Below are 57,671 nucleotides of genomic sequence, written 5' to 3'. Positions count from 1 at the left end.
ATTTTACATTCATACTACTTATAACAAGTCTTTAAGTGTTAAAGACAACTTAAGTTTAGAGAATGTTAGTGTATATAAAACTAATAACTCTAACTTAAGACTTACAGGTTTACCTTTAGGAAATACAAACTTAACTATTTATAATATCTTAGGGAAACAAGTAAAACAAACCTCTTTTAATTCTACTGGTGTTAAAGATATTTCTTTACCACAATTGTCTAAAGGTATTTACTTAGTAAAACTTGAAACAGAAAACGGGAAATTAAACAAAAAAATAATTTTAGAATAATAACGAGAATTTTAAAGACAAAATATCATGAAAAAACAAAACGAAAATACTCACGATAAATCACAAGAAATTACTCGTAAAGATGCTATTAAGAAAATTGGAAGCTATGGTAAATATGCAGCCCTAACTGCATTAGGAACCTATATGATCTTAAATCCGCAGAAAGCTCAAGCTGCAAGCCCTGAAGCTCCTGGAAGCGGATTCTAATAAAAACAGGAAAGTAACAATGCTTAAATAAGAAAGGCTGTCAAAATTAATTTTGACAGCCTTTCTTTATTTTAAAAATAACCTTCTTAAATCATTAAGAATTAAAGTGTTCCTATTAACTTCTGATTTTAAACAAAAATAAAAATTGATCTATTTTTACCAAAAACTAAAACTCACTCAAAGTTATAGTATATTAACCTAAGTACCTCTTAGACTATGTATTGCACATTGTTAGTTATAGCGACTCCAATTTGAAACGAAGTGCTATAAAGAACATCTGTTTATCATTAAAAACAAGGAATTTATGTCTTTTTCTTTGTAATCTCTAAAAACAATTATGCTTCTACTCTCTTCTCTTCTTTAGGAAAAGCTTGTTTGTTAAAAATAAATAATAACGCAACTCCAACAGAAATAAAAGCATCTGCAGGATTAAATATATATTGAAAGAAAGTAAAGAATTCTCCTCCCATAAAAGGAATCCATTCTGGTAATGTTCCTTGCCAAAGAGGAAAATAAAACATATCTACAACTTTACCATGAAACAAAGTGCCGTATGGCTTGTCTGTAAATAACGTTGCTATTTTATGATTAGAATTATCAAAAATAACTCCGTAAAAAACAGAATCTATAATATTACCAACTGCACCAGAAAAAATTAAAGATATTGCTATAATTACAGCATTGTGTACTTTACTTTTTATAGTACCAATTAACCAATAAATAATTGCAGAAACTGCAACCAATCTAAATAAAGTTAAAAAAAGTTTTCCTGCTTTACCACCAAATTCAAAACCCATTGCCATTCCGTTGTTTTCGGTAAAATGGATTCTAAACCAATCGAAAACTAAGACTTCTTCACCTAAAACAAAGTGAGTTTTTACATAGATTTTTATAATCTGATCTAATAAAATAGCGATAATTATAGTAAGAATTGCCAGCTTCTTCTTTGACATTTTTTTTGATTTTATGGACACAAAAATAACACTATTATTATATTTATTGGTGTGTTAAGAAAATATTCCCTTTTATTGTAGTAATTGATACTTTTGTAGTTACTGAAAGTTCTTTTTCTTGATATTTTTTTTGATAAAAATTGCCGTCAATTTTAATTTTCCCAAGATTAGAAACTGCTTTAAGGTTTGTCTTTTTAAAAGTTCCTAAGATATTGCCAGAGAACACTTTTAATTCTAAATTTTGCTGAATCGTATCTAATTTCACAATCCCATTTTCTATAAAAACTCTTAAGTCTCCGTTGTAACTCTTAGACGTAATATTAATGTTTTCTCCAAAAATAGAAATAGCACTATTTTTTGGAAGTTTAATGGTTGCTGTTGCTCTTTTTAATCTTTTTGTAATATACTTTCTAAAGATTTCATCTTCATTTTTAAAAACAGGAATTTTAAATCTTATTTCCGTTTCCCTATTTTTTTCTTCAACAATAATATGCTGTTTGTTTGGGTTTTCTGCATACAAAAAAACTTCTATAAACTCAGAATCTGAATTTTCTAACACAAAATCATCTAACCCTTCTGTAAAAATACTAATTGTTTTCGCAGCGGTTGTAAATTTTTTTATTGCTTTTTTTTGAGAGAATCCTAAAAAAGAAACTGAAAAAAAACAAATAAGAAAGATATAATTTTTCATTAATAATATAAGTTCTCTCCCGAATTTTCGGAAACAATTTTTCTTCATACTTCAGAAAAACCCTCAAACGACAGTTTTTGTTGTTTACAATAAAAAAAAGCTTCCAAATAATGGAAGCTTTTTTAAATACTATTGTTTGCGTTTTGCTTCAATACTTAAAGTAGCGTGAGGCACTAATTTTAAGCGCTCTTTTTGAATTAATTTACGTGTAACTCTACAAATACCGTATGTTTTATTTTCTATACGCATTAAGGCATTTTTAAGGTCTCTAATAAACTTTTCTTGTCGTATTGCTAACTGCACATTAGACTCTTTGCTCATTACCTCAGAACCTTCATCAAATGATTTAAATGATGGTGATGTATCATCTGTACCATTACCAGCATTATTTTTATACGAACTTTCTAATGACTCTAAATCTGTTTCTGCCCTTGTAATTTTTTGATCTATAATTGCTTTAAACTCTTGTAAATCTGCATCTGAATATCTTAATTTAACGTCTGACATATTCTTACAATTTTTCTATTAATATTCTACTTTTAATGGTATCAAATTCAATTTCTGTACCATTGTTTAACTCATCTACAAAAACCAATTCTTTGGTTAATGTTTCACTCATAATGTATTCCTTATTATCTGTGATAGATTTTTGTAGGTTTTCGAAATTTAAAACCGTTAATTTAATTTTATCTGTTACTTCTAAACCAGTGTCTTTACGCGCATTCTGAATTCTGTTTACCAACTCTCTAGCAACTCCTTCTTTGTGCAATTCCTCACTTATAGTAACGTCTAAAGCAACCGTTAACGAACCTTCATTTGCGACTAACCAACCTTCTATGTCTTTAGATGATATCTCTACATCCGAGAGTTCCAAAGTAATATTTTTTCCATTAACGTTAAGAAGAATGTTTTTATCTTTCTCTATTTTGTTAATATCTTCTTGATTAAACTTTTGAACTTCAGCAGCTATAAAACGCATATCTTTTCCAAACTTTGGCCCTAATGTTTTAAAATTCGGCTTAATTTGTTTGATTAAAATTTCTGAAGCATCGTCTAAAATCTGAATTTCTTTAATATTTACTTCGTTCTTAATTAAATCAGCAACTGCTAAAATTTCTTCCTTCTGTTGTGCATTATCAACAGGAATCATTATTTTTTGCAATGGCTGGCGTACTTTTATCTTCTCTTTCGCTCTTAACGATAAAACCAAAGATGATATTGTTTGCGCATTTTCCATTTTACGTTCTAAACTTTTATCTACAAAGCTTGCATCGTATTTTGGAAAATTTGCTAAATGAATACTTTCTGATGTTTCTTTTTGAGTAACAGAATTTAAATCTTGATACAATCGATCCATAAAGAAAGGTGCAATTGGTGCACCCAATTTTGCAATCGTATTCATACATGTGTACAAAGTTTGATATGCAGAAATCTTATCTGTTTGATAATCTCCTTTCCAAAAACGTCTTCTACTTAAACGCACATACCAGTTACTTAAATAATCTTGAGTAAAGTCTGATATTGCTCTTGCAGCTCTCGTAGGTTCATATTCTTCGTAGAATTTATCTACTTTATTAATTAAAGTGTGTAATTCAGATAAAATCCATCGATCTAATTCTGGTCTTTTTTCTAAAGGAATATCTGCTTCTTTGTAAGAAAAACCATCAATGTTTGTATATAAAGTAAAGAACGAATAGGTGTTGTATAACGTTCCGAAAAACTTACGTTTTACCTCTTCAATCCCTTCTAAATCAAATTTTAAGTTGTCCCAAGGATTTGCATTAGAAATCATATACCAACGTGTTGCATCTGCACCATAGGTAGATAAAGTTGTAAACGGATCTGTTGCATTCCCTAAACGTTTAGACATTTTATGTCCGTTTTTATCTAAAACCAATCCGTTAGAAACCACGTTTTTATATGCTATAGAATCGAAAACCATTGTTGCAATGGCATGCATGGTATAAAACCAACCTCTTGTTTGATCTACTCCTTCTGCAATAAAGTCTGCTGGAAAAGCTTTCCCACCATCAATGTTTTCTTTATTTTCAAACGGATAATGCCATTGTGCATAAGGCATAGAACCAGAATCGAACCAAACATCAATTAAATCGCTTTCACGTTTCATTGGTTGTCCGGTTGCAGAAACCAACACAATTTCATCTACAATATTCTTATGTAAATCTATTTTCGCATAGTTTTCTTCAGTCATATTTCCGACTTCAAAATCTTCAAAAATATCTTTTGCTAAAACGCCAGCTTCAACAGCCTTTGCCATCTGTTCTTTTAATTCTTTTACAGAACCTATACAAATTTCTTCTTTACCATCTTCTGTTCTCCAGATTGGTAATGGAATTCCCCAATATCTAGAACGAGATAAATTCCAATCGTTTGCATTTGCTAACCAGTTTCCAAAACGTCCAGTTCCTGTAGATTCAGGTTTCCAGTTAATCGTTTTGTTCAACTCGTGCATTCTGTCTTTTACATCGGTTACTTTAATAAACCAAGAATCTAACGGGTAATATAAAATTGGTTTATCTGTACGCCAACAATTCGGATAACTGTGTTTGTATTTTTCGACTTTAAAAGCTTTGTTTTCGTTCTTTAACTTCAGTCCTAAACGTTCATCAACAGATAAATATTTGTCTTGATTTTTTAAAACCTCCGTTAATTTTTCTTGTTGAATTTCTAATGCTACTTCTAAATCTTTTTCATTTAAATATTCTGCTTTAACATATTCTCCTGCAAAACCATAAATATCATCCTTAATTTCTTTTCTGAATCTACCTTGTAAATCTACTAAAGGAACTAAATTATCATTTTCATCCTTAATTAATAAGGGTGGAATTGGAGGCACTGCTTGTTTTGCTACTAAAGCATCATCTGCTCCAAAAGTTGGCGCGGTGTGTACAATTCCTGTTCCATCTTCTGTAGTTACAAAATCTCCAGAAATTATTCTAAAAGCGTCTTGTTTGTTTTCAAACTTACAATCGTAATCTAATAATTGCTCGTACTTAATTCCAACTAAATCTTTACCTATAAATTCTTTTACTACATAAAAAGGAATCTTTTTATCACCAGAATTATACGCTTTTAGTTCTTCTAAGGTTTCAACTCGAACACTATTTTTCCCTCCAAATTGTTTTCCAACTAATTTTTTTGCCAACACAACTTTTGTTGGTTCAAACGTATATTGATTGAAAGTATCTACTAAAACATACTCAATTTTTGGCCCAACAGTTAATGCTGTATTACTTGGCAGCGTCCAAGGAGTTGTTGTCCAAGCTATAAAATGAATAGTTCCTTCGTTTTGTAAAAAACCTGGAAGTGTATTTTCTACTGCCTTAAATTGCGCAACAATTGTAGTATCTGTTACATCTTGGTAAGTTCCTGGTTGATTTAGTTCGTGAGAACTTAAACCTGTACCTGCTTTTGGTGAATAAGGCTGAATGGTATAACCTTTGTAAATTAATTCTTTATTATAAATCTCTTTTAGCAACCACCAAACAGATTCCATATATTTTGGTTCATAAGTAATATATGGATCTTCCATATCTACCCAATACCCCATTTTCTGAGTTAAATCATTCCAAATATCCGTGTAACGCATTACTGCTTTTCTACAGGCTGCATTATAATCTTCCACAGAAATTTTCTTACCAATGTCTTCTTTAGTAATTCCTAATTCTTTTTCTACACCTAACTCTATTGGTAGACCATGCGTATCCCAACCAGCTTTACGCTTTACTTGGTATCCTTTCATGGTTTTATAGCGCGGAAAAATATCTTTAATCGCTCTCGCTAAAACATGGTGAACTCCTGGAAGTCCGTTTGCAGAAGGAGGTCCTTCAAAGAAAACATAAGGTTCTGCACCTTCTCTTGTAGTTACACTTTTTTCAAATATGTTATTTTGTTCCCAATAGTTTAGAATTTCTTCTGCTACTTTTGGCAAGTCAAGACCTTTATACTCAGGAAATTTCGCTTTCATTATGTATCTTTTCTTATAAGATTGCGAAATTAATCAATTTCTTGTAATTCTTTGATTTATGGCACAAAAAAAAAGAGCCTTATAAAAGACTCTTCTTAAATTGTAAATAATTATCTATTACATTTTTATAATAACAAACTCTGTTCTTCTATTTGCTTGATGTTCTTCTTTGGTACATTTTACGCTATTTGTATGTCTATCATTGTCTATACAGCCATTTACCAATCTTGTTTCACCAAAGCCTTTTCCTGAAATTCTGTTAGAATTAATTCCTTTGTTAATAATATAAGCTACTGAAGATTTTGCTCTTCTATCTGATAAAGCTTCATTATACTCTTCTTTACCTCTTGCATCTGTATGTGAACTAGATCTTATTACTATTTTCTGATACTTTTTCATAACACGAACAATATTATTTAGTTCTATTGCTGCATCTTCTCTAATATTAGATTTGTCATAATCAAAATAAATAGGCTTAATATCAATAACTAATTCTCCTCTTTCATTATAAGCAAAATCCGATATTATTTGCATGTCAAAATTTAAATTAAGCGCTATTTTTTGTTCTTTAGTTGTTACAAAAGACGCTGTATCTGGTTGATAATATTCTTTTACAGCATCTATTGTATATTGTTTATTACAAGGTAATGTAAAGGTAAATGATGCATTTGCATCTGCATATACTTCTTTAACAACTGTACCATTTGCGTCTTTTAAAATTAACTTTGTACCAGGTAATGGATTCTGATATTTTTTATCTTTTACAGTTCCAGAAACTATTTGTGTACAAGCCGTTTTAACAACTTCTGGTTGCTCTAATTCTACAACCGCATAAATATCATCATCACCAACACCACCTTCTCTATTTGAAGACAAATAACCTTTTTTAGTTACTGAGTTTATAGAAAATGCAAAATCATCTAATTTAGAATTTACAGGTGCTTTTAAATTAACTGGTTTTTTATAAAGTCCTTTTTCTTTTTTAGTTGCAAAAACATCTAGAGCTCCAATACCAAAATGACCGTCTGAAGAAAAATATAATACTTCTTCATCTGAAATAAAAGGAAACATCTCTCTACCTTCTGTATTTACTTCAGAACCTAAATTTTGAACTGCACCAAAAGAACCATCAGTTTTAATATCTACAACATAGATATCTGTTGCACCAATTCCTCCGGGCATGTCTGAAGCAAAATAAAGTTTTTCACCATTTTTACTTACAGAGGGGTGACCCGTAGAATATTCACTACTATTAAAAGGAAGTTCTACTATATTCGTCCATTTATTATAAACCCATTCTGCTTTTAGTATTTTTAAATTATTATAACCTTCTTCATCAACTTTATACTTACCAGCTACATAATTATTTCTTGTAAAATACATTGTTTGTCTATCTGGAGAAAAAGATACAGAAGACTCATGATAAATTGAGTTAACTTCATCTGTAAACATTGGTCTAACCTGTGAATCTTCACCTTCAATAGTCGTTATTTTTTCTTTGATAACTTTATAGATATCCAAAAAGTTTTTATCATTTCTATTGTGGTTTCTTTTTACATATATATTTCTATTTCTAGGTGATGAGAAAAGAATCGTATTCCCATAATCTGTAACTCCAAAGTCTGAATACTTTGTATTTATACTTCTTTGATTTGTTACTTCATACCCAGGTTTTCCTTTTATTAATTCATCTAAAGAAAGCTCTTCATCTGTAAAATGAACACCTCTTGTATCTCCTTTTTTTGCTTGGTGAAATTTTTTCATCCACATTTTAGAATCTTCGAACTTATCAATACTTCTTAAAGTTTGTGCGTATCTAAAAATATGTTCTGGTGTTTGATTTGGAAATTCATTAAATAACTTGCGATAAGCTTCTGATGCATCTACCATCTTTACATTAAAATAATAGCTATCTCCTAATCTTTTTAAAACATGTTCTGTTGCGTTTTCTTCTGCTAATGCTTTATAAGTTTCCGCAGCCGATGCATAAGATAAGTTTTCGAAATAGGTATCTGCTTTTTTAGTTTCTTTTGTTTGTCCAAATATGGCAAAAGAGCTAAATAAAAGTATGACTGTAATTTGTATTGTTTTTTTCATAATTGTTTTGTTAAGTCTAGAAGAATCTTGGTGATCTAATTTTATTTCTTTCAAAATCGAAATTAAATAGGACAAAAACCTCATGTGAACCCGAATTGAAATTACCAAGATTTGTTAACGTATAATCATAAGCATAACCTATTCTTAAACTTCTTGATGCTCTAACATTAATTAATGCAGAAACAGATTCATCTAATCTGTAAGAAAGACCAAACTCTAATTTATCGTATAATAAAACGTTTCCAGAAAAGTCTATAGATAAAGGTGCTCCTTCAGCAGCTTTTACCATCATAGATGGTTTTAATTTTACATCATTTGATAAATCAAAAACATAACCAGAAGTAAGGAAAAAATGTTTTCTCTCTGATGCTCTAGTTACTTGACCTCCTTTTTTCTCAAAATGAAATGTTTGCAACAAATTAGGTATAGATAAACCTGCATAAAATTTGTTTGTGTAATAGAAAGCACCAGCTCCAAAATTTGGCAATACTTTATTTGCATTTTCATTTATAAAAGCCTCATCATTCTTATTTACAGTGCTTAGACAAGGTAAACAAACGTTAAAGAAGGTAAAACCTGCTTTTAACCCCAATGCTAACTTTGCATTTTTACCAACTTTTAAAGTGTAAGAAAAATCTCCATAAACATTTTGTTCTTCTACAGGGCCTAGTTCATCTATTATAACCGATAAGCCTAAACCTACATTTCTACCAACGGGAGAATTTATACCCATAGTTAATGTTCGTGGTGCCCCATCTATACCAACCCATTGAGACCTCCCTAAAAAGTTTATGCTCAAGGCATCATAAGACCCAGCATATGCTGGGTTTATGATGTTCATATTGTACATGTATTGTGTGTACTGTGGATCTTGTTGTGCCTTTGCAGAAATACTAAACAATACAACTGCAATTATTAATATAAGTTTCTTCATTTTTGTTGCCTTTGTTTTTATCTGTTTATATATACCCAACCTGTAATTGGCTTTCTTGTTCCGTCATTAAAGTAAATAATGTAATAGTAAGTTCCTACAGGTACTGGTTTGCTTTTATTCAACGTTAATCTTCCCGTTGAATAACCATCCCACCAATCTGGACTTGTTTTACCTCTATTACTATAATCATAAACTTGATTACCCCATCTGTTAAATATCTCTAACTTAAAGTTTGGATATTTAGATAATGCTGGTATTACAAATGTATCATTTGTGCCATCTCCATTTGGAGAGAAGCCATCTGGTATTAAATCACAATTAGTTACATCTAAATGATCTTGTATGCCATCTGTATCGCAATCTAACATAAACTCCTCTTCAGTTGGTATCCCATCGTTATCATCATCGATATCTTGGAAATCTTTTTTACCATCTCCATCTGTATCTCTTACAACGTAGTTTAAAATACCACTGTCATCAAATGTTTCTAATTCATTAAATAAACCATTACTTCCAGATCCTAATTGAGCACCATCGATAACGCCATCTTCATCTGCATCTACTGCTCCTGAACCGGATTCTTCAAGATCTGTAATACCGTCTCCATCTGCATCTAAATCTAAATGATCTGGTGTTCCGTCCCCGTCTGTATCTAATGAATTGTCTCCTCCATTTTCAATTAAATCTGGAATACCATCATTATCATCATCTAAATCTACACTATCTGGAATACCATCTCCATCTGTATCGTCTGCATCTAAATAATTTGGAATACCATCATTATCATCATCGTCATTATTAAAGTTCCCATCATTATTCGTGTCTTCATCGATAGTATTAACTCCATCTCCATCATCGTCGATATCTAAATAGTTTGGTGTACCGTCATTATCTGTATCATCATCTGAAGGATCTCCATTAATAATAACCACATCTTCGTCTTTTGTCTTTATTCCATCTCCATCATCATCTGAATCTAAATAATTTGGTATGCCATCGTTGTCTGTGTCGTCATCTCTAGGGTCTCCATTTGCATTTACAACATCTTCCTCTTTTGTTGGCATTCCATCTCCATCGTCATCTGTATCTTGGAAATCTGGAGTACCATCTTTATCTGTATCTAAAGGTGTAAAGTCTAAATTCCCGCTTTCTGGCACATCTTCAACTCCATCAAATAAACCATTTGCCCCTGAACCCGTGTCTGAGCCATCAATTATACCATCATTATCTGCATCCAATACTCCACTTCCAGATTCAATGACATCATTTACGCCATCTCCGTCTGAATCTAAATCTAAATGATCTGGAATACCATCTTTATCAGTATCTCTTAAAGGGTTTCCATTTTGTTCTACTGTATCTGGTATACCATCATTATCATCATCTAAATCTACACTATTTGGAATACCATCTCCGTCAGTATCACCTTGTAATATAATTGTTACGGTTGCTGTTTTACATACTGCCGGATTCACTGCTGTATTACAAACGGTGTAATCTACTGTTACCGTTAACCCTACTTCTTCTGCTGCTGGCGTATATGTCATCTCTCCTGTTAATGGATCGAAAACTACAACTCCTTGAGCAGTTCCTGTTCCTGCATCTACAAGCGTAGTGTTTGCACCTGGTAAATAATCATCATTTGCTAACACATTTACAATTGCACCTCCGCCTTCAACGATTGTTAATACATCGTCTGTAACTGTTGGAACCAATGGATTTGTATCTGTTCCATCTGGATTCCCATCATTGTCATCATCAGGGTCTGTTACATCTGGAAGACCATCTTTATCATTGTCTTTCTGGACTGTAATGGTTATGGTCGACGTTGCACACACTGCTGGATTAACCCCCGTATTACAAACCGTGTAATCTACTGTTACAGTTGTTCCTTCTTCTCCTACAGCTGGTGTGTAAGTCATCTCTCCTGTTAATGGATCGAAAATTACAACCCCTTGAGCAGTTCCTGTTCCTACAGCTATAATTGTAGTGTTTGCGCCTGGTAAATAATCATCATTTGCTAATACATTTACAATTGCACTTCCGCCTTCAACTACTGTTAAATCATCTGCACCAACTGTTGGTACTAATGGATTGTCATCTGTTGTATCTGGATTCCCATCATTGTCATCATCTAGATCTGTTACATCTGGAAGACCATCTTTATCAGTATCTTTCTGAACTGTAATGGTTACTGTCGACGTTTTACATACTGCTGGATTAACTTCTGAATTACAAACCGTGTAATCTACTGTTACAATTGTTCCTTCTTCTCCTACAGCTGGTGTGTATGTCATCTCTCCTGTTAATGGATCGAAAATTACAACCCCTTGAGCAGTTCCTGTTCCTGCATCTACAATTGTAGTGTCTGCGCTTGGTAAATAGTCATCATTTGCTAATACATTTACAACTGCACTTCCGCCTTCAACTACTGTTAAAGCATCTACAACAACTGTTGGTACTAATGGATTGGCATCTGTTGTATCTGGATTCCCATCATTATCATCATCTAGATCTTCACTGTCTGGAATACCATCATTATCTGTATCTGTATTATCTAAATAATCTGGGATACCATCATTATTATCATCATCATCATTGAAATCTCCATTATTATTATTGTCTTCATCTGCAGTTGGAACTCCGTCATTATCATCATCCGTATCTAAATAGTTTGGTATACCATCATTGTCTGAATCATCATTTGTTGGATTGCCATCTACAGTAACAACATCTTCATTTTTAGTTGGAATACCATCACCGTCATCATCTATATCTTGAAAATCCGGTACTCCATCCATATCAGTATCCTGAGGACTATAGTTTATGATTCCGCTTCCAGGTATTGTTTCTAAACCGTCGAATAAACCATTAGTTCCCGAACCTGTTTCTGAACCATCGATTACACCATCATTATTCAAATCTGTTGCTCCTGAGCCTGATTCTATTAGATCATTTACGCCATCACCATCTGAATCTAAGTCTAAATGATCTGGTGTACCGTCTTTATCTGTATCTCTTAAAGGGTCTCCTTTTTGTTCTACAGTATCTGGTATACCATCATTGTCATCATCTAAATCGACACTATCTGCTATACCATCTCCATCGGTATCTTTTATCTCTCTAAAGTCTACTTCTGGTGTAGCTGTATTATCAATATTTGGTAAGTCTGAAGCTCCATTATCTTGGTCATCATTTACGTCAAATAGAGTTCCTACAGTTTGCACGTTATCAAACGCGTCTAATAAACCATCTGCATCTGCATCGTTATTTGAAGTTGCTGCTGTAAAGCCAGCTTCTTTCATATCTTTTAAACCATCGTTGTCTGAATCTGAATCTAAATAATCTGGTAAATAGTCTCCATCTGAATCGACAGGTAATAAACCACTTATTACAGCATTATTGTCATAAGCATCTATTAAACCATCATTATCTGCATCTGCCGTTGGTGGATTAGGACCAACATAACCAGCTGTTGTTTGTGCTTCTACATTATCTGGAATACCATCATTATCTGAATCAATGTCTTTATCATCTGATCTACCATCGCCATCACTATCTACCCCGTCATGAACTGTAAATACTGGGAATGTTCCTGGACCTGAATTCTGTATTGCTCCATTAGTTTGTGAAGGCGCATTTGATGTTGTGTTTCCTTCAAACAACCCATTAATTCCACATCCAGAGAATAAAACAGAACCTAAATTTGTTTTCGAAGTTGCAGATAATAATTCTGCAGAAAAACGAATATCAAAAGAAGATGTATTATAATACCCAAAGAAAGTTGCCAACCCAGAAGATAGGTCTATTCCTGAATATGAATCATCTGAACCTTGGAATGTTACTAAACCAGTAGCTGGATTATCTGTAACAGTTAATAGTGTTTCATTATCTACTGCATATAAACCTGGTCTTGCAAGTATAACAGACTCTCTTGCATCTGCACCATCTATATCATAAATAACCCCACTAAATCTACTAATATTGTATAGTGTATTTGTATTGTCATTTACCAAGATAACTTTAAAAGCCATTTCTGCTTTATTACCTGTTGGGGTAGGAACCGTATATTCTGGTTGCCATGCATCTGGATTACCTGTTGTAGAATTATCAATAGAAATTAGTGTTGCACCTCCTTGAATATCTGTTATTTCTACAATTGCATCTAAGATACCTCCTAAACCGAAGCCTGTTACATTAATTACATTCTCGAAACGATATTTTGCTCCTATTGATCCTGAACCCGAAACTCCTGTTCCAGCAACATAAACCGGATTTTTGAAGCTTACATTTGGTAATAAACAAGATGGATCATTTGAATTTCCTGAAGGAATGAATCCTAAAGATTCAACTACATCTATAATTCCATCATTATCATCATCAATATCTAAGTCATCTGTAATACCATCGCCATCTGTATCTATTAATACTCCGAAAGTAACTTTATCTCTAAAATCTACCTCTGCTGTTCCTGGATCTTGATCGTTAGGAAACTTTGTTACATCTTGATTGTTATTAGATGCTGCATTAGTATCTGTTGGTCCGTTCGGGTTTAAGTCGAAATTATCATCTATACCATCGTTATCAGTATCGTTTCCTGAAGCAACTATTTCTGCTACACCGTCTCCATTTGTATCATAAGCTTCAACCGTATCTAAAACACCGTCACCATCTGAATCTATATCTAAATAATCTGGTGGATCTATACCATCTGTATTAAGAGGCAAAGATATTGGTGTTCCTGAACCTGGACTTGTTTCATAGTTATCTGCTAAACCATTACCATCTGTATCTGCTCCAGGAGCTGAATAACCAGAAGTTGTTTGCCATTCTATGTTATCTACAATACCATCGTTATCTGAATCTAAATCTAAATAGTTAGGAATAGCATCTGAATCTGAATTTAATGTATTATTAACAGGTGATCCTGTTACAGTTCCGCAAGGCGTACAATCTGTATCGTAAGCATCATCTATACCATCGTTATCTGAATCTGTTCCTGTTGGAGCAACATAAGTAGCTGGATTTTGAGCTTCAATATTATCTATAATTCCGTCATTATCTGAATCGATATCTAAATAATTTGGTACACCATCACCATCTGTATCTTTTGTTGGTAAAGGAGTTGTTGCTATTGTATCATCTAAACCATCATTATTTGCGTCCGTGAAATTATCTATAATTCCATCATTATTTGCGTCAATTCCACCAGCTTCTAAAACATCTGGAATTCCGTCTCCATCTACATCTAAATCAAATTGATCGATAATACCATCTCCATCTACATCGAAATTATCATCAATTCCATCATTATTTGCATCTACTTTGATGTTATCTTGATCTTTATAATCTGGAATACCATCATTGTCTGAATCTGCTAAAGGATCAGTTCCTCCATTTTCTACTGTATCTGGTACACCATCATTATCATCATCTAAATCTACAGAATCAATAATTCCATCTCCATCATTATCTGGTTGTACTGTTACAGAAATTGTTCCTTCATTAGAAGTAACTCCTGTATCATCTTTTGCAGTGTAATTTACATTTGCAATTCCTGAGAACTCTGGAACTGGAGTAAATATTACATTTCCTGATGTATCTACTGTGTATGTTCCAACATTAGGTATTACTAAAGCTGTTGTTGAATTCCCTGTATTTGCAGGATTATTTGGATCTATCAACGTTATTGTTGCTGGATCTACTATTCCGTCTGCATCTGTATCATTTGTAGTAATAGTTGCTAAAGTTATTGGTGTATTTTGAACCGTTGTTGCTGTATCGTTTACTGCAATTGGGGCATCATTTTGGCCTATTACTGTAATATCTAATGTTGCTGTTGAATTATCTTTTCCATCCGAAACTGTATAAGTAACTTGAGGTACTGCGCCTGTGTAATCTAGCGCTGGAGTATATACATAACTACCATCTGAATTTATTACCAAAGTACCTTCAGTTAACGTTGCTGTTGTTCCTGCTGGATAATCTGTTCCGTTTACAGTAAACTCTAACACTGTTAATGGTGTTCCTTCTACATCTGAATCATTTTTCAAGATTCCATTTGCAGCAGAAACTGTTAACAATGTATCCTCTTGCACAGAATTCACATCTGCTACTGCTATTGGGGCATCATTTATAGGTGTAACTGAAATACCTACTGTAGCCACATTTGAAGCAACACCATCATTGTCTCTTACGGTATAATCTACATTTGCTAGCCCATTAAAATTTTCAGTTGGTATAAATGTTATATTTCCTGCAGTATCTACAGTATATGTTCCAACATTAGGTATTACTAATGGTGTTGTTAAACTACCTGTATTCCCTGGGTTGTTTGGATCTATCAACATAATTGTTGATATGTCTATTGTACCATCATCTGTATCATTAGCGGTAATTGTTGCGACTGTAACAGCTGTTTCTTCTGGTGTTGTATTTCCTGAATCATTTACGGCTATTGGAGCATCATTTATTGCTGTTACTATAATGTCTAATGTACTTACAACATTATTTACACCATCTGTAACAGTATAAGTTATTTGTGGAACTGTTCCTGTATAATTTGGAGCTGGGTTAAAAATATAACTACCATCACCTTTTATAATTAAGTTTCCTTCTGGTAAAGAAGCTGTGGTTCCTGCTGGATAATTAGTCCCATTAATTGTAAACTGAGTTAATGTTAATGGTGTACCATCTGCATCTGTATCATTTATGATTAATCCATTTGCTGAAGAAACATCTAACGCAGTATCTTCTGCAACAGAATTAGTATCTGGATTTGCAACTGGTACATCATTTACTGGAGTAACAGTTATTTTTAAAGTGCTACTTGCATTTGCTGTTGGAGTTCCATCAGAAATAGTATAGATAACAACTGGTACAGTACCATTATAATTAGAAACAGGTACAAAAGTGTAACTACCATCTGCATTTATTGTTAACATTCCTTCTGCAATACTTGCAGTATCACCAACATTGTAAGTAGTTCCAATAATTTCGAAACTAACTACCGTTAATGTTTCTCCTGGATTAGAATCTGTATCATTCGTTAACAGTCCGTTTGCTGCAGGAACTGTCACTGTTACATCTTCTAATGTTGTTTTTACATCAGGATTAGCAACTGGAGATAAAAACGATTTTGGTACAGACACAGAAACTGAAGCTGTATCACACCCACCATTTCCATCACATACTTGATACTCAAAGATGTCTGTTCCTGTATTAAACCCTGCATTTGGAGTGTAGGTAACTGTTCCATCTCCGTTTATTACAACAGTACCATTCGCTGGCTGAGCTGTAATACTAGTAACAGTTAAAGTATCTCCATCTATATTCGAATCATTTGGTAAAACATTAATAATTACTGGAATTCCAGGGTCTGTAGATGATAAATCATCATTTGCTACTGGTACATCATTTACTGGTGTTACTGTTAAATCTAATGTTGAATTTGCAGTGCTCGTACCACCACTTGCTGTATATGTTATTTGTGGTATTGATCCATTATAATTTTCAGTTGGTATAAATGAGTAACTTCCATCTGAGTTTATCTTTAAAACTCCTTCCGGTAAAATTACTGTACTTCCTGAGGGGTATGTTGTTCCAACTACTGTAAATTCTGTTACAGTTAATAGATTACTATCTATATCTGAATCATTGTTTAATAATCCGTCTGCTGCTGTTACTGTTAGCGGAGTATCTTCTAGTAATGTATTTGTATCTGGCTGTAATTCTGGTAAATCATTTACTGGTATTACCGTAATATCTAATGTGCTTGTAACTGTTGCTACACCATCACTTACGGTATACGTAACTGTTGGCACTACACCATTATAATTTTCAGTTGGTGTAAATACATAGCTACCATTTGTTTCTATCTGTAACGTTCCTTCTGGTAATACAATTGGTGCTCCAACTGTAACTGAACTTCCGTTTACCATTAATGCTGTTACCGTTAAAGCATCGTTGTCTTCATCAGAATCATTACTTAAAATACCATTTGCTGATGATACTGTTAAAAGTGTATCCTCATTTGTTGTATTTGTATCTGCAACCGCCACTGGTAAATCATTTACCGCAGTTACACTTAAGTCTAATGTTGCATTTGCTATATTGGTTCCATCACTTACTATATATGTTACTTGTGGTACTGGTCCATTGTAGTCTGCTGTTGGGGTAAATGTATAACCTCCATCTGAATTAATCTGTAATGTCCCTTCCGGTAGTGTTATTGTACTTCCTGATGGATACGTAGTTCCTCCTACTGTAAATTGAGTTACTGTTAATGGATTGTTCTCTGTATCTGTATCATTGTTTAACAATCCGTTTGCTGCTGTTACTGTTAATGGACTGTCTTCTGATAATGTATTGGTATCTGCTAATGCTACTGGAGCATCGTTTACTGGACTTACAGTAATATCTAATGTGCTTGTTGTTGTATCTGTTCCATCACTTACTGTATAAATAACTTGTGGTACAACTCCACTATAATTAGATGCTGGTGTAAATACATAACTACCGTCAGATTCTATTTGTAACGTTCCTTCTGGTAATATTATTGGTGAACCAACTGTTGCTGGGTTTCCGTTTATCATTAAAGCTGTTACTGTTAAAACATCATTTTCTGTATCTGTATCATTGTTTAATAATCCGTTTGCAACTGTTACTGTTAATGGAGTATCCTCACTAGTAGTATTTGTATCTGCTAATGCTACGGGTACATCATTTACTAACGTTACACTTAAGTCTAATGTTGCATTTGCTGTATTAGTTCCATCACTTACTATATATGTAACTTGTGGTACAGGTCCATTGTAATCTGCTGTTGGGGTAAATGTATAACCTCCATCTGAATTAATCTGTAACGTCCCTTCTGATAATGTTACCGCACTTCCTGATGGATACGTAGTTCCTCCTACAGTAAATTGTGTTACTGTTAATGGATTATTCTCTATATCTGTATCATTGTTTAATAATCCGTTTGCTGCTGTTACTGTTAATGGACTGTCTTCTGATAGTGTATTAGTATCTGCTAAAGCTACTGGAGCATCGTTTACTGCTGCTACTGTGATACCAATTGTTCCTTGGTTAGAAGAAACTAAACCGTCATTATCTTTAATTGTATATTTAATACTAGCAGGACCATTGTAATTTAATTCTGGTGTAAAAGTTACATTCCCTGTAGCTCCATCAAGTTCGTATTTTCCAACCCCAACAATTACTAAAGGTGTTGTTGCATTTCCTGTATTTGCTGGATCTATTGGATCTATTAAAACAATTGATGAAGAAACTACATTTCCATCATCTGTATCATTTGTTCCAATTGCATTTACTGTAATTGGTGTATCTTCTGGAGTATTGTTTCCTAAATCATTCACTGCTACTGGAGCATCATTAATTGAATTTATAGTAATATCTAAAGTTCCAGAAGTTGTTGCTGTTCCGTCTGTAACATTATAAGTTACTTGTGGTACAATTCCATCAAAATTGGCAGCTGGAGTAAAAATATAACTACCATCAGAGTTAATCTTTAAAGTTCCTTCTGCTAAACTAACTGTATCTCCTGCATTATAAATTGTTGTTCCTATTTCAAATGTAGAAATTGTTAATGGTTCGTTATCTAAATCTGAATCATTATTTAATAATCCGTTTGTAGCATTTACTGTTAATGGTGTGTCTTCATCTGTATTATTAGTTTCAGAAACTACTACAGGTACATCATTAACAGAAGTAACATTAATTTCTATTGTTCCTTGGTTAGAAGAAATTAAACCGTCATTATCTTCAATTGTATATTTAATGTTTGCTGGTCCATTGAAATTATCTTCTGGGGTAAATGTTACATTACCTGTAGTTCCATCAAGTTCATATTTTCCAACTCCAACAATTACTAAAGGTGTTGTTGAATTACCTGTATTTGATGGATTTGATGGGTCTATTAATACAATTGATGAAGTAACTATATTTCCATCATCTGTATCATTTGTTCCAATTGCATTTACTGTAATTGGTGAATCTTCTAATGTTGTATTTCCTGAATCATTTACAGCTACTGGTGCATCATTTACAGAAGTAACTTTAATATCTAAAGTGCTTGTTACTGTATCTACAGTACCATCATCAATTGTATATGTTACTTGAGGAATGTCTCCATTAAAATCTGTAGCTGGTACAAACGTGTAACTACCATCTGAATTTATAGTTAATGAACCTTCTGCTATATTAGCAGTAGTTCCTACTGGATATATAATAGTTCTTATTTTAAATTCTTTTACAGATAATGCATCACCATCAATATCTGAATCATTATCTAATAAACCGTTTGCAACATTTACAGAAAGTGTTATGTCTTCTTGTGTTGTTTTTACATCTGCATTTGCAACTGGTACATCATTTATTGGATTAACTGTGATGTTTAAAGTACTACTTGCATTTGGTGTTCCTGAACTGTCTGTAATTGTATAATTTACTTGTGGTACAGGTCCGTTAAAATCTGCTGCTGGTTTAAATACATAACCACCACCTGTATTTATTGTTAATTTAGATCCGTTTGCAAAAGTAGCTTCTTGACCTGCATTATAAGCCGTACCTTCTACTACAAATGTAGTAACAGTTACAGTATCTAGATTTGCATCTGTATCATTTTTAATTAGGCTTTTTGGAGCTCCATCTGCAACAGTTAAAGTAACTTCTTCATCTGTTAAATTTGTATCTGGATTTGCAACTGGTGAAAATGCAGATTGTGGAACTGTAATTGTAACAACTGCTGTATCGAACCCTCCTTTTCCATCAGAAATTTGATATGTAAATGTATCCGTTCCATTATTGAAACCTGCTTGAGGTGTATATGTAACTAAATCGTCTGACGTATCTGTAGGTGTACCGTTATCAAAAATTACAGCTGTTCCTTTTGTTGGAGCAACAGTAATTGCACTAATTTCTAAAGTATCGTCATCTAAATCTGTATCATTAGTTAATACAGGGATATTTACTGCTTGATTAGGATCTGTTGCTGAGGTATCATCTGTTGCAACAGGATTATCATTTACAGGTGTTACAGTAATTTTTAATGTACTATTAGCTGTATTTTCTCCATCTGTTGCTGTATAAGTAATTGTAGGAACTATTCCATTAAAATTAGCAACAGGCGTAAAGTCATAACTTCCATCTGCATTCATTTTAATTGTTCCAACATTTGTTATTATTCTTGTTCCTCCATTTGTTGGATCTACTGTTACTGTAGTTCCAACAACTGTAAATTTAGAAATAGTTATTGTATTTCCGTCTAAATCTGAATCGTTACTTAATACACCATTTGCTGTATTTACATTTAATACTGCATCTTCTGCAACTGTATTTGTATCTGCAACTAATGTTGGAGTATCGTTTATTGGTTTTACTTCAATATCTAATGTACTTGTTACTGTATCTGTACCATCTGTTGCTGTATAAGTAACCTGAGGGTATGCACCGTTATAGTTTGCTGCTGGTATAAATACATATCCACCATCAGTATTTATTTGTAATGTTCCTTGAGTTATACTTGCTGTTGTATTTACAGGATAATCGGTAGTTCCAATAGTAAACTTGGTAATTGTTAAAGCTTCATTTTCAATATCTGAATCGTTCTTTAAAACTCCGTTTGCTCCATTAACAGTTAAAGTAATGTCTTCATTTGTTGTATTTGTATCTGCAACTAATGTTGGTGCATCATTTACTGGAATAACATTAATATTTAAATTACTTACGCCTGTATTTGTACCATCTGAAATAGTGTAGTTTACTTGAAAAAAAGGACCGTTAAAGTCTGTTGCTGGTGTAAAATCGTAACTACCATCTGAATTAACAACTAATGTTCCTTGTGTTAAGGTTGCTGTTGTTCCTGCTAGATAAACTGTTCCATTAATAGTAAATTGAATTACTGATATTGCATTGTTTTCTGGATCAGAATCATTACTTAATAAACCATTTACTGCTGTAACATTTAGGGGTGTATCTTCATTAATTGAACCTGAATCTGCAACTGCAACTGGTGAATCATTAATAGGTTGAACGGTAATATCTAATTTTGCTGTTGCTGTTAAAATACCATCTGTAATTGTATATGTTGCTTGTGGTACAGCTCCATTAAAGTTATTTATTGGTGTAAATACATAACCTCCATCAGAATTAATTTTTAATGTTCCTTCTGCAAGTGTTGCTGTTTCTCCCGCTAAATAAGAAGTTCCGTCTACAACAAAACCAGAAACATTAATTACATCTCCATCTACATCAGAATCGTTCTTTAAAACTCCGTCTGCTGGTAAAACAGTAAGTGTTGTATCTTCATTTATTGAGTTTACGTCATCTACAGCTACTGGAGCATCATTTATTGTATTTATAGAAAGTGTTAATGTACTGTCTGCTGTTAATAATCCATCTGTTATTGTATAACTTAACACAGGAACTGCATCATGATAATTTAATGCAGGCGTAAATGTATAACTACCATCAGAATTAATTTTAATAGTACCTTCTGTAATTGTAGCTGTTTCTCCTACATTATACATTGTTCCGCTAACCGTAAACTTGGTAACAGATAATGCATTACTTTCTGTATCTGTATCATTTTTGATTAATCCATTTGCAGCTAACACATTTAATACCGTGTCTTCATTAGTTGAGTTTATATCTGGATTTGCAACTGGCGCATCATTTATTGGACTAACTGTTATATCTAAGGTTGATGTTGAGGTAGCTGCACCGTCAGTAGCTGTATAAGTTACTTGGGGAACTGTACCATTAAAGTTTGCTGCTGGTGTGTAAACATAACTACCATCTCCATTTAACTTTAATGTTCCTTCTGTTATAGTAGCAGTAATTCCTGCAGCATAATTAGTTCCGCTAACTATAAATTTAGTAACTGTTAAAGAACTCTTTTCTATGTCTGAATCGTTATTTAATACTCCATTTATTGCTGATACACTTAATACTGTATCTTCATTTGTACTGCCAGTATCTGCGACTAAAGTTGGCGCATCATTTACTGGTGTTACAGTAATATCTAGAGTTGTATTAGATGTGTTTGTTCCATCTGAAACTGTATATGTAACTTGAGGAAATGAACCGTTAAAGTTGTTCGTTGGTGCAAATATGTAACTACCATCAGATTTTATTAATAAAGTCCCTTCTGTTACAGTTGCTGATTCTCCTGCATTATAACTGGTTCCATTTATAAAGAAAACTGTAACTGTTAATGGGTTACCATCTATATCAGAATCATTCTTTAAAACTCCATTTGTAACAGGTACATTTAATACAGTATCCTCTGCAACCGTATTTGTGTCTGCAACAACTGTAGGAGAGTCATTAGTTGGTAAAACAGTAATATCTAATGTACTTTGAGCTGTTAAATTTCCATCTGAAACCGTATAAGTTACTTGTGGCACATTACCATTAAAGTTTGCTGCTGGTGTAAATATGTAACTACCATTAGAATTCAATTTAAGTGTACCTTCTGTTAATACAATATTAGCTCCTACTGTTTTTGGTACCCCTCCAATAGTAATTGCTGAAACTGTTAAGGCATCATTATCTACATCTGAATCATTTTTAAGAACTCCATTTGCTGCTGATATATTTAATACTGTATCCTCATTTGTTGTTTTTGAGTCTGCAACAGCAATTGGTTTATCATTTATAGGATTTACAGTGATATCTAAAGTACTTGTAAGGTTTACCGTTCCATCAGTCATAACATAAGAGACTTGTGGTACTGGTCCATTAAAATTTAATACTGGTATAAATTCATAACTTCCGTCTGCATCTATTTCTAATGTTCCTTCAGTTAAGTTAGCCACTTGACCTGCATTATATGTTGTTCCAGCAGCAGTAAATGTTTTCACTGTCTTTGCATCACCATCTATGTCTGTGTCATTTGCAAGAACTCCATCTGCTGCTAAAACAGTTAATGGAGTATCTTCATTAGTAGCGTTTGTATCTGCTACTACTACTGGTGCATCATTCATCGGATTTACTGTAATGTTTAATGTACTAGTGTCATCTGTAGTTAATCCTGAGCTATCAGTAACAGTATAGGTAATTTCTGGTACAGATCCATTGTAATTTGCTACAGGAATAAATACATAACCTCCGCCTGAGTTTACTTTAATTGAGCCTACATTAGGAATGTTAAATACTGTACCTGCTGTAATTTTACCAGGGAAACCATTCACTGAAAAATCTACTACTGTTAAGGCATCTAAATTTCCATCTGTATCATTTTTAAGAACACCTTCTGCATTGCTTACATTTAATGTAACGTCTTCATTTACAGAGACTGTATCTGGATTTGCAATTGGTGGAAATGGTGAAATAGGAACTGTTACATTCACTACCGCAGTATCAAACCCTCCTTTACCGTCAGAAATTTCATAGGTAAATGAATCTGAAAAATTATTTGCACCTGCCGTTGGTGTAAATTTAATAGTTCCGTCTGCATTTATTGTTGCTGTTCCGTTTGTTGGAGCTACTGTTATTCTGCTTACAGTAATCGTGTCTCCATCTAAATCTGAATCGTTTGTTAATACAGGAATGTCAATAGCGATTCCTGGATCTGTTCCTGTAGTATCATCTTTTGCTTCTGGTACATCATTAATTGGGTTTACTGTAATATTTAATGTTGAAGAAGCGGTTTTTGCTCCATCACTTACTGTATATGTTACTTGTGGTACTGTACCATTAAAGTTAAGTACTGGTACAAATGTGTAACTTCCATCTGTATTAATCGTTAAGGTTCCTTTTCCTGCGATTAAAGTTGAACCTGCAGTAGTTGGTGTAACAGTAACTGTTGCTCCATCTACTTTAAATTCAGTTATATTTAAGTTTGTACCTGACTCAATATCTGAATCATTTACATCTATTAATCCGTTTGCTTTGGTAACAGACAAAGTAGTGTCTTCATCTACAGATGCTGTATCTGGGTTTGCAATTGGTGCGTCATTTACTGGTGTAATAGTAATTACTTGATTCGCGGTTGCAGTTCCTGCTGTTGGGTTTGCACTATCTGTAATCTCATAAGCGAAAGTTGATGTTCCGTTGTAATTAAGTGTTGGTTTAAAACTAATTGCGCCCGCTGCTGTTGTTGTTACTACTCCATTAGGAACCATAATTGTTTGTGGTGTTCCTAGTGTTAATGCAGTTCCATTGATACTAGTAATACTTAATGCATCATTTATATCTACATCAGTATCTCCTGTTAATGGTAATAATATTACTAGGCTATCTTCATTTGTTGTGTAGTTGTCTGTTACTGCAATTGGTGCATCATTAATTGCATTTACTTCAATATTTAATGTTGAATTTGCAGTGTTTGTTCCATCACTTACCGTATACGTTACTTCTGGTACATTCCCATTGTAATCTTGTAGTGGTACAAACTCATAACTACCATTTGCATTTATAGTTAATGTACCCACATTTGGTATTACACTTACTCCTGGTGTTGTTGAGTTTACCGTAATTGGTGCTGTTATACCTGTTACTTTAAATTTAGTTATTGTTAATACATCTCCTGCATCAATATCTGTATCGTTTGCATCGATTAATCCGTTTGCTTTGGTAACAGTTAAAGTATCGTCTTCATCTAAAGCTGCTGTATCTGGCATTGCAACTGGGACATCGTTTACTGGTGTTACTGTAATATTTAATGTCGCTTGATTAGAAACTAATCCCTCATTATCCTTTACAGTATAGTTAATATTTGCAGCACCATTAAAATTCGCTAAAGGTGTAAAAACGACTGTTCCTGCACTATTAACGGTATAAGTACCAACATTTGGTACAACTAATGGCGTTGTTGAGTTCCCAACATTTCCTATATCATTTGGATCAATTAAGATAATTGTTGCTGCATCTATTGTTCCATCTACATCTGTGTCATTTGCACCAATTTTTGTTAATGTTAAAACAGCTCCTTCTAAGACTGTTCCAGAGTCATTATTTGCAACTGGTGGATTGTTGTTTACCGTTAATTTTGCTGGTGGTATTGAAAGTACCTCACAAGCATAATCTGTTTTAGATACCAATACTTGATACTGGTAATTATTTTCTGTAGTTGATAAATTTGAGATTGTAAGCTTGTTTGTTGTTGCTCCTGCATATTTACCTCCGTTAATTACGTCTGTAAAAGTAGTTCCTCCATCGGTACTTTCTTGCCATTGAAAAACGTTCCCTGTTGAAGTAACTTCAAAAGATGCGCTTCCTAAAATAAAACCTGATTGATCTGTAGGTTCTTGATTTATTATAACAGCACTTCCTGCCGTCACAATATTTGTTTTATTAGGTTCTGAAATTGTTGAATAAGGTGTTGGAGTACCTGTTGCAAAACCTATAACCTTACCATCTGTATCATAAGCTGTACCAGCTAATTCACCTGCTTTAGTTGAACTTTCTTTGTAACCTGCTTCTGTAACATCTAGACAAGAATCATTATCTGAATCTGTGTCTTGATGATTTGGTTTACCATCTAGATCTGTATCAAAATTATCATTAACACCATCTGAGTTTGAATCTACAAAACCAGCATAATCTGGGTCTTTATAATCTGGCGTACCATCATTATCTGAATCTGTATCTGGATCTACATTACCTGGAGTTTCAGCAGTATCTAAAATACCATCATTGTCATCATCTAAATCACAACCATCTGCAACACCATCATTATCATTATCTAAAGCATCATCAAAACCATTACATTTATCAACTGAGTCTAAAACGCCGTCTTTATCTGCATCTCCATCAACTTTTACTATTATCTCTGCAGTTTCACAATTATTTGTATTGGCACTATCACATATCTTATATGTTAAAGTATAGGTACCAGTTGCAGAATTTGCAGGAATTGAAACAACACCATTCGCAGCAATAGTAACACCTGTTAAACCATCAATCTTTATAAGCGTTACAGAAACATTTGCTGAAGTAGCCATTGCCCCATCTATTGTATCATTTGTAAAAACAGTTACGGTTGTACCACCAGAAATACCATTTACAACTGTACTCGAAAAATCTTCATTTGTTGCAACAATATCTGAAATACCAAAAACTGAAGCGAATGAAATATCATCTTCATGCACACTTTCTGTGTGAGTGCTTTCTTGTGCTGTGATAATTTCTGTACTGGTAATACTAAATACGTTATCTACTTTAGTAGCAGTTATATTTGCAGCAGTTATTGTATGAGAACCGGTGTACACCCAGCATTCATCTGCATCTAAAATATTATTAGTATTAGCATCTCCACTACTTAAAGTAAGACCTGTTCCTATAGAACTTGAAATTACTACACTATTAAGCGGTACAGCACCAGAATTATAAACTGCAATACTATAGTTTATAATTTCTCCTGCATTTTTACTACCTGTTGGTGCCGTGGCATTAGGAACAATTGTTACCGCTTGCGCAAAACTTGCACTTACAGCAATAAAGAAGAATGCAAAAAGCAATAGGAATTGCCTGTTTTTCTTCATAATTGTATTCGATAAGTTGAAAAGTGTGTACATTTTTTCCATCTTTTTATATTTCTTTATTAATTATTGCTATTAGGTGTAGAGTCAATATCTATTTCTGTTGCAGTAGAAATTTCTGCATTATTCGTAATAATTGTACCAAGAGTGTTTACTGTTGCTCCAATTTTTAATTCTATTGTTTGATTTTTTGCAATTGTTAAAGTGCTCAAATCCCAGATACCAGTTCCTGGTGTATACGTTGTATTTGTAGGTGCTACTGTTCCCCCTCCATTATAAGTTAAACCTATTGGAAGTTTATCTTTCACACGAACATTTGTTGCAGGTTGTAAACCTTCATTTTTTAAGGTTAAAGTAAATACTACTGTTTGCCCTATTTTTAAAACAGGCTTACTCACTGTTTTTGTAATTGTTAAATCGATACTACAAGCCGTATTTTGATTAGCATCTGTAACTGCTGTCGTTTGATTTTGTATATAACCTGATGCCCCTTGACCACTTACTATTGGGCTACCGTTTGCATCTGAATTGACTCCTAAGTTTTTAGAACTTCCTCCCATACTACCTCCATTAAGTATTGTTAATTTATCTAAAGTTAAGTCTCCTGCTGCTTCTATTGCATCGGGGCAACCATCATTATCGCTGTCGGTGTCTAAAGAGTTTGGGAGACCATCATTATCTGTGTCACATTTACTTCTAGCAAATAAAGAATAAGAAATAAAATCTCCCGCAAGGTTCGTTCCTGTTATTTCAAAAGTTGTTACAAGTACATCTGAAACTCCCTTTAACCATATTCTTTGATTACTATTGGTTGTTCCGTTTAAAGAAATCTTTGCTGAAGCAATGTCATATTTTAAAGTTGTTGCACCTGTTTCTTTAACACGTGTAAAATCGAAACTAGCAGCAGCTCCATTTATAGTAAGCACATACCCCGTTGTATTATCTTGACCTGCAAAATCTGCAGGATCTACATCTCCAATATTAAAGGCCAATTCATTTGCTGGTACTGGAGTAGAAAAGGTATATGTGTACACAATATTTTGTGAGCTAGCTACTTTTCGTTCGGCGCCATTTCTATCAAAATTATAATTTATTTGCCCGTCGTTAGTTGTAAAAGGGTTTCCGTTAGGTGTCGAGTTAGATAGACTAACTGTCAAATTTGAGCTTGTAGTTCCTAGCCATACTCCACTTGAATTTTGAGCCAAAAAACCGTTACATGTTTCACTTAAATCTAAAATACCATCATTATCATCATCCAAATCATCAATATCGGCTATTCCATCATTATCATTGTCAGACAAAACTGTAATATAAACAAAAGAATTACTACAGTTATCTGGTGAAGGATCACAAAGACTATACTCTAGTTGATAAACCCCTAAAGGAGTTCCTGGTGCTACGTTTACCGCCCCCGTATTCACGTCTAAACTTACGCCTGAGTTAGAAGAACTAATCTGAACCAACTCTACCTCTGAAATTGATGGATTAATATTACCAGCACGCAAATCATTTATTAAAACATTTTGCACAGCAACACCACCAATATTTTCTGTAACAGAGCCTAAATCATCATTAGAAACCATGTCGGGAACCCCTGCTATACCCGAAATAAAGACACCAGAATCATATGAGGAGTCTCCTAAATCTGCTATTACTATTTTCATATGATACGTTATGCCTTTTATTAGGTTTAACTGCGTAGGTAATTTTTTTGTTGCTCCATTAAACTCTATATGCAGTGGCTTTGGGCCAGTATTTTGATTTGCTGGAATTCTTGTTAATGAATCTCCATCATCATCTTCATGGCCATTATTAATATAAAAAGCACCTTGAGTAAAATCGCCAAGTGGAGGGTTACTAGAGTTGGCCCCTGGAGAACCAATATTAATATTATTTATTGAAACAAAATTTGTTGTACCAGGAACAGTTGCCAAATTTAGCGCTGGCTCTTCACCTGCATCATAGGTGCCATTGTTATTTAAATCTCCATCGGGCACATTAGGGTCTAAACTATTAGGATCTGACACAAAAAAACCAAATAAATCATTATAAATACTACCCACAAAATCTGGATACTCATCTGAAGCAAATTGATATTCTAATAAAACTCCTGTGTAATTTGGCTCTGCTACAAAATCGAATTCAAAAACAACAACATCAAGCGTTTGATCTGTATTCAATCGATTTAAATCCATGTCAAAATAATTAACTGAAAAAGAATCTGAGTTTGGAGATCTGTCATTCGTTGAAAAAGCGTTTGTAATTGAAGAAGTAGTAAAAGCAACACCATTTTCAACCTCAAGAGAAGCCCCTAATTTACCATTAGAAAAAACACCTAGCTGACCTGGTTCTCCTTTAGTTATAATAGGGTTTGTTATTGTTACCCCATCAGCCTGAAGTGCATTTTTTAGATTTAACGCAGTAGCATTAGCAGTAAAGGTAGCTTGAGCTTGTGTAGACTCAATACCAGAGAAAAAACACAAAAAGGCTAAACAAATGTATAATACCATCTTAGATTCTTTAACAAGTAAAGAACACCACGTAACAATATCAAGAGTTAACAATAAGTATTTTTTCATCATAATATATAATAATTTGGAACTGATATAATATTTTTGACACTTTTTATCAAAAAAGTCACAATAAAATAATTTTGTTTTCTATCAACAACATCTGTTGTTACTTTTTTTTAAATGATTTTAAATCAGACAAACATTCATCTATTTAATAAAAAGATTCTATAATACTATTTACAAAGGTAATATATCTTTTAAATTTTAATATTAATTTCGTTAAAACGCTGAATTATATAGATAAAAACATTCTATTGAGAGTTATTGGTACCTTAAAGATAGCAAAAATAAATATTATTTGTTATTTTTTTGTTAAAAAAAACAATTAGTTTGAATTATCAGGATTAGAGTCTATATCTGTTTCTGTTACAGTAAATATTTCTGTACTATTTGTAATAATTTCACCAACAGTATTTACTGTGGCTCCAATTTTTAATTCTATTGTTTGGTTTTTAGCAATTGTTAAAGCACTTAAATCCCAAATACCTGTTCCCGGTGTATACGTTGTATTTGCAGGCACTACTGTACCCCCTAAGTCATAAGTTAAACCTACTGGAAGCAAATCTCTTACCTTAACATTTGTTGCTGCTTGTAAACCTTCATTTTTTAAGGTCAAAGTAAACACAACTGTTTGCCCTATTTTCAAAACAGGCTTACTCACTGTTTTTGTAATTGTTAAATCTGTAGTACAGCCTGTATTTATACTTGCATCTATAACTGCTGTTGTTTGGTTCTGCGTATAACCAGATGCACCTTGACCATCTACTATTGGGCTACCGTTTGCATCTGAGTTGACTCCTAAATTCTTAGAACTACCACCAGTGCTACCACCAGCAAGCGTTGTTAATTTATCTAACGCCAAACTTCCTGCCCCTTCAATTGCATCTGGGCAACCATCATTATCTGAATCTGTATCGAAACTATCTGGTATAAGATCTCCATCTTTATCTGTACAAGTCGTTTGAGATAAAACAACATTATCAATTAAAACACCTGTCTGTCCTGAACCGAAACTAGAAGATTGAATAATAATTTTTATGGTACCACTTGCTGTAGGTAATAAACTTGCTGTGTAACTAGCCCATACTACAGTTGATATTCTTGCACCAACTACACCAGGGCTGGCTGCAGTTACCGTAGTACTTGGTTTTAATGTTGTAAGTAAAACCGGACCATCACCATAATCTACAGAAACAGTAGCTTCAAACAATTCTGCTACAGAACTATAGTCTACAGAAAAATCTACTGCAACACCTTCTTTAAAACCTGAAAATGTTTTTTGAATACCTGTTGCACCAGGCGTACCATATAAATCGATACTCTGCAACCCTTTAGAAGAGTTATATACATCATAAGCAATATCAAAAGAATTTATATTATCTGTTCGATTCCATCCTTCAATACTCGTTTGAGACAAAAATATGTCTGCTTCTCCGTCTGCATCACTATCAGGTCTGCTTACATCTCCTAAACCACTAGGGCCCAACGCATCTAAATCCGGCACCTCAAAGGAATCGTTATAAACCACCGGAGCAGGACATTCATCTGTATCTAAGACACCATCATTGTCATCGTCTACATCGGTAACATCTGGCACGCCATCATTATCATTATCAGACAAAACTGCAACATAAACAAAAGAGTTACTACAGTTATCTGGCGCAGGCTTACAAACACGGTATTCTATTTGATAGTTTCCAACAGGTGTTCCTGGCGCTACATTTACAGCTCCTGTATTCACATCTAAAGTTACACCTGAGTTTGTTGTACTAATTTGAAATAATGCTACGTTTGCTATTGGTGGATTAGCGGTACCTGCATAATCATCATTAATTAAAACATTTTGCACAGCAACACCCCCTACATTTTCCGTAACAGACCCTTGATCATCTCTAGTTTCTATCTCTGGGAGACCTGCTATACCCGAAATAAAAACACCCGAATCATAACCACTGTCTCCCAAATCTGCTATTACTATTTTCATATGATAGGTTATGCCAATAATTAAATCTAATTGTGTCGCTAATTTTGTTGTCGCTCCATTAAACTCTATATGTAGTGGTTTTGGACCAGTATTTTGATTTACTGGAATTTGTGTTGCTGAATCACCATCATCCGCAGCATGCCCATTATTAATATAAAAATTACCTTTTGTATAATCACCTAAAGAAGTGTTACCAGATGAGCCAGGTGAACCAACATTAATATTATTTATTGAAACAAAATTTGTTGTACCTGGTACAACTGCTAAATTTAGCGCTGGCTCTTCACCCAAATCATAGGTACCATTGTTATTTAAATCTCCATCGGGCACGTTAGGATCTAACATATTAGGATCTGACACAAAAAAACCAAATAAATCATTAAAGGTACTTCCAACATAATCTGGATATTCTTCTGATGCAAATTGATATTCTAACAAAACTCCTTTAAAATTTGGCTTTGCAACAAAATCAAATTCAAAAACAACAACGTCATTTGTTGATATAGTACTTAATTGCCTTAAATCCTTGTCAACATAACTACCTGAAAAAAAATCTGAGTTACGAGGTTCACTATTAGTAGAAAAAGCATTTGTAATTGAAGAAGTAGTTAAAGCAATACCGTCATCTACCTGAAGCCCAGCACCCACTTTACCATTAGAAAACACACCTCTCTGCCCTAAACCACCTACCGTAATAACAGCATTTGTAATTGTTACCCCTTCTGACTGAAGCGCACCGACCAAGTCTGCAGCAGTAGCATTACCAGTAAAAGTAGCTTGGGCTAGCGTAGATTGAATACCCGAGAAAAAACATAAAAAAGTTAAACAGATGTATAATACTATTTTAAGTTCTTTGAAAAAGAACTTAAAATGCCTTACAAGACCGAAAAATAGTAAAGAGTATTTTTTTATCATAATGTGCAATATTTATAATCTTTGTGACACTTTTTTATTAGGAAGTCACAAATAAATAGAATATATATTTTTTTCAATATTCAGAAGACTGAAAAACATCAAATTCTAATCTATTGAACTAAAATAAATATTGAGTACTGTATTTAAAGTACTCTTACTAAATAATTGATTAATTTAAACTTCCCTATACTATCCTTAGCAAAAATAATCAATATTTCTTACTTTAACGTTTCTTTAACATCATTTTTATTGAAATATTAGAACAAATTGCTCCTATAAAGATAAGAAAAAAACATTAATTTGAATTATTAGGACTAGAATCGGCATCTTTTTGGTCAGTTTTAAAGACTTCAGTCCTATTTAATTTAACATCATTACTAGTAACTAAAGCCGCTATTTTTAAAACAATTGTTTCACCATTTACTATTGTTCTTCCGCTTATATTCCAAACACCCGTTGTACCGTTGTAAGTTGTATTTATTGGTATTATTGAATTACCCGAAACGTAGGTTAGTCCTGCTGGTAATAAATCTATTACCTGAACACCTGTTGCAGATTGAGGTCCCTTATTTTTTAAAGTAAGTGTAAAAATAACTTCGCCTCCAACTTTAGAGATAGCCTTATCAACTGTTTTTATGATGGATAAATCTATCTTTTTTGCAACAATGGTAAAACTTTCAACCAGATCATCTGCAGAATCATTACTATCTACTTGATCTTGTGTATTTGAAACTACATTTGTAAAGGTACCTTCCTGTGGTTTATTAGGTACTTTAGAAACAAACTTTAAAGTAAATAATTGCCCAGCTTCTATATTACCAACTGTCCAATCTGGACTCGTCCAAACTCCTTGACTTGGTGTTACGCTAATTACATCTAATTGGGTTGGAAAAATATCTTTTATTACTAGATTCGTAACAGGGTTTACACCAAAACTTTGCACAGTAACCGTAAAATTAACAGTATCTCCATCGGTTACATTTCCTGTAACGTCTGATGTTTTCTTAACAACAATATCTGGGTCGCAATTATAAACATCTACTTTTTTAGAAGAATAAGAACATGTACCTTCGGTTACTACTACATTGTATTCTCCAATACTTGTTGGCGAATATACCGCAGAAGTTGCACCTGAAATTAATACATCATTTCTATACCATTGATACGCATCAAAATTTTTACTACCTTCTTCTAAGTCTCCTGCTGGAAAACAACCTCCACCTGTAATTTGAACACCTACAACTGGTACGGTATCAAAACCCGAGAAATAACCTGCTAAACCTGCATTGTTTCCTAAACTCATAAAGGTACCAACCGCAATTGGGCCAGTAGAAGTAACATCTATTTCCCCTTCTAAACCAGGAACGTAAAAAGTTTTCCAATCGGATGTTCCTGCAGGAAATATGGGTGCTGGCAAAGGAACCAATACACCATTTTCTCTTATCTTAATATTTGTATTTGCTGTTAGAGTAGAGGCAATTATAGTAATTGCAGAAATATTAGAAGGAGTACCCGCTATTTGGTCTATGTCAGAAATTTCATCCATTAAATTGGGAAGCAAGCAGTTTACTGGTGCAATAAAATTCATACCAATCGTTTGAATTTTACTACCTGCTGCTCCTTGTAAACATTGGTATGCATAAGCTTCCCTTGAGGTAGTTACATACATACTTGCCCCAACACTACCAGAAGAATAATAACTTCCAGGTACTTCTAAATATTCACCATCATTAATTACTCCTACTAAATTTCCTCCTGCAAATACTTGCGTATTATTTTGTGTAGCTACAATTATTGGAAACTCTGTTTCATTGGTTCCGTTTGCTCTTACAAAAACATATTCTCTACCAAGGTTTTCAACAGCAACTGGCTGATCTATACCAACGTCTCGACTTTGACTGCCACTTCTAATCCCTACATTTAGACCCCCATTACTAATAACAATAGGCTTTGTAGATTCAATTTTAGATCCTAACCAACCAGCTATGTTAGCCGTAGTTTCATTTTTTGCTGCCTCTAATACAAAAGACTGCCCTTTATTTAATATAATCGTTTGTGTGTCTGCAATAATACCTCCTCTTGCATTTCCTTTTCTAAACTTACATGCTGTATCATAACCAGAAACAGTTACCACTGTTCCGTCTTCCGTAGCCATCATTCCCAAACTTGTAGACAAATTTGCATTTGTAGCTCTGTTCGGTATACCTCCCCATCTAAAATCTGTTCCTTTCGCTTTACTTCCTTTTGATGTTAAAGAACCCGCTTGAGCACCAGATCTTCCTCTGTAATTAACATAAAACTTTTGTCCACCGGGGGCAATTATTCTAAGCCCTGAATTAGATAAAACTTCACCTGTATTTGCATTGGTTACTAAGGTTATATTATTATCTCCATCACCAAGACCATTACTGTTATCAAATATTTTACCAACTCCTTTCGCCAAACCATTTATAGTTAAAAAAGCAGTTGCACTATTTCCTTTATATATTTCTATAGTAAAAGGAATCGTTTCTGGTGTAGAAAAATAAACAGCTTGTTGTTGAATTGCTGCATTGTTTGACACCTGTTTTAAAGGTGGTAAATAATGTTCACTATCTAATTGCGCGTAAAAATTTGTTGATAAAAAGAGAATAGTGAATATTAAAAATATAGAAAATATAGAATTTTTATTTTCTTCATAAGGTGTCATACGTATGTTTTTGGGGCCTGTACCAAATTTAAGGAAAATTAAATAAATCTAAATTAATAAACAGAATATCTAAAATATTAAATTCCTCTTTCTTTTTTTATTCTATCATAAGATTCTTGAATACTTTGAAACTTTTCATTTGCTCCTTTTAAATGTTCTTCGCCCAGACCTTGTAATTTATCTGGGTGGTATTTTTTCACCATTCTTCTATACGCCTTTTTAACATCGTCATTAGAAGCCTCTTTTGTAATTTCTAAAATCTTAAAAGCATTATCCGATTCATCATAAAACATCGCTTTTATAGAGCTATAATCCCTATCATTTATATACAAATATCCTGCAATTTTCCTTATTTCCTCTACTTCACTTTCCGTAACAAAACCGTCTGCTTTTGCAATACCAAATAAGAAATGCAATAACTGTAAACGAGATGCGTGTGGCATATGACTTCTTATTTGCATGCAAACTTGTCTTGCAGAAATTTCTTTTTTTACAATACCTTTAAAAAGCTTAAAGGCATTATTAGCTCGCTCTTTACCATACATACCTGTAAATTGTGCTCGTACAAAATCTAGTTCTCTTTGATCTACTTTGCCATCAGATTTTATAACAATAGATGCTAAGACTAACAAGCTCATTTCAAAATCGCCAGATTGTGTATCTACATGATTTCTGCCTTGTTGGTCTTTTTGATAGTTACCTTGTTCTAATTTTAAATCTTCTTCAGAAAAACCATCTACAAAACTACCAATTGCAAAACCAAGTGCAGCTCCTATTGGACCTCCAAACGTAAACCCTAATCCTGCACCTAACCATTTTGTAAAACTTCCCATATACTTTTTATTTTTTTTTAAGAGCGGCAAAGTTACAAAGTAATAGACTTATAATGTTCTTTTTTTAAAATGTTCTAGTTTCTCATGAGAGATTGCTGCATTTATTTGATGTTTTTTTTTGAGAAGAACAAAAAAAGAGTGTAACTTGAGTTTTTTATTAAAAAAAACATACCTAAAAAGAAAACACACAGAAGCTTATCTGCTTTTAAAAAATTAATCGGCATCAATTTTATTGATATTTCTATCGAAACTACCACTTTTAAGTATGTTGAATTTTGACAAACAAATACCTATCTTTGTATTTTTAAAATTATAATAATTATGTATCCAGAAGAATTAGTAAAACCAATGCGCGAAGAATTAACAAACGCAGGTTTTGAAGCACTATATACAAGTGAAGACGTTGATAACGCAATGTCTAAAAAAGGAACAACCTTGGTAATGGTAAACTCGGTTTGTGGTTGTGCAGCTGGTACTGCTAGACCAGGAGCAATTGCTTCTTTAGGCGCAGAGAAAACGCCTACAAACTTAACTACTGTTTTTGCAGGTGTAGAAAAAGAATCTACACAAAAAGCACGTGAGTATATGATTCCTTTCCCTCCATCTTCACCAGCAATTGCTTTGTTTAAAGATGGTAATTTAGTACATATGTTAGAGAGACATCATATAGAGGGTAGATCTGCACAAATGATTGCTCAGAATTTAGCGCAAGCTTATGAGGAGTTTTGCTAGAATCCTTTTTAAAACAAAAGACTTTTAAAAAAATCCACTCAAAATTAGAGTGGATTTTTTATTTTTACTAAAATTAATTTTATGGCATTAGCTACCTACACAAAAGAAGAATTACTAAAGAAATTAAAATCTCAGAAAACAATGTTTGCAATAAAAGGTGTTGTGATTCTTTTAATGATTGTTTTTGCAATTTTTTCTACTATTGAAAACGGACTTTCTTTTCATACTTTTTTGCCTTTATTCTTTATTCCGATGAGTGTATATATGTTTAATGAAATGAAAAAAATAGAAAAAGAATTGGCTTTAAGAAAGTAATTATCCACTAATAAATAATTTCAAATAAAACCCACGCAAAGTTGCGTGGGTTTTTTATTTCTTAAAATTTGCTTTCAAACCAAAATTATGTAGGTTTTTAAGCTCTGAAACCCATAAATTTACGTTTATTTAATTTTTAAGTAATACACTATTTTTAATTAAAAATTTCCTTTGCTTGTATTTATACTTATAACTAATTTATTTTATTTATGGAATTAACAGTAATGTATTTAGGCTTTATTTTAGCAGCGTATTCTGTTGTAGGAAATGATACAATACAAACATTAGGAACTTTTTTAAGTTCGAATGAGCGTAAAAAATGGTGGGTTTTATGGATCTTTGCTGGCAGTATACTCGCTATAACTTTAATTTACGGATACATTACACATAATGGAGATGTTTCTTATGGTAGATTGGTAAAATACCCACTGCCACAACCTTTTGCTTGGTATTATATTTTACCTCCAATCGTATTAATGCTTTTAACACGCACCGGAATCCCTGTAAGCACCTCTTTTTTAATACTTACTTTTTTTAATGAGAAAAACTTAACAGATATGGTTGTAAAATCGATGTCTGGTTATTTGGTAGCTTTCGGAACCGCAATTGTACTGTATTTAATTATATCTAAAAGTGTTGAAAAGAAATTTATTGAAAACCCAATTACAAATAAACAGAGAAATATCTGGACTGCCTTACAGTGGTTGTCTACTGGGTTTTTATGGTCCCAGTGGTTAATTCAAGATTTTGCAAACATCTATGTTTACCTACCAAGAACTTTAAGTGTTTGGGAATTAATTGGATCCTTAATTATAATTTTAGCGTTGTTAGCCTACATTATTGCCTCTAAGGGTGGTGCAATACAAAGCATTATTCGATCAAAAACCAATACAGTAGATATTCGTGCTGCAACTTTAATTGATTTTACCTACGGTATTGTACTCTTCTACTTTAAAGAACTTAACAACGTACCAATGAGCACTACTTGGGTATTTATCGGAATTTTAGCGGGTAGAGAAATTGCATTAAACTTTGTATTACGTAGAAATGAAGCCCGTAAAGACATGTTTAAAAGTTTAGGTAAAGATTTGTTTAAAGTATTTATAGGCCTTGTAGTAAGTATAGCACTAGTTTATGGTGTTAAATTTATAGCAACTTCACTCTAATTAAATCTTAAAGTATCATTTTAAAAATATAATAGCATGAAAAACATATTATTTCCAACAGACTTTTCAGAAATTTCTTTAAACGCATTTGCTTACGCTATGGCGTATGCTCAAAAATTAGATGCTACTTTAATTGTGTACCACTCTTACCATGAAGATGTTTCGGTTGATGAAAAAACACGATCTATTTATGATAAAATTGATATCGATAATTTTAGAAATAAAAAAGATAAATTTCCTCCGTTTGAAAAACTGATTAAAGCCAGTACAAAAGGTAATTTAAAGGTTAAATACATTGTAGACCAAGGTGTTTTTGTTAACTCATTATTTAATTATGTTGCCAAACGAGATGATAAAATTGAAATTATTATAATGGGAACTCGCAACACAGGAAACAGCAGCCTATTTAATATTTTTATGGAAACAAATACCATTAAAATTTTAGAAGAAATAGACAAGCCAGTGATTGCTGTTCCTGCAAATGCAAAATTTGATGGAGAACTTAATAATATTATGTTCTTAGTAGATTATAGAGACGAGGAGATTATTCCCTTAGAAAAACTAACTAAAGTTGCTAAAGAATTTAGTGCCATGTTACACGTTGTTCATTTCGATTTAGCACATGGAGAATCTATTACTCCTTTGATGACCAAGTTTAAAGAAAATTTAAATGTAAGCTACAAAAAAACTAAGTTTGTTTCAATAGATAGTATAAATCTAAAGAAGTCATTATCAGAATATTGCAAAGAAAAAAACATAGATATTATTTGTTTATTAAACCAAGAACGTAACTTATACCAACGTTTTTTTACGTTTAGTTTAGCAGAAGATTTAATAAATAATTTAGATATACCAGTAATGGCTATTTATAAAAAATAATATTTTTTATGAATGTATATCTAATCTATAAATTCATTTTTAATATTTTTGTAAAATGGATAAAAATAGCATCATTGAAAATACAATTCAGTTCGTAAAACAGGAGTTAAAAGGCGCTGAAGGTGGCCACGATTGGTTTCATATAGAACGTGTTTTTAAAAACTCAATTTTAATTTCTAAAGAGGAAAAGGTAGATGTTTTTGTAGTTTCTTTAGCAGCACTTTTACACGATATTGCAGATCCAAAATTTTATAATGGTGATGAAACCGTAGGTCCAAAGGTAGCTACCGAATTCCTTGAAAAACAAGAAGTTACTATAGAAATTATTGAGCACGTTGTACACATAATTAACCATATTTCTTTTAAAAATTCCTTTGAAAAAGGAGTTGAAAAGTTTACTTCTAAAGAATTAGAGGTTGTACAAGATGCAGATAGATTAGATGCAATTGGTGCAATTGGTATTGCTCGTTGCTTTAATTATGGTGGTTTTAAAAATAGAGCTTTGTATAATCCAGAAATTATTCCAAATTTAGAAATGACAAAAGAGGAGTATAAAAAATCTGATGCACCAACAATTAATCATTTTTATGAGAAATTATTATTACTAAAAGATAAAATGAATACAACTTCTGGTAAAAAAATAGCTTCTCAAAGACACGACTTTATGAAGACCTATCTAAAACAATTCTATGATGAGTGGAATGGATTGAAATAGTTTTTATTTATTGTTTTCGTAAATAAATAAATTTAAACTATTAAAAACAGATTCATTAAAATAGTTTTAAGCGACTTTAAATTTACTACAATATAGTTATAACAACACCCGGAAAAAAACACATTAAAACACTGTTAAATTTATTTTTAGTAAATTAATGGTGTTTTAATGTTTCTAAATTTATTATTTTGAAGTTTTTTCAGTTCTATTATTTATTGAACAAGGCTTAACATTTCACCTCTATATTTTGATGCAGATTTTCCAGTAAATTCTTTAAATAATTTATTAAAATGAGAAAAATTATTAAAACCACACTCAAAACAAATATCTGTAATACTCATATTACTTTCGGAAAGTAATTTTGTAGCATGCACAACTCTATATTCATTTACCAGCTTTGTAAATGTTTTAGAGGTTGTTTTTTTAAAAAATCGACAAAAAGCAGGAGCTGTCATACTAACCAAACTTGCAATTTCATCTAAACTTATATGTTGTTTAAAATTCTCATTTATATGTTTAAAAATTACATCTATCTTACTACTATCCTGTGGTTGTGTTTCAAAAGCAAAACCGTCTGCATTTAATATAGTGTAATCATCTGTTTGCGCTAATTCTTTTAAAATATGTAAGAAAGAAATAATTCTATCAGGTCCTTCTAAATCTACTAATTCTTCAATTTTAGCACCTATTCTTTTCTTTATTTCAGTATTAAAGCGAATTCCTTTTTTTGCACGTTCAAAAAGTTGTTCTATAGCAATCATTTCTGGAATCTTAAAAAAATCTACTCCTAAAAAATCTGGTTTAAATTGTATAAGTGTTTCAGAGCCGTTGGTTGTTAAACGATCCATAAAGCCTAAATGAGGTAAATTAGAACCAATTAAAACTAATTGACTGTTATTAAAATAACTAATATGGTTACCAATATGTCTTTTTCCTTTTCCTTTGTTTACATAAACAATTTCTATTTCTGGATGAAAATGCCAAAAGGCCTTATTTTCCTTTAAAAACTCAACGTGCTTTTTAACTAACAAAGAACTTCCAAAACTTGGCGTAATTTTTTCTAATGTCGGTTTTATCTTCATTTTAAAATTGTTTAAAAAAACAAAATTACAATACTTAATAGGAATAAATACATAAAATTAACCTTAATATACACTATATTAACTTAACATTAACTTAACATTAGGTATTTTGGTAATTTAGCATACATATTTATCAATTTAGCTGTTTTCTAGGTTTCAAATCTGTACTAGATTTGTAGTGTTCACAACAATGAATTTAAATAATATGAAAACAATAATTAAAAAGTACTTAGTAGTAGTTATGATGTTTGGAACATTAATAAACTACGCAACCGAAAACAATACGAATCTAATAAAGAGTAAAAAAGTAAGAGTAGCCTTTGAAACAGTAAAAAAAGGACAAACGATCTCTATAAAAAATAAAAATGGTGCTATAATATATAGTCAGGAAATTGAAAATTCTGGAACATACTCTCAAATATTTGATTTATCTAAAATAGAAGAGGGAAATTATACTACTGAATTAGAAAAAGATTATGAGATTATTATAAAAACTTTTACAGTATTAAATAGAGAGGTTACATTTAAAGAAGAGAAAACAATTTTTAAACCAGTAATTAGAATTGAAAACAACTTAATTTTAATTTCTAAAATAGATTTTGATAAAGAGCCTTTAAAAGTAAAACTTTATTACAAAAATGAAGTTATTCATTCTGAAACAGTTGTAAGTTCTACCAGTATCTTAAAGAGAGTTTATAGAGTTTCTAAAGAGTTAAAAGGAGATTACAGAGTTGTAATTTACAGTAACAATAGATACTATGCACAAGATTTTAATCTCTAAAAAATTTTAATCCCACAACAAACTAGTGGTATAATTTAATGTAAAAAGCGAGCCATAATTGGCTCGCTTTTTTTTTAAAAAAATTTAATATTTAATTTCCAGAGAAATTAGGCTTTCTTTTTTCTAAAAACGCAGTAGTTCCTTCTTTAAAATCTTCGGTCCCGAAACAGTCTCCAAAGGCTTTAATTTCTGTATCAAAACCGTTTACACCATCTTCGAAATTTGCGTTTACAGCAACAATTGCTGCACTAATTGCTACAGAAGAGTTTCTTAAAATTTTACCTGCAATCTTTTCTGCTAATGGCAACAACTCTTCTTGTGTGGTTACATGGTTTACCAAACCAGAATTTTTTGCATCTTCTGCAGAAATCATACCTGCAGTCATAATCATCTCCATTGCTTTACCTTTACCAACTAACTGCGGCAAACGTTGTGTACCTCCATAACCAGGAATTACACCTAAAGAAACTTCTGGTAAACCCATTTTTGCATTGTCTGATGCAATTCTAAAATGACAAGCCATTGCCAACTCTAAACCTCCACCCAAAGCAAAGCCATTAATTGCAGCAATTACTGGCGTTGCTAAATTGGCTACAAAATTGAACAATATTTCTTGTCCTTTTCTAGCTAAGTTACTCCCTTCGTCAACAGAAAAATGTGCAAACTCAGAAATATCTGCACCTGCAACAAATGCTTTTTCTCCACTTCCGGTAATAATAATAGCTTTTACAGCTACATCGCTTTCTAAAGCGTCAAAAGCTTGATGCAACTCTTCTATAGTTGCCTTATTTAAAGCATTTAATTTTTTTGGTCTGTTAATTGTTATTTGTGCTAAGTTATTATTCTTAGAAACTAAAATATTTTCGAAATTCATTTTTATTAAGATTTTAAGACCTTTAGGCTGCTCTAAAGGTAAATTATTAAATTTTATTTTACTGTAAACTGCAGAAACTTACATGCCTTAGGTTTTTGGTAGAATCACTGTAAAAACAGTTCCAATTCCTACTTTTGAAGTAAAGGAAATAGTACCATCATAAGCTTCTATAATATTTTTTATAATCCCTAAACCTAAGCCCATTCCGCTTGATTTAGTTGTAAATTTAGGTTCAAAAATCAACTCTTTTACATCTTCAGAAATTCCTTTTCCATTGTCTGAAATTGTTATTTTAACAGCATTCCCTTCAGAATAAACTTTAACTTCTATTAAAGGGTTTTCCTGCTTATCAATAGCCTGACTCGCATTTTTTACCAAATTAGTTACAATTCTAATTAACTGTGTTTTATCTAAATTGGCAAATAATTCTTTTTCTTGCGGATAATATTTTATAGAATCTTCATTAAAAATATCTAACGCCAACTTAACAACACCAATTACTTCAATCTTCTCTCTTTTTTGTGTTGGCATCTTCGCAAAATCAGAAAAAGCAGAAGCAATAGAGCTCATAACGTCTATTTGCTGAATTAAAGTTTCACTATATTCTGCTAATTTTTCTTTTACATTTTCGTCTTTCGGATCGAATTTTCGCTCGAAACTTTGCACCGTTAATCGCATTGGTGTTAGCGGGTTTTTAATTTCATGCGCAACTTGTTTCGCCATTTCTCTCCAAGCCTGCTCTCGTTCACTTTTAGCTAATCTAACAGCACTTTCCTCTAACTGATCTATCATATGATTATAAGCATCTACTAAAACCTCTATTTCTGAACTTGCTTTATTTAATATAATTTTCTCATTTCTTTCATTTAAACGCGTTTGTTGCATTTTGTCTGAAATGGTTTTTATAGAACGTGTAATGTAACTTGATAAAAAATAGGCAAATGAAATTGCTAACAAGAACATTAATAAATAAACCAAACTTAATCTGTAAATAAATTCTTTCAGCTCGTGCTCAATTTCTGAATTATCTTGTGTAAACTGTAATTCTAAAATACCAATTCTTTTAAATTTCGGGTCATTTATGTAAGAGTAGGATGTTTGATAACTTGTACCAGCAATTTCTTTGTTATTAAAAACTCTATGGTTAGAATTTTGCGCTAAATCAGACACAATAAAATCTGTTAATGGTGTCTTGTCTATTTTCTCAAAAGCATTACCAAATGATGTTTTTAACAACCTTCCTTCTAAATTATAAATGGTAATGTTTAATTTATTTATAGACGAAATTTCATAAATTCTATTTTGAAAAATCTTGGGTAAATTTTCTGTACTAACAGCGTAACTAGTTTTATTTGCAAGTTCTAATTCTATAATTTCTTTTGCAATCGCTTCTTTACGTTCAAAACGTTGAATATTATAATCTGTTGTTTGTAAATCATACTGATAGACCGTTACTACCAAAATTAAAATGGATGCCAATAACACCAATAATATCATGGATAAAAAGATGCGGATTTTTAAAGAAATATTCTTAAAACGATTCAAATTTTATGTTTTTTAATGCTCTTCAAAAATTGTACCTAAAGAGAAGATTTTTTAAAATTTAGCTAAAGATAACCAAATAAAAAAGTCATTACAAATGCTGTAATGACTTTTAAGATATATTTATTGATATTGTAAAAGTAGCTCTTTTGATTTATGAAAAAGATTCAAAATAAAAAGACAAAACCTTAAATAACGATGTTTATAATTTTACCAGGAACAATAATTACTTTTTTAGGAGTATTTCCTTCTAATTGTGCAATTGTTTTCTCGTTTTCCATTACTACTTTTTCTATTTCCTCTTTCGATAAATCTAACGGAAGCTCTAAAGTAAAACGCATTTTTCCGTTGAAAGAAATTGGATAATTCTTAGCACTTTCTACCAAGTGTTTCGCTTCAAAAACAGGGAAATTAGCTGTAGAAATTGATGTTTTATTTCCTAATTTATTCCATAATTCTTCTGAAATATGTGGTGCATAAGGCGATAATAAAACCAATAAAGGTTCTAAAATTTCTTTCTTATTACATTTTAAAGCAGTTAACTCGTTTACCGCAATCATAAAGGTAGAAACCGACGTGTTAAAAGAGAAATTCTCGATGTCTTCTTCTACTTTCTTTATTGTTTTATGTAAAACCTTCAACTCTTCTTTTGTTGCTTTTTCTTCTGAAACTTCAAAAACCTCTTCGTTAAAATACAGTTTCCATAATTTCTTTAAGAATGATGAAACACCAGAAATACCAGAAGTTTTCCAAGGTTTTGCTTGTTCTAAAGGACCTAAAAACATTTCGAACAAACGCAATGCATCTGCACCATATTCTGTTACAATATCATCCGGATTTACAACATTGTACTTCGATTTAGACATTTTCTCTACTTCACGCCCTACTTTGTAAACACCTTCTTCTAAAATGAATTCAGCATTTTTATAATCGGCGTTTAAAGGGTGGTTTTTAAACTCTTCAACATCTAATTCATCTGAAGAATTTACTAATGAAACATCTGCGTGGGACTTTGCTGGAATTGCTATAAGGTGCAACTCTTTTGATGATATTTTTTCTAATAACTCTTCATTAATAAAAGGCTTAACAGTATCTGTAGCTAAATCTTTTTTTCCTGATAGAATTTCATTGTATGTTTCTTCTGAAATAAAAAGATTCTTTTTATTTATAATAACTTCATCTGTTTTTTGATTCTTTATAGAATAAAAGATTCTATAAACAAAAGCACTAGTCCCCAAAATCATTCCCTGATTAATCAGTTTTTTAGCAAACTCATCTACAGGTACAATTCCTTTATCGAACAAGAATTTTTGCCAAAAACGCGCATATAATAAATGCCCTGTTGCATGCTCAGATCCTCCAATATATAAATCGACTTCCTTCCAATATTCTAAAGATTCTTTACTTGCAAATTCAGTAGTATTTGTAGCATCCATGTACCTGTTAAAGTACCAAGAACTTCCTGCCCACCCAGGCATGGTGTTTAATTCTAATGGAAAAACAGTTTTATTTTTTAACTTATCGTTAGAAACAACTTTCTTTCCTCTAGAATCCCAAGCCCATTGTGTTGCATTTCCTAAAGGCGGTTTTCCGTCTTCAGTTGGCAAGTATTTTTCTACTTCTGGCAATACGATTGGCAGGTGTTCTGCATCAATCATTTGTGGCATTCCGTCTTTATAATATACAGGAAAAGGTTCTCCCCAATAACGTTGTCTGCTAAAAACAGCATCACGCAAACGGTAGTTTATTTTTCCGTAACCAAAGCCACGTTTCTCCATTTCGAAAATGGCTAATTTTAATGCTTTCTTATATTTTAATCCTGATAAAAAATCTGAATTTGCAATTTTTGTTCCGTCTTTTCCTGTGTGTGCTTCTTCAGAAATATCTACACCTTCAAAAATATTAGGAATTGGAATGTTAAAGTGTTTTGCAAAATCATAATCACGTTGATCTCCACAAGGAACTGCCATAACTGCTCCTGTACCATAATTTGCCAACACATAATCTCCAATCCAAATTTGAACCTTTTCACCAGAAAAAGGGTGAATTGCAAAGGCACCTGTAAATGCACCAGAAATGGTTTTTACATCTGCCATTCTATCACGTTCAGAACGTTTTGCTGTTGCTGTAATATAGTTTGCAACGTCTGCTTTTTGAGCGTCTGTTGTAATTTTTGACACCAATTCGTGCTCTGGCGCCAGTGTCATAAAACTTACACCGTAAATAGTATCTGGTCTTGTTGTAAAAACATCAATTTTATATTGATTTTCTTCTTTTACAGTAACATCTTTTTCTTCATTTTTTTCAATTGCTTTTGGAAATTGAATTGCCGAATTAATTTTAGAAACTGCTCCAAGTACATTTTCAATTACTTCTTCATTTGTAAAATGAACTACATTAAAACCTTCGCTTGCAAAATAAAGATCTCTTGCTACTTCATCTTCTTTACCAGAAAGTTCTACAATTAAGTTTTTAGCAATACAAACATAATCTACTAAAAATGTACCAATTGTATATTTTCTTCTAAACTTTGAAGCTCCTTTTTTATTTTTTAATTCATTCCAAAGCGTAGTTTCTGCTTTTGTTGAATTTTGTCTTATTTCTTTTAAAGCCTCTAACTCTTTGTAAGATAACTTCACTTCAGATGATGCTTTTTCAGAACCATTTGCAACATCAAAAGAAACCATTGCTCCTTGAGATCTACCAATCCAATTGGTTTGAGAATCTTTAAGTGGTTGTGGCCAATCGATTTTTTCTAAGCCATCTAACAAACGTTGTGCATATGCAGAAATTCGCATAGACCATTGGGTCATTTTTTTACGAACAACTGGGTGACCTCCTCTTTCTGAAACTCCGTTTACAATTTCGTCATTTGCTAAAACGGTTCCTAAACCAGGACACCAGTTTACTTCTGTATCCGACAAAAATGTTAAACGGTATTGTAATAAGACTGCTTCTTGTTCTTTGGTTGAAAACGCTTTCCATTCTTCCGAAGAAAAAGTTTTTATATCTTCATCTGAAACAGCATTTACAGTTGCATTTCCTTCCTTTTTAAATATAGAAATTAAGGTAGAAACATCTTCTGCTTTGTCTGTATCTTTATTGTACCAAGAATTAAATAATTGGATAAAAATCCACTGCGTCCATTTATAGTATTCTGGGTTCGAAGTTCTCACTTCTCTGCTCCAATCAAAAGAAAAACCAATTTTATCTAATTGTTTTCTATATGTTGTAATGTTTGCTTCTGTAGTTTCTGCAGGATGCTGCCCAGTTTGAATTGCATATTGTTCTGCTGGTAAACCGAAAGAATCATACCCTTGCGGATGTAATACATTAAAGCCTTTATGACGTTTGTAACGTGCATAAATATCACTTGCAATATATCCTAAAGGATGCCCAACATGTAAACCTGCCCCACTTGGGTAAGGAAACATATCTAATACGTAATATTTTGGCTTTTCAGAATTATTTTCAGCTTTAAAAGTTTCGTTTTCTGCCCAAAACTTTTGCCAATTTTCTTCTATTTCTTGATGATTGTATTGCATTTGATTCTTTTGTTAAAGTGCGCAAATTTACATTTATTCTAGTAAAGATTATCATTTGTAAACTGCTAAATTTTAAGCAAAAAAATACCGCAAACAATGTTTACGGTATTTTAAATAGTATTTCGTAAGAAATTAATCTTCTGAAGTTTCTGCACTAATTGGTACAGAAACTACTGTATTGGCCCAACCCATTTTTAAAGTCATATCTTCATCAAACATCATAGAAAACGCTTCTATGCTTTCATCTGAATTAGAAACAACCCCAGAAACTCTAACTACATCTTCTTCTTGTTTGTAGGTGTAATGACCCCAAACATTCTTTGCTGTACTTAAAATAACAGTCCAATCTCCTTCTGCAACCGGAATTGTAAACAAAGAATAGCTTCCTGCTTTCACTTCTTTTCCTCCGAAAACTACATCTTTGTAAAATGTAATTTCTGCAGCTTCATTTGCACCTGTTCTCCAAACCTTATCTATTGGCGCTAATTTATCAAGATCTCTTCCTTTTAATTGAGGTCTACCATAAACTACTTTTAATACTTTGTTAGATTCTCTCCAATTGTCTGGAAATGTAGAAGCATCCATAGGACTTACGTCTAATTTTTTCCATTTCTGAGCAAAGGTATCTGTTGAGCTAATTAATGTAATTGCAAAAATTGCAATCGCTAAGATTGATTTTTTCATTGTTAAATATGTTTTATTACGTTGTATGTTTCTAGTCTCACAAAAATAGAAATCATTACAGAAAAAGGTTATTAATTTTCTGTTAAGATTAGTGACAATCACAACCAGAACTACAATCTCCTTTTTTCTTAGACGGAAATACATATTTCTTCAATAGAAAAAACACAGCAATAAGTAATAATAAGTATACGAGTATTTCTTGCATTAGCTTAATATTTGATAAATAATAAATGAGGAAATATACGCCAATCCTGTCATTCCAAAAAGTTGAATTAAAGGCCATTTCCATGTTTTAGTTTCACGCTTTACAATCGCTAAAGTTGCCATACATTGCATGGCAAAAGCGTAGAAAACCAACAAAGACATTCCTACAGGAAAGTTAAAAAGTTTGCCTCCACTTTCATTTACCTCAGAAGCCATTTTTTCTTTAATAGTTGCGGTATCTTCATCATCTGACCCCACACTATAAATAGTTGCTAAAGTTCCTACGAAAACCTCACGAGCTGCAAAAGAAGTAATTAATGCAATACCAATTTTCCAATCATATCCTAAAGGTTTTATTGCAGGTTCTATAGATTTACCCATAATACCAATATAAGAATTCTCTAATTTTGCAGATGCTATTTTTTGATTCAGTTCGTCTTCATTTAGACTTTTATTAGCGAAATTTTCAATCGTATTTTTTTCTGCATTTTTATAAGATTCTGGTCCGTTAGAAGCCAAAAACCATAACACAATAGACAGTGCTAAAATTATTTTTCCTGCTCCGAAAACAAATGCCTTTGTCTTTTCTACAACATCAAAAAATACATTTTTTATTGAAGGAAGTTTGTAATTCGGCATTTCTATGACAAAAAACGACTTCGATTTTACCTTTAATGTTTTATGCAAAATATACGCTGCTATAATAGCAGTTGCAAAACCCAACCCATATAATGATAATAAAACCAAACCTTGCAAATTTAAAAATCCGAATATTTGAGTCTTAGGAATAACTAAAGATATTAAAATTGCATATACTGGTAGGCGCGCAGAACAGGTGGTAAACGGAACTACTAAAATAGTTATCAAACGCTCTTTCCAACTAGAAATAGTTCTGGTTGCCATAATTGCAGGTATTGCACAAGCGGTACCAGAAATTAATGGGATAACACTTTTACCATTCATACCAAAACGACGCATAATTTTATCCATTAAAAAAACCACACGACTCATGTAACCAGTTTCTTCTAAAACAGCTATAAATAAGAATAAAATTGCTATTTGTGGAATAAAAATAATAACACCACCAATTCCCGGAATAATACCTTCTGCCAATAAATCTGTAAAAACTCCTGGTGCTAATTGGTTTCTTACAAAATCAGAGAATTCTGCAAAAGTAGCATCAATAAAATCCATTGGTACGGTTGCCAAATCGAATATAGATTGAAAAATAACGAGTAAAATTAGAAAGAAAATTGCATAACCAAAGATTTTATGTGTAAAAACCTTGTCTAATTTTGCTCTTACATCTGTAGCTTTACTTTTATCGATTATATATGTTTTCTTTAAAATTTTATTAATTTCTTGATAACGATAAATGGTTTCTTTGTGTTGGTATTTCTTCAACTTAGAAACATCTTGATTAAAAGCCAAAAGTTTACTCTTCTCTTCTTTACTAACGGTATCTGGATAGTTATTTTGAGTAACCATTAACCACAATTCATACAAAGAATAATTTGGGCTAATTTCTTTTAATTTTGAAAAATAATCTGGATCAATTTTAGAATTTATTCCGCATAAAGGCGATGCTTTTGCTGCAACATGACAACGAATAATTGCTGCTTTTACGTTGTCTATTCCTTGATTTTTTCTTGCGCTAATTAGAACAACTTCTGTATTTAGCTCTTTTTCTAGTGCAGATAAATCAATAGTAATTCCTTTTTTTGTCATTTGATCTACCATATTGATAGCCAAAACCGTCGGAATTTCTAAATCTTTTATTTGTGAAAAAAGTAATAAATTTCTTTTTAAATTCTCTACATCTGCAACTACTAGAATTACATCTGGTGATTCTTTAATATCTTTTTTAAGTAAGGTTTTTAAAACAATACTTTCGTCTACAGAAGTAGGGTTTATACTATACGTACCTGGTAGATCTGTAATTAAAGCATTCTGTGAAGAAGATAGCTTACTTGTACCTTGTTTTTTATCTACAGTTACTCCTGGGTAATTACCAACTTTCTGGTTTAAACCTGTAAGTTGATTAAATAGTGATGTTTTTCCTGTGTTAGGATTCCCAATTAAAGCAACTTTTATATCGGTTTTAGACATTACGAATTTGCTTTTAAGATTTTTATTTTTGAAGCTGTTTCTTTTCTAATTGCCAAATGACTTCCGTTTACGCAAATATACAAAGGGTCTTTTAAGGGCGCAATTTGCACCAATTCTACCTCTGCTCCAGGTAAACAACCCATTTCTAATAATTTTAATGGAATAAAATCTAAAGATTCTTCAGAAATATAGCCCATTTCGCCAATGTGTAAAGATGCAATTGTACTCAACGTTTTTTATTTGGATAGCAAAGATACTCATTTAGAATGATTCTAAACAAGTTATTTAGAAGCATATTCTTCCTTTAACAAAACAATATCTTTCTTCAACTTTAACATATCTTCTTTTTCGGTACCGTCATAATACCCACGAATACGTCTTTCTTTGTCTACTAAAATAAATTGCTCTGTGTGAATAAAATCGTTTTCACCACCGTCACCTTCATCTAAAACAGCAAAATAACTTTTTCTTGCAAGTTCGTAAATGTGTTTTTTACTTCCTGTAGTAACATTCCATTTACCATTAATAACTCCTTTTCTTTCTGCGTATTCTTTTAGCACAGAGACACTATCTATAACAGGCGTTACAGAATGAGAAAGAAACATAATCTCAGCATCATTTTTATAAAAATCTTGTAACTCACTCATATTATATGCCATGGCAATGCAAATCGTTTGGCAACGTGTAAAAAAGAAATCTGCTACGTAAATTTTATTTTCATAATTTTTATTAGTGACAGTTTCTCCATTCTGGTTCGTTAATTCAAAATCTGCAACTGTATGATCTTTGGTAATGTGTTTCATAGAAAAATCTACCAATCTTGGGTTAACATCTGCAGGATTGTAAATTTTTAACTTTGTATCTACCTTTAATAAATGATAAAAAATAGGAATAACAACCGCAGAAAACACTGCTAAAAATATAAAAGTAGGAATCGATTTTTTAAAGAATTTAATCTCCATAATATTCGTTTATACTGCAAAAATACGACTTAAAAACACGGTAGAAAAGAGAACAAAGACAACTTCTTTCTAAATTCTTTGTTAAAATAAAAAGCAACCTTTAATAGTTCTTTTACAACTCTCTCGAAAACCTTACATTTGTTTTTTTAAAAAATTTGATTTAACGCTGAATGGAAATATTAATAAAAGCATCTCAATTTATACTAAGTTTATCTTTACTAATTGTTTTGCACGAATTAGGGCACTTTATCCCTGCGAAATTATTTAAAACAAGAGTAGAAAAATTCTACTTATTCTTCGATTATAAATTCTCAATTTTCAAGAAAAAAATTGGCGACACTGTTTATGGTATCGGTTGGATTCCTTTAGGAGGTTACGTGAAAATCTCTGGTATGATTGACGAAAGTATGGATACCGAGCAAATGGCTTTACCACCACAACCTTGGGAGTTTCGTTCTAAACCTGCGTGGCAGCGTCTAATTATTATGTTAGGTGGTGTTTTTGTAAACTTCGTTTTAGGTATTTTTATCTACATTATGTTAATGTGGGGTTACGGTGAAAGATATTTACCAAACGAAAATGTAAAAGATGGTGTTTGGGTACAAGATTCTCTAGCGATGAGTTTAGGAATTAAAAATGGTGATAAAATTTTAACGGTTGATGGTCTAAAAATAAAAAAGTTTTCTAGTTTAACTTTAGAGTTTATCAATGGAAATAACTATCAAATTGAAAGAAATGGTGAAGTTTTGGATAAAGAAATTCCAGAAGATTTTATTTCTCAATTAATGGATAGAGGTAAAGATGCAGGTGCTATTTTACACCCACGTTATCCTTTTGCAATTGCAAGTATTTCTGAAGAATCTCCAAATAAAAACTCTAACATAAAAGCAAAAGATATTGTTATTGCTATTAACGGAAACCCTATAAAATATTTTGATGAAGCTCAAAATCAATTAGATAAATATAAAAACCAAGATATTTCTATTACGGTAAAAAGAGGCAATGAAACAGAAGAAGTTGCTGTTAAGGTTACTGAAGACGGTAAATTAGGAGTTGGCATTTTAATATTACCTTTTAAAGATTTGGAAAAATTAGGGTATTATACTTTAGCAGACAAAGAATACACATTTGCAGAAGCAATTCCTGCTGGTTGGAACAAATCTTGGAAGACGCTTACAGATTACATAAAACAATTAAAGAAAATATTTAACCCAAGTACAGGTGCTTATAAAGGTTTGGGAGGTTTTATTTCTATTGGAAGTATTTTTCCTGATGAATTTAGCGCAGAATCTTTCTGGAACATTACCGCTTTTCTTTCTATTATGCTAGGTTTTATGAACTTGCTACCAATTCCTGCTTTAGATGGTGGTCATGTAGTATTTACCCTTTGGGAAATGATTACAGGTAGAAAACCTGGAGATAAATTTTTAGAATATGCACAAGTAATTGGCTTTATTCTTTTAATTGCCTTATTACTATTTGCAAACGGAAATGATATTTTTAGACTTTTTAAATGATAATTTAAAGTTCTTTCTAAATATTAAAAAAAGCCTCACAAATATAATTGTGAGGCTTTTTTTAAATTTTTAATGATCTATTAATAAAAGAGACCCATGTATACTCTGTGTTACATTTATCACATGCATACCCTTTAGTTCCTGGTATTAATCTAGTAATCCCTTTTCTTCTCATTCTGTGCCGAGACTCAGACTTACATTTTGGACAAGCTTTCATAGTATTTTTTTTTTAAATATTTGCAATTTAATGAAAACGAATCATATAGCTCATAATTAAATTATACAATTTTAAAAATAACACATTTACTTTCTGCTAATAATTGCTTTTTTATTCTTCCAATCAATCCATTTTTGGCCTTTAATTTTCCTCATAACAGTATCAATAATTCTCATTACAAAAACATTATAAACTGCCTTAGATAAATTTTTTGGCTTTCTTGCAATAGCTCTTAAACTCATAGAAAAACCTGGGGTTATATATTTCATATAATGCCAGTAACCTTCTGGCATATACAAAACATGCCCATGCTCTAAACTTGTTTTATAGCCTTTCGCTTTTTTTAAAGCGGGCCATTTCTTAAAATCAGGGTTCGAAAAATCGATGTCTTCTCTAGTTATTAAAGAATACGGAACTTTATATAAATACTTGTTCTGATTTTGATCAAATAAAATAACTTCTTTTTTTCCTTCAAAATGAAAGTGAAAAATATTCGCTAAATCGATGTCATAATGCATAAAAGTATGAGAACCTGTTCCTCCAAAAAACAACATTGGTAAACCTTTCATTAATCTTAAACCAAAATCTGGAAACTTAAAATCTTTTTGTAAAATGGGTACTTCTTTTAAAATGTTCCATAGAAAAATTCTAAATTTTGTAGGTTCACGCTTTAATAAATCTACATATTCAGACATTTTCATTGTTGCATGTGGCTCATTAAAACCATCTTTAAAATCTACAGGCCTATCATCATACAAAGGCACCATTTTATCTCCAGCAACTTGTTTTATGTATGCTAGGTTCCATTTAGAATATGCTGGCCAATCTTCAATAAAATGCTCTATAACCAAAGGTTTTTGTGGTTTAAAATAGTTTTCTATAAAAGCTTCTTTGGTAATTGTTTTTACACTATCTATTTGAGATAAGTTTAAACTCATGCTGTCAAAAATTAAGTTGCAAAGTTACTAAATTGTAAAGAAAACAATTTCTTAAAAAAGAAAACCATCATTCAAAATATGAATGATGGTTTAAAATTAAAACTTCTATTTTTAATATACTATTTATCTTTAGCCTCAATAACTTCTGTAGGTAGTTCAGTAGGAATATCTTTTCCTTTTAAATAACTTGGTAATTCCATACCTGCCATATTAAACATTTCTTGTAATGGCGGTACTGCTTTATACATTCCAGAAATAAAGTTAGAGGTTGATGTTTTTCCATCTTTTCCACCTCCATTTTCCCAAACAGTAACTTTATCAATCTTAATATTTTTAATAGCCTCTGCTTGTATCTTTACTAATTCTGGTAATTTATCTGCAATTAATAATAATGCTGCGTTTTGAGAATCGTTTCCTGCTGCTTTTACAATTTGATCTAAACCTGCGGCTTGTTTTGTTAAAATCTCATATAAACCTTGCGCTTCTGCTTGTGCTTTAAATAAAATTGCATCTGCTTCTCCTTTTGCAATTCTTCTAATATTTTCTGCTTGTGCTTCTGCATCAATTTCTACTTTTCTTTTATCAATTTCTGCAGGTACAATAATATCTGCTAATTGAGAAGAACGCTCTCTTTCTGCTCTAGCAACCTCAGCTTCTTGTTCTGCTGCATAAGATTCTTTTAATGCATTTGCTGTTTGTACTTTTTCTGATGCAATTGCCGTACGCTCTGCTTCTGCTTCTCTTTGTCTTCTTAAAGAATCTGAATTTGCTACCGCAATTTTTGCAGTATTTTCTCCTTCAACTGCTTTTGCGTTTGCTGCCGCAACCTGGCTTCTTTCATCTTGTACTGCGTTTGCTTCACCAATAGAACCATCTCTAGTTTTTTCTGCTACAGATTTTCTTGCTGCGTTAATTGCGTGTGCTGCGGCTTCTTTTCCTAAAGCTTCTATATAACCAGATTCATCTACAATATCTGTAATATTTACGTTAATTAGCTTTAAACCTACTTTCTTTAATTCCGTTTCTACACTTTGCGAAATGTTCGTTAAAAACTTATCTCTATCATTATTAATTTCTTCAATATCCATCGATGCAACTACCAAACGTAATTGACCAAATATAATTTCTTGTGCTAAATCTTGAATTTCATTTTGCCCTAAACCTAATAATCTTTCAGCTGCATTTTGCATAATTCCTGGTTCTGTAGAAATACCAATTGTAAATCTACTGGGTACATTTACACGAATATTTTGCTTAGAAAGTGCATTTACCAAATTTACTTCAATAGAAATTGGTGTTAAATCTAAAAACTCATAGTCTTGAATTACAGGAAAAATAAACGCGGCTCCACCATGAATACATTTAGCAGATTCACCTCCACTAACTTTTCCATAAACAACCAAAATTCTGTCTGATGGGCATCTTTTATAACGTTTTATCATTGCTATTAGCAATATAAAAACGAAGAGAATTGCAATTCCGATTCCTATTAATCCGGCATATTGACTAGTTTGTAATACAATAAAATTTAGCATAGTTTTTTTTTAGTTTTGAGGTTCGATAATTAATGTTCCGTTGTTGGTTACTTCTATTACTTTTATAATTTTTCCTTGGTTTAAATCTTCATTATGGTCTGTTAAAGCTTCTAACTCCCTTAAAGCTCCCTGAATTTTAATTTGAATTTTACCTGTTCTAGACCTGTTTGCTCCTACGGTTAAATAAACTTCTCCAATAGAATTTAATGCATTCTTCATTTTTAAGGTTCCGCTAGAAGTTAATTTACTGATGTAATAAAATAATGCTGCCATTACAAACATCATTATCAAACCACAAAAAACAGAAACAATTACGGTAACTACTTTAGAGTTTCCTGCATCCATACTAGCAATACCACTCCAACCAAAAATAGCAAAAAAAGCAACTAAGTTTTTCAATGTAAAAAACTGAAAACCTGCTCCTGTATCTCCATCTATTTCTGCATCTACATCTCCAATATCATCTGTATCTGCACCAACTATTGTGGTTATTAAAACCAACAAAAACATAAATGTAGAAACTCCTGTAATTACCCAATAAGTCTTTTGAAAAGAAGTTAATTCTTGAAACCATTCCATCATAGCAGTTTGTTTTAAAAAGTGAATAAATATAAAGTTTTTTGACTGAGTAGAACACGTTATTCTATCATTATAAAGAGAAACTCATTTTTACTGAAATCAATTTTTAAAAACACTGTTTGATTGGTTTTAAATTTTAATGAGCACCTATTTTATTCTAGAAATAATAAGACTAAAGTGCTTAAGTATTGTTGAGCTTCTCTTATTAGTAGCTTAAAGTTTTAATTTGTTACATAATTTCTCAAAAAAAAGAAGCCTTGATAAAAATATCAAAGCTTCTTTTAAATTATATAATTTTCTAATTGTAAAATAAGTAGTGTTCCTTTTTTAACCTTTTAGAATCTTACCTTTTTGTTTTGCTGCTTCATTTCTATCAATTTTATGGTTTGGTCTAGTCCATTTTGGTCTTTCTTCTAAAGATTTATACTTAGAATTTTCTACAGCAATTGTTTCTGGTTGAACTTTTTTAGTAAATGCTTTTTGAGGTTTTAAACCTAATAATTTAAACATCTGCATGTCTTCATTTACATCTGGGTTTGGAGTGGTTAATAACTTATCTCCAGCAAAAATTGAATTAGCTCCTGCAAAGAAACACATTGCTTGTCCTTCTCTAGACATGTTAGTTCTACCAGCAGATAAACGAACTTGCGTTTCTGGCAATACAATTCTAGTGGTAGCAACCATTCTAATCATGTCCCAAATTTCTACAGGTTTTTCGTTTTCTAGAGGAGTTCCTTCAACCGCAACTAAGGCATTAATGGGTGTAGATTCTGGCTGCGGATTTAATGTTGACAAAGCAACTAACATTCCTGCTCTATCTTCTGCATTTTCGCCCATTCCAATAATTCCGCCAGAACAAACGGTTACGTTTGTTTTACGCACATTGTCTATAGTATCTAGACGATCTTGATAACCACGTGTAGAAATTACTTTCTTATAATATTCTTCAGAAGAATCTAAATTATGATTGTATGCATACAAACCAGCTTCTGCCAACCTTTTAGCCTGATTTTCGGTTACCATACCTAACGTACAACAAACCTCCATATCTAAATTATTTACGGTTCTCACCATATCTAAAACGCTATCAAATTCTGGCCCATCTTTTACATTTCTCCAAGCAGCTCCCATACAAACTCTAGAACTTCCACTTTCTTTTGCTCTTAACGCTTGTGCCTTTACCTGGTTTACAGTCATTAAATCATTACCTTCTACATTGGTATGATATCTTGCTGCTTGCGGGCAATAGCCACAATCTTCAGAGCAACCACCTGTTTTTATTGATAATAAAGTTGATACCTGCACCACATTAGGATCATGTTGTTTTCTATGAACTGTAGCAGCTTCATATAACAACTCCATTAAGGGTTTATTATAAATTTTTAAGACCTCTTCTTTTGTCCAATTATGTCTTATCTCACTCATAATTAATGTTTTATTTATTAAAAACCGTAACGCAACCCAAATAAAACATTACTTGGTGGCATTGGCACAAAACCAGATTCTATATAATCTGCATCAAAAATATTATTAGCAGTAACTGTAAAACTAAATTTATTAACATCTACAATTATAGAAGCATCCCAAACATTATAGCTTGTTCCTACTGTTCTTTCTGCATGCTTATAAATAATATTT

33 protein-coding genes (2 of these 33 cut by a window edge) are annotated in these 57,671 nt (G+C 32.2%); 9 read left to right on the top strand and 24 right to left on the bottom strand.

Annotated features, from left to right (window positions below; genetic code table 11):
• Nucleotides 1–289 carry the 3' portion of an Ig-like domain-containing protein gene (locus CW731_RS11835; protein WP_100946927.1) on the top strand. Its footprint begins 3,683 nt before the window's first position, so 289 of the gene's 3,972 nt are visible here — the last part of the coding sequence; the start codon falls outside the window, past its left edge; the stop codon is at nt 287–289.
• Nucleotides 290–316: 27 nt separating this feature from the next.
• Nucleotides 317–496, top strand: a complete 180-nt coding sequence (locus CW731_RS11830) for a hypothetical protein (protein WP_100946926.1) — start codon at nt 317–319, stop codon at nt 494–496.
• 335 nt (nt 497–831) lie between these two features.
• Here CW731_RS11830 and CW731_RS11825 read toward each other — a convergent pair whose 3' ends face one another.
• From CW731_RS11825 to CW731_RS11775, 11 genes are all read right to left on the bottom strand, one after another.
• On the bottom strand, nt 832–1,449 hold the full coding sequence (locus tag CW731_RS11825) for a lipoprotein signal peptidase (protein WP_100946925.1): 618 nt from the start codon (nt 1,447–1,449) through the stop codon (nt 832–834).
• Between the two features lie 43 nt (nt 1,450–1,492).
• Nucleotides 1,493–2,140: a hypothetical protein gene (locus CW731_RS11820; protein WP_100946924.1), complete on the bottom strand. Its 648-nt coding sequence runs from the start codon at nt 2,138–2,140 to the stop codon at nt 1,493–1,495.
• A gap of 129 nt (nt 2,141–2,269) precedes the next feature.
• Complete coding sequence (locus CW731_RS11815) at nt 2,270–2,647, bottom strand: molecular chaperone DnaK (protein WP_100946923.1); 378 nt, start codon at nt 2,645–2,647, stop codon at nt 2,270–2,272.
• 4 nt (nt 2,648–2,651) lie between these two features.
• Nucleotides 2,652–6,128 carry an isoleucine--tRNA ligase gene (gene ileS, locus CW731_RS11810; protein WP_100946922.1) on the bottom strand — a complete coding sequence of 1,159 codons (3,477 nt, stop codon included), beginning with the start codon at nt 6,126–6,128 and terminating at the stop codon, nt 2,652–2,654.
• Nucleotides 6,129–6,245: 117 nt separating this feature from the next.
• Nucleotides 6,246–8,225, bottom strand: a complete 1,980-nt coding sequence (locus tag CW731_RS11805; RefSeq protein WP_232734667.1) for an OmpA family protein — start codon at nt 8,223–8,225, stop codon at nt 6,246–6,248.
• Nucleotides 8,226–8,241: 16 nt separating this feature from the next.
• Nucleotides 8,242–9,159: a type IX secretion system membrane protein PorP/SprF gene (locus CW731_RS11800; protein WP_100947699.1), complete on the bottom strand. Its 918-nt coding sequence runs from the start codon at nt 9,157–9,159 to the stop codon at nt 8,242–8,244.
• Nucleotides 9,160–9,176: 17 nt separating this feature from the next.
• Nucleotides 9,177–26,708 carry an Ig-like domain-containing protein gene (locus CW731_RS11795; RefSeq protein ID WP_100946921.1) on the bottom strand — a complete coding sequence of 5,844 codons (17,532 nt, stop codon included), beginning with the start codon at nt 26,706–26,708 and terminating at the stop codon, nt 9,177–9,179.
• Nucleotides 26,709–26,725: 17 nt separating this feature from the next.
• Nucleotides 26,726–29,173 carry a DUF11 domain-containing protein gene (locus tag CW731_RS11790; RefSeq protein WP_157812224.1) on the bottom strand — a complete coding sequence of 816 codons (2,448 nt, stop codon included), beginning with the start codon at nt 29,171–29,173 and terminating at the stop codon, nt 26,726–26,728.
• Nucleotides 29,174–29,561: 388 nt separating this feature from the next.
• On the bottom strand, nt 29,562–32,135 hold the full coding sequence (locus tag CW731_RS11785) for a DUF11 domain-containing protein (RefSeq protein ID WP_100946919.1): 2,574 nt from the start codon (nt 32,133–32,135) through the stop codon (nt 29,562–29,564).
• Nucleotides 32,136–32,430: 295 nt separating this feature from the next.
• Complete coding sequence (locus CW731_RS11780) at nt 32,431–34,824, bottom strand: DUF11 domain-containing protein (protein ID WP_100946918.1); 2,394 nt, start codon at nt 34,822–34,824, stop codon at nt 32,431–32,433.
• Nucleotides 34,825–34,901: 77 nt separating this feature from the next.
• A complete protein-coding gene (locus CW731_RS11775) occupies nt 34,902–35,657 on the bottom strand; it encodes a TerB family tellurite resistance protein (RefSeq protein ID WP_100946917.1) in 756 nt (251 codons plus the stop codon).
• A gap of 321 nt (nt 35,658–35,978) precedes the next feature.
• Here CW731_RS11775 and CW731_RS11770 point away from each other — a divergent pair, with 321 nt between their 5' ends.
• The 5 genes from CW731_RS11770 to CW731_RS11750 all read left to right on the top strand — a co-directional run bounded on the left by CW731_RS11770 (nt 35,979) and on the right by CW731_RS11750 (nt 39,464).
• Nucleotides 35,979–36,389 (top strand): BrxA/BrxB family bacilliredoxin, encoded by a 411-nt coding sequence (locus tag CW731_RS11770; RefSeq protein ID WP_100946916.1) that lies wholly within the window; start codon nt 35,979–35,981, stop codon nt 36,387–36,389.
• Nucleotides 36,390–36,470: 81 nt separating this feature from the next.
• Nucleotides 36,471–36,704 (top strand): hypothetical protein, encoded by a 234-nt coding sequence (locus CW731_RS11765; RefSeq protein ID WP_100946915.1) that lies wholly within the window; start codon nt 36,471–36,473, stop codon nt 36,702–36,704.
• Between the two features lie 209 nt (nt 36,705–36,913).
• Nucleotides 36,914–37,870 carry a hypothetical protein gene (locus CW731_RS11760; protein ID WP_100946914.1) on the top strand — a complete coding sequence of 319 codons (957 nt, stop codon included), beginning with the start codon at nt 36,914–36,916 and terminating at the stop codon, nt 37,868–37,870.
• Between the two features lie 36 nt (nt 37,871–37,906).
• Complete coding sequence (locus CW731_RS11755; RefSeq protein ID WP_100946913.1) at nt 37,907–38,749, top strand: universal stress protein; 843 nt, start codon at nt 37,907–37,909, stop codon at nt 38,747–38,749.
• A 55-nt stretch (nt 38,750–38,804) separates the two neighbouring features.
• Nucleotides 38,805–39,464 carry an HD domain-containing protein gene (locus CW731_RS11750; protein WP_100946912.1) on the top strand — a complete coding sequence of 220 codons (660 nt, stop codon included), beginning with the start codon at nt 38,805–38,807 and terminating at the stop codon, nt 39,462–39,464.
• Nucleotides 39,465–39,676: 212 nt separating this feature from the next.
• Here CW731_RS11750 and CW731_RS11745 read toward each other — a convergent pair whose 3' ends face one another.
• Nucleotides 39,677–40,546, bottom strand: a complete 870-nt coding sequence (locus CW731_RS11745) for an AraC family transcriptional regulator (protein ID WP_198519817.1) — start codon at nt 40,544–40,546, stop codon at nt 39,677–39,679.
• A gap of 205 nt (nt 40,547–40,751) precedes the next feature.
• On the opposite strand from CW731_RS11745, the gene CW731_RS11740 reads away from it, so the two are divergent.
• Nucleotides 40,752–41,327: a DUF3244 domain-containing protein gene (locus CW731_RS11740; protein ID WP_100947697.1), complete on the top strand. Its 576-nt coding sequence runs from the start codon at nt 40,752–40,754 to the stop codon at nt 41,325–41,327.
• A gap of 91 nt (nt 41,328–41,418) precedes the next feature.
• On the opposite strand, the gene CW731_RS11735 is transcribed toward CW731_RS11740, so the two are convergent.
• The 7 genes from CW731_RS11735 to CW731_RS11700 all read right to left on the bottom strand — a co-directional run bounded on the left by CW731_RS11735 (nt 41,419) and on the right by CW731_RS11700 (nt 51,247).
• Nucleotides 41,419–42,201, bottom strand: coding sequence for an enoyl-CoA hydratase/isomerase family protein (locus CW731_RS11735; protein ID WP_100946911.1), 783 nt, complete (start codon nt 42,199–42,201; stop codon nt 41,419–41,421).
• A gap of 87 nt (nt 42,202–42,288) precedes the next feature.
• Nucleotides 42,289–43,698 carry a PAS domain-containing sensor histidine kinase gene (locus tag CW731_RS11730; RefSeq protein ID WP_100946910.1) on the bottom strand — a complete coding sequence of 470 codons (1,410 nt, stop codon included), beginning with the start codon at nt 43,696–43,698 and terminating at the stop codon, nt 42,289–42,291.
• 233 nt (nt 43,699–43,931) lie between these two features.
• Nucleotides 43,932–47,288 carry a class I tRNA ligase family protein gene (locus CW731_RS11725; protein WP_100946909.1) on the bottom strand — a complete coding sequence of 1,119 codons (3,357 nt, stop codon included), beginning with the start codon at nt 47,286–47,288 and terminating at the stop codon, nt 43,932–43,934.
• Between the two features lie 132 nt (nt 47,289–47,420).
• A complete protein-coding gene (locus CW731_RS11720; protein WP_100946908.1) occupies nt 47,421–47,972 on the bottom strand; it encodes a DUF2911 domain-containing protein in 552 nt (183 codons plus the stop codon).
• Nucleotides 47,973–48,176: 204 nt separating this feature from the next.
• Nucleotides 48,177–50,285: a ferrous iron transport protein B gene (gene feoB / locus CW731_RS11710; protein WP_100946906.1), complete on the bottom strand. Its 2,109-nt coding sequence runs from the start codon at nt 50,283–50,285 to the stop codon at nt 48,177–48,179.
• Complete coding sequence (locus tag CW731_RS11705) at nt 50,285–50,515, bottom strand: FeoA family protein (protein WP_100946905.1); 231 nt, start codon at nt 50,513–50,515, stop codon at nt 50,285–50,287. The genes feoB and CW731_RS11705 overlap by 1 nt, the downstream gene beginning before the upstream one ends.
• A gap of 51 nt (nt 50,516–50,566) precedes the next feature.
• On the bottom strand, nt 50,567–51,247 hold the full coding sequence (locus CW731_RS11700) for an SCO family protein (protein ID WP_100946904.1): 681 nt from the start codon (nt 51,245–51,247) through the stop codon (nt 50,567–50,569).
• 170 nt (nt 51,248–51,417) lie between these two features.
• On the opposite strand from CW731_RS11700, the gene rseP reads away from it, so the two are divergent.
• Nucleotides 51,418–52,764, top strand: coding sequence for an RIP metalloprotease RseP (gene rseP, locus CW731_RS11695; RefSeq protein WP_100946903.1), 1,347 nt, complete (start codon nt 51,418–51,420; stop codon nt 52,762–52,764).
• 303 nt (nt 52,765–53,067) lie between these two features.
• Here rseP and CW731_RS11690 read toward each other — a convergent pair whose 3' ends face one another.
• The 5 genes from CW731_RS11690 to CW731_RS11670 form a co-directional block, all read right to left on the bottom strand.
• Nucleotides 53,068–53,919, bottom strand: a complete 852-nt coding sequence (locus CW731_RS11690; RefSeq protein ID WP_100946902.1) for a cupin-like domain-containing protein — start codon at nt 53,917–53,919, stop codon at nt 53,068–53,070.
• Nucleotides 53,920–54,038: 119 nt separating this feature from the next.
• Complete coding sequence (locus CW731_RS11685) at nt 54,039–55,454, bottom strand: flotillin family protein (protein WP_100946901.1); 1,416 nt, start codon at nt 55,452–55,454, stop codon at nt 54,039–54,041.
• Nucleotides 55,455–55,463: 9 nt separating this feature from the next.
• Nucleotides 55,464–56,036, bottom strand: coding sequence for a hypothetical protein (locus CW731_RS11680; protein WP_100946900.1), 573 nt, complete (start codon nt 56,034–56,036; stop codon nt 55,464–55,466).
• A gap of 324 nt (nt 56,037–56,360) precedes the next feature.
• Complete coding sequence (bioB, locus tag CW731_RS11675; protein WP_100946899.1) at nt 56,361–57,458, bottom strand: biotin synthase BioB; 1,098 nt, start codon at nt 57,456–57,458, stop codon at nt 56,361–56,363.
• 17 nt (nt 57,459–57,475) lie between these two features.
• Nucleotides 57,476–57,671: the 3' portion of a TonB-dependent siderophore receptor gene (locus CW731_RS11670; RefSeq protein WP_100946898.1), read on the bottom strand. It continues 1,628 nt past the right edge of the window; the window shows 196 of its 1,824 coding nt (coding positions 1,629–1,824); its start codon lies off the right edge, out of view; its stop codon occupies nt 57,476–57,478.

Source organism: Polaribacter sp. ALD11, assembly GCF_002831685.1.
Classification (GTDB): Bacteria; Bacteroidota; Bacteroidia; order Flavobacteriales; family Flavobacteriaceae; genus Polaribacter.
This window is presented reverse-complemented; position numbering and strand designations above follow the sequence as displayed.

What these genes read in the sequence shown, in the direction of transcription:
- CW731_RS11830 (WP_100946926.1), top strand. Translation starts at nt 317, where the DNA reads ATGAAAAAACAAAACGAAAATACTCACGATAAATCACAAGAAATTACT.
- CW731_RS11825 (WP_100946925.1), bottom strand. Translation starts at nt 1,449, where the DNA reads ATGTCAAAGAAGAAGCTGGCAATTCTTACTATAATTATCGCTATTTTA.
- CW731_RS11820 (WP_100946924.1), bottom strand. Translation starts at nt 2,140, where the DNA reads ATGAAAAATTATATCTTTCTTATTTGTTTTTTTTCAGTTTCTTTTTTA.
- CW731_RS11815 (WP_100946923.1), bottom strand. Translation starts at nt 2,647, where the DNA reads ATGTCAGACGTTAAATTAAGATATTCAGATGCAGATTTACAAGAGTTT.
- ileS (WP_100946922.1), bottom strand. Translation starts at nt 6,128, where the DNA reads ATGAAAGCGAAATTTCCTGAGTATAAAGGTCTTGACTTGCCAAAAGTA.
- CW731_RS11805 (WP_232734667.1), bottom strand. Translation starts at nt 8,225, where the DNA reads ATGAAAAAAACAATACAAATTACAGTCATACTTTTATTTAGCTCTTTT.
- CW731_RS11800 (WP_100947699.1), bottom strand. Translation starts at nt 9,159, where the DNA reads ATGAAGAAACTTATATTAATAATTGCAGTTGTATTGTTTAGTATTTCT.
- CW731_RS11795 (WP_100946921.1), bottom strand. Translation starts at nt 26,708, where the DNA reads ATGGAAAAAATGTACACACTTTTCAACTTATCGAATACAATTATGAAG.
- CW731_RS11790 (WP_157812224.1), bottom strand. Translation starts at nt 29,173, where the DNA reads ATGGTATTATACATTTGTTTAGCCTTTTTGTGTTTTTTCTCTGGTATT.
- CW731_RS11785 (WP_100946919.1), bottom strand. Translation starts at nt 32,135, where the DNA reads ATGATAAAAAAATACTCTTTACTATTTTTCGGTCTTGTAAGGCATTTT.
- CW731_RS11780 (WP_100946918.1), bottom strand. Translation starts at nt 34,824, where the DNA reads ATGACACCTTATGAAGAAAATAAAAATTCTATATTTTCTATATTTTTA.
- CW731_RS11775 (WP_100946917.1), bottom strand. Translation starts at nt 35,657, where the DNA reads ATGGGAAGTTTTACAAAATGGTTAGGTGCAGGATTAGGGTTTACGTTT.
- CW731_RS11770 (WP_100946916.1), top strand. Translation starts at nt 35,979, where the DNA reads ATGTATCCAGAAGAATTAGTAAAACCAATGCGCGAAGAATTAACAAAC.
- CW731_RS11765 (WP_100946915.1), top strand. Translation starts at nt 36,471, where the DNA reads ATGGCATTAGCTACCTACACAAAAGAAGAATTACTAAAGAAATTAAAA.
- CW731_RS11760 (WP_100946914.1), top strand. Translation starts at nt 36,914, where the DNA reads ATGGAATTAACAGTAATGTATTTAGGCTTTATTTTAGCAGCGTATTCT.
- CW731_RS11755 (WP_100946913.1), top strand. Translation starts at nt 37,907, where the DNA reads ATGAAAAACATATTATTTCCAACAGACTTTTCAGAAATTTCTTTAAAC.
- CW731_RS11750 (WP_100946912.1), top strand. Translation starts at nt 38,805, where the DNA reads ATGGATAAAAATAGCATCATTGAAAATACAATTCAGTTCGTAAAACAG.
- CW731_RS11745 (WP_198519817.1), bottom strand. Translation starts at nt 40,546, where the DNA reads ATGAAGATAAAACCGACATTAGAAAAAATTACGCCAAGTTTTGGAAGT.
- CW731_RS11740 (WP_100947697.1), top strand. Translation starts at nt 40,752, where the DNA reads ATGAAAACAATAATTAAAAAGTACTTAGTAGTAGTTATGATGTTTGGA.
- CW731_RS11735 (WP_100946911.1), bottom strand. Translation starts at nt 42,201, where the DNA reads ATGAATTTCGAAAATATTTTAGTTTCTAAGAATAATAACTTAGCACAA.
- CW731_RS11730 (WP_100946910.1), bottom strand. Translation starts at nt 43,698, where the DNA reads ATGATATTATTGGTGTTATTGGCATCCATTTTAATTTTGGTAGTAACG.
- CW731_RS11725 (WP_100946909.1), bottom strand. Translation starts at nt 47,288, where the DNA reads ATGCAATACAATCATCAAGAAATAGAAGAAAATTGGCAAAAGTTTTGG.
- CW731_RS11720 (WP_100946908.1), bottom strand. Translation starts at nt 47,972, where the DNA reads ATGAAAAAATCAATCTTAGCGATTGCAATTTTTGCAATTACATTAATT.
- feoB (WP_100946906.1), bottom strand. Translation starts at nt 50,285, where the DNA reads ATGTCTAAAACCGATATAAAAGTTGCTTTAATTGGGAATCCTAACACA.
- CW731_RS11700 (WP_100946904.1), bottom strand. Translation starts at nt 51,247, where the DNA reads ATGGAGATTAAATTCTTTAAAAAATCGATTCCTACTTTTATATTTTTA.
- rseP (WP_100946903.1), top strand. Translation starts at nt 51,418, where the DNA reads ATGGAAATATTAATAAAAGCATCTCAATTTATACTAAGTTTATCTTTA.
- CW731_RS11690 (WP_100946902.1), bottom strand. Translation starts at nt 53,919, where the DNA reads ATGAGTTTAAACTTATCTCAAATAGATAGTGTAAAAACAATTACCAAA.
- CW731_RS11685 (WP_100946901.1), bottom strand. Translation starts at nt 55,454, where the DNA reads ATGCTAAATTTTATTGTATTACAAACTAGTCAATATGCCGGATTAATA.
- CW731_RS11680 (WP_100946900.1), bottom strand. Translation starts at nt 56,036, where the DNA reads ATGATGGAATGGTTTCAAGAATTAACTTCTTTTCAAAAGACTTATTGG.
- bioB (WP_100946899.1), bottom strand. Translation starts at nt 57,458, where the DNA reads ATGAGTGAGATAAGACATAATTGGACAAAAGAAGAGGTCTTAAAAATT.